This is a genomic window from Jatrophihabitans sp. (assembly GCA_036389035.1).
GTDB lineage: Bacteria > Actinomycetota > Actinomycetes > Mycobacteriales > Jatrophihabitantaceae > Jatrophihabitans_A.
Genome location: DASVQQ010000018.1, coordinates 115,344 through 173,014 on the forward strand (window position 1 = coordinate 115,344; position 57,671 = coordinate 173,014).

General features: G+C 68.3%; 48 protein-coding genes and 2 tRNA genes (2 of these 50 cut by a window edge). 16 read left to right on the forward strand and 34 right to left on the reverse strand.

Features of this window, described 5'->3' with window-relative positions:
- The 3 genes in view from VF557_12710 to VF557_12720 are tightly spaced (at most 40 nt apart) and all read right to left on the reverse strand, a layout consistent with a single transcriptional unit that may run on beyond the window.
- A protein-coding gene (locus tag VF557_12710) for an amino acid adenylation domain-containing protein (protein HEX8081065.1) crosses the window boundary here: on the reverse strand, positions 1–1,280 show its 5' portion. It extends 3,784 nt beyond the left edge of the window; 1,280 of the gene's 5,064 nt are visible here — the first part of the coding sequence; it begins with the start codon at positions 1,278–1,280; its stop codon lies beyond the left edge, outside the window.
- 40 nt (positions 1,281–1,320) lie between these two features.
- Positions 1,321–5,007 carry an amino acid adenylation domain-containing protein gene (locus tag VF557_12715; GenBank protein ID HEX8081066.1) on the reverse strand — a complete coding sequence of 1,229 codons (3,687 nt, stop codon included), beginning with the start codon at positions 5,005–5,007 and terminating at the stop codon, positions 1,321–1,323.
- The gene (locus VF557_12720) at positions 4,973–6,229 is read right to left on the reverse strand and encodes an MFS transporter (protein HEX8081067.1); all 1,257 of its coding nucleotides are present in this window, start codon (positions 6,227–6,229) and stop codon (positions 4,973–4,975) included. Before VF557_12720 ends, VF557_12715 begins: the two co-directional genes overlap by 35 nt.
- Positions 6,230–6,438: 209 nt before the next feature.
- Between VF557_12720 and VF557_12725 the strand changes: the two genes are divergently transcribed.
- Positions 6,439–7,557, forward strand: a complete 1,119-nt coding sequence (locus VF557_12725; protein ID HEX8081068.1) for a hypothetical protein — start codon at positions 6,439–6,441, stop codon at positions 7,555–7,557.
- An 11-nt stretch (positions 7,558–7,568) separates the two neighbouring features.
- On the opposite strand, the gene VF557_12730 is transcribed toward VF557_12725, so the two are convergent.
- From VF557_12730 to VF557_12750, 5 genes are all read right to left on the reverse strand, one after another.
- A complete protein-coding gene (locus VF557_12730) occupies positions 7,569–10,496 on the reverse strand; it encodes a DUF4157 domain-containing protein (GenBank protein HEX8081069.1) in 2,928 nt (975 codons plus the stop codon).
- A gap of 120 nt (positions 10,497–10,616) precedes the next feature.
- Complete coding sequence (locus VF557_12735; GenBank protein ID HEX8081070.1) at positions 10,617–10,832, reverse strand: hypothetical protein; 216 nt, start codon at positions 10,830–10,832, stop codon at positions 10,617–10,619.
- Positions 10,833–11,015: 183 nt separating this feature from the next.
- On the reverse strand, positions 11,016–11,612 hold the full coding sequence (locus VF557_12740; protein ID HEX8081071.1) for a hypothetical protein: 597 nt from the start codon (positions 11,610–11,612) through the stop codon (positions 11,016–11,018).
- 21 nt (positions 11,613–11,633) lie between these two features.
- Positions 11,634–12,899 carry a hypothetical protein gene (locus VF557_12745; protein ID HEX8081072.1) on the reverse strand — a complete coding sequence of 422 codons (1,266 nt, stop codon included), beginning with the start codon at positions 12,897–12,899 and terminating at the stop codon, positions 11,634–11,636.
- Positions 12,900–12,948: 49 nt separating this feature from the next.
- A complete protein-coding gene (locus VF557_12750) occupies positions 12,949–14,109 on the reverse strand; it encodes a hypothetical protein (GenBank protein HEX8081073.1) in 1,161 nt (386 codons plus the stop codon).
- A 494-nt stretch (positions 14,110–14,603) separates the two neighbouring features.
- On the opposite strand from VF557_12750, the gene VF557_12755 reads away from it, so the two are divergent.
- A complete protein-coding gene (locus VF557_12755; GenBank protein HEX8081074.1) occupies positions 14,604–15,542 on the forward strand; it encodes an iron-containing redox enzyme family protein in 939 nt (312 codons plus the stop codon).
- Positions 15,543–15,729: 187 nt separating this feature from the next.
- Positions 15,730–16,755: a methyltransferase gene (locus VF557_12760; GenBank protein ID HEX8081075.1), complete on the forward strand. Its 1,026-nt coding sequence runs from the start codon at positions 15,730–15,732 to the stop codon at positions 16,753–16,755.
- A gap of 3 nt (positions 16,756–16,758) precedes the next feature.
- Here the strand turns inward: VF557_12760 and VF557_12765 are convergent, their stop codons facing one another.
- The 3 genes from VF557_12765 to VF557_12775 form a co-directional block, all read right to left on the reverse strand.
- Positions 16,759–18,072, reverse strand: a complete 1,314-nt coding sequence (locus VF557_12765) for an ATP-grasp domain-containing protein (GenBank protein ID HEX8081076.1) — start codon at positions 18,070–18,072, stop codon at positions 16,759–16,761.
- Positions 18,073–18,229: 157 nt separating this feature from the next.
- Positions 18,230–18,469: a DUF2283 domain-containing protein gene (locus VF557_12770; protein HEX8081077.1), complete on the reverse strand. Its 240-nt coding sequence runs from the start codon at positions 18,467–18,469 to the stop codon at positions 18,230–18,232.
- A gap of 270 nt (positions 18,470–18,739) precedes the next feature.
- Entirely contained in the window at positions 18,740–19,477 is a 738-nt protein-coding gene (locus tag VF557_12775; protein HEX8081078.1) for an alpha/beta hydrolase, read from the reverse strand.
- 75 nt (positions 19,478–19,552) lie between these two features.
- On the opposite strand from VF557_12775, the gene VF557_12780 reads away from it, so the two are divergent.
- Positions 19,553–20,284: a phosphotransferase gene (locus VF557_12780; GenBank protein HEX8081079.1), complete on the forward strand. Its 732-nt coding sequence runs from the start codon at positions 19,553–19,555 to the stop codon at positions 20,282–20,284.
- A gap of 298 nt (positions 20,285–20,582) precedes the next feature.
- Here the strand turns inward: VF557_12780 and VF557_12785 are convergent, their stop codons facing one another.
- The 6 genes from VF557_12785 to VF557_12810 form a co-directional block, all read right to left on the reverse strand.
- A complete protein-coding gene (locus VF557_12785) occupies positions 20,583–20,969 on the reverse strand; it encodes a hypothetical protein (protein HEX8081080.1) in 387 nt (128 codons plus the stop codon).
- Positions 20,970–21,518: 549 nt separating this feature from the next.
- A complete protein-coding gene (locus tag VF557_12790) occupies positions 21,519–22,556 on the reverse strand; it encodes a cupin-like domain-containing protein (GenBank protein HEX8081081.1) in 1,038 nt (345 codons plus the stop codon).
- Positions 22,553–22,708, reverse strand: coding sequence for a hypothetical protein (locus VF557_12795; GenBank protein HEX8081082.1), 156 nt, complete (start codon positions 22,706–22,708; stop codon positions 22,553–22,555). Before VF557_12795 ends, VF557_12790 begins: the two co-directional genes overlap by 4 nt.
- Positions 22,709–23,313: 605 nt before the next feature.
- Entirely contained in the window at positions 23,314–24,285 is a 972-nt protein-coding gene (locus tag VF557_12800) for an adenylate/guanylate cyclase domain-containing protein (protein HEX8081083.1), read from the reverse strand.
- A 757-nt stretch (positions 24,286–25,042) separates the two neighbouring features.
- The gene (locus tag VF557_12805) at positions 25,043–25,585 is read right to left on the reverse strand and encodes a hypothetical protein (GenBank protein ID HEX8081084.1); all 543 of its coding nucleotides are present in this window, start codon (positions 25,583–25,585) and stop codon (positions 25,043–25,045) included.
- Between the two features lie 435 nt (positions 25,586–26,020).
- The gene (locus VF557_12810) at positions 26,021–26,602 is read right to left on the reverse strand and encodes a hypothetical protein (protein HEX8081085.1); all 582 of its coding nucleotides are present in this window, start codon (positions 26,600–26,602) and stop codon (positions 26,021–26,023) included.
- Between the two features lie 123 nt (positions 26,603–26,725).
- On the opposite strand from VF557_12810, the gene VF557_12815 reads away from it, so the two are divergent.
- Both VF557_12815 and VF557_12820 read left to right on the forward strand, forming a co-directional pair.
- The gene (locus VF557_12815) at positions 26,726–27,199 is read left to right on the forward strand and encodes a hypothetical protein (protein HEX8081086.1); all 474 of its coding nucleotides are present in this window, start codon (positions 26,726–26,728) and stop codon (positions 27,197–27,199) included.
- A 1,130-nt stretch (positions 27,200–28,329) separates the two neighbouring features.
- On the forward strand, positions 28,330–29,358 hold the full coding sequence (locus tag VF557_12820; protein HEX8081087.1) for a hypothetical protein: 1,029 nt from the start codon (positions 28,330–28,332) through the stop codon (positions 29,356–29,358).
- Positions 29,359–29,440: 82 nt separating this feature from the next.
- Here VF557_12820 and VF557_12825 read toward each other — a convergent pair whose 3' ends face one another.
- The 8 genes from VF557_12825 to VF557_12860 form a co-directional block, all read right to left on the reverse strand.
- Positions 29,441–30,556, reverse strand: coding sequence for a DUF4062 domain-containing protein (locus tag VF557_12825; GenBank protein ID HEX8081088.1), 1,116 nt, complete (start codon positions 30,554–30,556; stop codon positions 29,441–29,443).
- A gap of 255 nt (positions 30,557–30,811) precedes the next feature.
- Complete coding sequence (locus tag VF557_12830) at positions 30,812–31,822, reverse strand: hypothetical protein (GenBank protein ID HEX8081089.1); 1,011 nt, start codon at positions 31,820–31,822, stop codon at positions 30,812–30,814.
- A complete protein-coding gene (locus VF557_12835; protein ID HEX8081090.1) occupies positions 31,819–32,046 on the reverse strand; it encodes a hypothetical protein in 228 nt (75 codons plus the stop codon). The genes VF557_12830 and VF557_12835 overlap by 4 nt, the downstream gene beginning before the upstream one ends.
- Positions 32,047–32,320: 274 nt before the next feature.
- Positions 32,321–32,397 (reverse strand) — tRNA-Ala (locus VF557_12840).
- 130 nt (positions 32,398–32,527) lie between these two features.
- Positions 32,528–33,265 carry a hypothetical protein gene (locus VF557_12845; GenBank protein HEX8081091.1) on the reverse strand — a complete coding sequence of 246 codons (738 nt, stop codon included), beginning with the start codon at positions 33,263–33,265 and terminating at the stop codon, positions 32,528–32,530.
- A gap of 167 nt (positions 33,266–33,432) precedes the next feature.
- On the reverse strand, positions 33,433–34,056 hold the full coding sequence (locus VF557_12850) for a GNAT family protein (GenBank protein ID HEX8081092.1): 624 nt from the start codon (positions 34,054–34,056) through the stop codon (positions 33,433–33,435).
- A 1-nt stretch (position 34,057) separates the two neighbouring features.
- Entirely contained in the window at positions 34,058–35,404 is a 1,347-nt protein-coding gene (glp, locus tag VF557_12855; GenBank protein ID HEX8081093.1) for a gephyrin-like molybdotransferase Glp, read from the reverse strand.
- Between the two features lie 40 nt (positions 35,405–35,444).
- Positions 35,445–36,365: a UTP--glucose-1-phosphate uridylyltransferase gene (locus tag VF557_12860; protein ID HEX8081094.1), complete on the reverse strand. Its 921-nt coding sequence runs from the start codon at positions 36,363–36,365 to the stop codon at positions 35,445–35,447.
- A gap of 17 nt (positions 36,366–36,382) precedes the next feature.
- On the opposite strand from VF557_12860, the gene VF557_12865 reads away from it, so the two are divergent.
- The 4 genes from VF557_12865 to mscL all read left to right on the forward strand — a co-directional run bounded on the left by VF557_12865 (position 36,383) and on the right by mscL (position 38,740).
- Positions 36,383–36,934, forward strand: a complete 552-nt coding sequence (locus VF557_12865; protein HEX8081095.1) for a 5-formyltetrahydrofolate cyclo-ligase — start codon at positions 36,383–36,385, stop codon at positions 36,932–36,934.
- Positions 36,935–37,056: 122 nt separating this feature from the next.
- A complete protein-coding gene (locus tag VF557_12870; protein HEX8081096.1) occupies positions 37,057–37,455 on the forward strand; it encodes an FmdB family zinc ribbon protein in 399 nt (132 codons plus the stop codon).
- A gap of 118 nt (positions 37,456–37,573) precedes the next feature.
- Entirely contained in the window at positions 37,574–38,242 is a 669-nt protein-coding gene (locus tag VF557_12875; protein ID HEX8081097.1) for an SAF domain-containing protein, read from the forward strand.
- A 57-nt stretch (positions 38,243–38,299) separates the two neighbouring features.
- Entirely contained in the window at positions 38,300–38,740 is a 441-nt protein-coding gene (gene mscL, locus VF557_12880; protein HEX8081098.1) for a large conductance mechanosensitive channel protein MscL, read from the forward strand.
- Between the two features lie 87 nt (positions 38,741–38,827).
- Here the strand turns inward: mscL and VF557_12885 are convergent, their stop codons facing one another.
- A complete protein-coding gene (locus VF557_12885; GenBank protein ID HEX8081099.1) occupies positions 38,828–38,974 on the reverse strand; it encodes a hypothetical protein in 147 nt (48 codons plus the stop codon).
- Positions 38,975–39,092: 118 nt separating this feature from the next.
- On the opposite strand from VF557_12885, the gene VF557_12890 reads away from it, so the two are divergent.
- Positions 39,093–39,578 (forward strand): antitoxin, encoded by a 486-nt coding sequence (locus tag VF557_12890; protein HEX8081100.1) that lies wholly within the window; start codon positions 39,093–39,095, stop codon positions 39,576–39,578.
- Positions 39,578–39,820, forward strand: coding sequence for a MoaD/ThiS family protein (locus VF557_12895; protein HEX8081101.1), 243 nt, complete (start codon positions 39,578–39,580; stop codon positions 39,818–39,820). The genes VF557_12890 and VF557_12895 overlap by 1 nt, the downstream gene beginning before the upstream one ends.
- Before the next feature lie 65 nt (positions 39,821–39,885).
- Here VF557_12895 and VF557_12900 read toward each other — a convergent pair whose 3' ends face one another.
- The 3 genes from VF557_12900 to moaC are packed head-to-tail and all read right to left on the reverse strand — an operon-like array spanning position 39,886 to position 41,272.
- On the reverse strand, positions 39,886–40,305 hold the full coding sequence (locus tag VF557_12900) for a molybdenum cofactor biosynthesis protein MoaE (protein ID HEX8081102.1): 420 nt from the start codon (positions 40,303–40,305) through the stop codon (positions 39,886–39,888).
- On the reverse strand, positions 40,302–40,802 hold the full coding sequence (locus VF557_12905) for a MogA/MoaB family molybdenum cofactor biosynthesis protein (GenBank protein HEX8081103.1): 501 nt from the start codon (positions 40,800–40,802) through the stop codon (positions 40,302–40,304). Before VF557_12905 ends, VF557_12900 begins: the two co-directional genes overlap by 4 nt.
- The gene (moaC, locus tag VF557_12910; GenBank protein HEX8081104.1) at positions 40,799–41,272 is read right to left on the reverse strand and encodes a cyclic pyranopterin monophosphate synthase MoaC; all 474 of its coding nucleotides are present in this window, start codon (positions 41,270–41,272) and stop codon (positions 40,799–40,801) included. The genes VF557_12905 and moaC overlap by 4 nt, the downstream gene beginning before the upstream one ends.
- 106 nt (positions 41,273–41,378) lie before the next feature.
- On the opposite strand from moaC, the gene VF557_12915 reads away from it, so the two are divergent.
- The 3 genes from VF557_12915 to VF557_12925 all read left to right on the forward strand — a co-directional run bounded on the left by VF557_12915 (position 41,379) and on the right by VF557_12925 (position 44,475).
- Positions 41,379–42,491 carry an NYN domain-containing protein gene (locus VF557_12915; protein HEX8081105.1) on the forward strand — a complete coding sequence of 371 codons (1,113 nt, stop codon included), beginning with the start codon at positions 41,379–41,381 and terminating at the stop codon, positions 42,489–42,491.
- A 196-nt stretch (positions 42,492–42,687) separates the two neighbouring features.
- Entirely contained in the window at positions 42,688–44,238 is a 1,551-nt protein-coding gene (locus VF557_12920) for an SDR family NAD(P)-dependent oxidoreductase (protein ID HEX8081106.1), read from the forward strand.
- A gap of 164 nt (positions 44,239–44,402) precedes the next feature.
- Positions 44,403–44,475: transfer RNA gene (locus tag VF557_12925), tRNA-Arg, on the forward strand.
- A 306-nt stretch (positions 44,476–44,781) separates the two neighbouring features.
- Here VF557_12925 and VF557_12930 read toward each other — a convergent pair.
- Positions 44,782–44,979, reverse strand: coding sequence for a hypothetical protein (locus tag VF557_12930; protein HEX8081107.1), 198 nt, complete (start codon positions 44,977–44,979; stop codon positions 44,782–44,784).
- 387 nt (positions 44,980–45,366) lie between these two features.
- Here VF557_12930 and VF557_12935 point away from each other — a divergent pair, with 387 nt between their 5' ends.
- Positions 45,367–45,774, forward strand: a complete 408-nt coding sequence (locus VF557_12935) for a type II toxin-antitoxin system VapC family toxin (protein HEX8081108.1) — start codon at positions 45,367–45,369, stop codon at positions 45,772–45,774.
- Positions 45,775–45,780: 6 nt separating this feature from the next.
- Here VF557_12935 and VF557_12940 read toward each other — a convergent pair whose 3' ends face one another.
- The 4 genes in view from VF557_12940 to VF557_12955 are tightly spaced (at most 12 nt apart) and all read right to left on the reverse strand, a layout consistent with a single transcriptional unit that may run on beyond the window.
- Positions 45,781–54,843: a MupA/Atu3671 family FMN-dependent luciferase-like monooxygenase gene (locus VF557_12940; GenBank protein HEX8081109.1), complete on the reverse strand. Its 9,063-nt coding sequence runs from the start codon at positions 54,841–54,843 to the stop codon at positions 45,781–45,783.
- Between the two features lie 12 nt (positions 54,844–54,855).
- Positions 54,856–56,118, reverse strand: coding sequence for an MFS transporter (locus tag VF557_12945; GenBank protein ID HEX8081110.1), 1,263 nt, complete (start codon positions 56,116–56,118; stop codon positions 54,856–54,858).
- Between the two features lie 4 nt (positions 56,119–56,122).
- A complete protein-coding gene (locus VF557_12950; protein HEX8081111.1) occupies positions 56,123–57,268 on the reverse strand; it encodes an acyl-CoA dehydrogenase family protein in 1,146 nt (381 codons plus the stop codon).
- Between the two features lie 10 nt (positions 57,269–57,278).
- Positions 57,279–57,671, reverse strand: the end of a protein-coding gene (locus VF557_12955) for an acyl-CoA dehydrogenase family protein (GenBank protein HEX8081112.1). 765 nt of this gene lie beyond the right edge of the window; 393 of the gene's 1,158 nt are visible here — the last part of the coding sequence; its start codon lies beyond the right edge, outside the window; it ends in the stop codon at positions 57,279–57,281.

Sequence of the window (57,671 nt, forward strand, 5' to 3'; positions counted from 1 at the left end):
TCACCGGCCGCGATCGGATAGGCGTTCTGCATCCAGGACAGCCGGTTGACCACGCTGCGGTGCTCGACCAGCACGCCCTTCGGCGCGCCGGTCGAACCGGAGGTGTAGATCAGATAGGCCAGGTCACCGGCATCGCCCTCGGGCGGCACCGGCCCGGTGTCGGCGCGGTAGCTGGCCGGATCCTCCAGCTCGAGCACCGGCAGCGGTTCAGCTGTGTCGGCGGTGCTTGCCGTCTCGGCGGTGCTTGCCGTCTCGGCTGTGTTTGCCGTCTCGGCTGTGTTTGCTGTGCTTGCCAGGCCGGCGAAGCGGGCCTGGGCGAGCACCAGCCGGGCCCGGCTGTCGCTGAGCTGGTAGCCGATCCGCGCCGGCGGGTAGGACGGGTCCAGCGGCAGGTACGCCCCGCCCGCCTTGAGCACCGCCAGGATGGCGACGATCAGCTCCGGTGACCGCTCGGCCAGCAGCGCCACCACCACGTCGGGGCCCACGCCGTGCTCGCGCAGGGTGTGCGCCAGCTGGTTGGAGCGGGCGTCGAGCTCGGCGTAGCTCAGCACGCCCGCGGAGCTGAGCAGGGCCGGCGCGTCCGGGGTGGCGGCGGCCTGCCGGGCGAACAGGCCGTGGATGGTGGCTTCGGAGTCGAAGCCGCGCTCGGTGGCGTTGCTCGCCGCGATGATCGCCGCATCCTCGACAGTGCTCAGCGGCAGCTCGGTGACCGGCCGGTCCGGCTCGGCGGTGGCCGCCTCGAGCAGCAGCTGATACTGGCGGGCGATCCAGCTGATGCTGGTCTCGGCGTAGCGGGAGCTGTCGTAGCTGACGGTCACCGTCAGCGCGCCGGCCTCGCGGTAGGCGGTGAACCGGACACCGGCGCCGCCCGGGCCTGCCGGTGGCCCGGCCGCCAGCTCGACCAGGACGTCGGTGACCAGGCCAGGCACCGCGATCGGCCCCGCGGCGGCCACCCGGCCGAGCAGTTCGCGCAGGGTGCCGGTCGGGTCCACCCGCAGCACGCCGCTACCCGAGACGTCCGGCAGCCCCAGCGACACCTCGTCCTCGCGGGTGTAGCGGCCGAGCAGCGCCACCGCGACGGCAGCCAGCACGGCCTGCAGCAGCTCGTCCCGGCCCCGGCTGATCCGGTCCAGGCGTGCGCTGAGCTCGGCCGGCAGCCGGGTCAGGTGAAAGCCGACCGATCCACCGGCAGCGGCGTGCTCAGCGGCGGCACGCTCGGCGTCCGGTGCGAAATCGGCGGGGAAACTCGTCGTCGGCACGACGAGATCGGTGTGTGACATGGATGGTCCTCAACAGCTCGTGGGCAGAGGTCTCGCGGGGTCAAAGATCGAAATCGAAGACGGCGGTGTGCGCCGCGGCGATGAACGCCGCGACCGGTGTTCTCGGATCGGCCCGCACGGTGTCGAGGATGTGCAGGAAGTCATCGCGCCACTGCTCGACCTCGGCCCGGCGCAGCAGGGCACTGGAGTGGTGCCAGCTCACCCGCAGCGTGTCGCCGGCCTCGTAGATCTGCATGTTCAGGTCGAACACGCTCTGGCCGGTCGGCTCCAGTCGCACCTGGACGCCGCGGCCGGCGAAGTCGATGTGCAGGTAACGGCTGCTGTGCAACGCGATCAGCGCGTCGAACAGCGGTGTGCGGCTGTAGTCACGGCTCGGCTGGGCCATCTCGACCACGTCTGAGAACGGAAAGTCCTGATGCGCAAAGGCTTCCTCGGCGACGCCGGCGACCCGGCGCAGGTACTGGGCGAAGCTCTGGTCGGGGTCCACCGTGGTGCGCAGGCACACGGTGTTGGCGAGCATGCCCGCCGTGCGGTGCAGGCCCGGCGCGGTCCGTCCGGACACCGGCGTGCCGAGCACCACGTCGCCGGATCCGGTGAGCCGGGCCAGCATGATGCCGTGCGCGGCGGCGAGCACCGCGAACAGCGTCACCTCGTAGTCGCGGGCCAGCTCGCGCAGCGCGCCCGTCCGGTCACGGCCGAGGTCGAACTCCAGCACGTCACCGTCCAGCGGGCGAAGGGGCGGGCGGGGTGCTGCCAGCGGCAGATCCGCACGCGCCGGCGGTGTCGCGAACACCCGCTGCCAGTGACCGCGCTGCTGTTCGGCGAGGCAGGCGCCGGCCGGGCCGGCCAGCCAGGCCGCGTAGTCGCGGTAGCGGACGGCGGGCTCGGCGACCGGCTGCCCCGCGTAGAGCGCTGCCAGGTCGGTCAGCAGGATCCGCAGCGAGAACCCGTCGATGATCAGGTGGTGCAGGTCCAGGCGCAGCCGCAGGTGCTCCTCGGTGCGCCGCAGTTCGGCCCGCCAGAGCGGAGCGGTGTCCAGGTCGAAGGGCGCGACGAACGGCTCGACCGGCGCGCCCGTCAGCGGATTGACCTGCAGTGGCAGGGTGATCTCGGATTCGATCCGCTGACGCGCCTCCTGCCCGTCCAGGACGAAGCAGGTGCGCAGCGCCTCGTGGCGTTCGGCGAGCAGGCGCAGCGCCTCGGCCAGCCGGGCCGGGTCGGTGTCGGCGGGCAGGTCGAGGGTGACCGGCACGTTGTAGTGCACCGCGCTCGGATCCTTGAGCTGCTCGAAGTAGAGCTGGCGTTGCTGCGGGGTGAGCGGATAGCTGGCGGCTTCGGCCGCCGGCGGGATCACCGGTGCGGTGGCGGGTTCGGCCCGGCCCACCAGCTCGGCCAGCCGGGCCAGCGAACCGCTGCGCAGCACCACGCTCACCGGCAGCTGCCGTCCCAACCGCTCGGCCATCGCGCCGGCGAGCAGGGTCGCGGTCAGCGAGTCCGAGCCCAGGTCACGCAGGTCATGCCGCATGCCGATGCCGACCAGGCCCAGCGCATCCTCGGCCAGCCGCACCAGCACCCGCTCGAGCTCGTTGCGCGGCGCGACGTGCTCGACGCCGGTGAGCAGCCGCGAACCGTCCGGCTCGGGCAGCCGGGCACGATCCAGTTTGCCGTTGGGATGCAACGGCAACTCAGCCAGCTCGATCAGGTAGGCGGGCACCGCGTGCGGCGGCAGCACCCGCTCCAGGTGCGCGCGCAGATCGGCCACCGGCCGCCGCGCCACGTAGTAGGCGCACAGGTACTTGTCCGCTCCGCTGGAGCGGTCGCGAGCCGTCACCGCGGCTTCGGCGATGTCCGGGTGGCTGAGCAGGACGTTCTCCACCTCGCCCAGCTCGATCCGGAAACCGCGCACCTTCACCTGCTGGTCGCGGCGGCCGAGGAACTCGACGGCGCCGTCGGGCCGGAACCGGCCGAGGTCGCCGCTGCGGTACATCCGCCCGCCGATGAACGGGTCCGCGACGAACTTCTCGGCCGTCAGCTCGGGACGTCCGAGGTAGCCCGCGGCCACCCCGTCGCCGCCGAAGCACAGCTCACCGGGCACGCCGACCGGGCACAGGCCACCGTCGGCGTCGAGCACGTACGCCGTGGAGTTCGCGATCGGCCGCCCGACCGGGATGCCGGCCAGGGCGTTGCGGCGCAGGTCCTCGTGCTCGATCTGGTGGGTCAGGGAGAAGGTGGCGTTCTCGGTCGGGCCGTAGGCGTTGATCAGGGTCAGCTCCGGGCACGCGTCCAGCACCTTCGCCACGTGCGTCGGCGACAGCACGTCACCGCCGGTGAACAGTTCCCGCAGCAGGCGAAAGACCGTCGGATCCTGCTCGACGAGCTGGTTGAGCAGCGGCGCGGTCAGCCACATGGTGGTGATCCGCCGCGCGGTCAGCTCCGCGCTGAGCGCGCGGGCACTGAGGATGACGTCGTTGCCGACCAGGTGCAGGCTGCCGCCGTTGAGCAGGGCCGCCCACAGCTCGAATGTACTGGCGTCAAAGGAGATCGAGCCGCTGGGCAGGATGCGGGTGTGCGGTCCGAACTCGCAGTACTCCACTCCCCGCACCAACCGCACCACGTTGCGATGGGTGATCCGCACGCCCTTGGGCCGGCCGGTGGTGCCGGAGGTGTAGCACAGAAAGGCCACCGCACGGTCGGCAGCCAGGTCGGGTTGGCCGGCCTCTGTCGCGTCCCGCGTCGGGTGCTGAGCGGTGGCGCCAGGGTTCAGAACCATGCCAGGTTCCGGAACCGTGCCAGGTTCCGGAACCGTGCCGGGGTTCAGCACCGTGCCGGTGAAGGCGAAGTCGTGCGGTGAGTCGGTGATCAGCACCCGGGCGCCGGAGTCGGCCAGCAAGAATTCCACCCGTCCCGGCGGGTACTCCGGATCGATCGGCAGGTAGGCCGCGCCGGACTTGAGGATCGCCAGCACGCTGACCACCAGGTCCGGCGTGCGGGCGATACGCAGCCCGACCGGGTCACCCGGACGCACGCCGGCCACCCGCAGCGCGGCGCACAGGACGTCGGCCCGCTCGTCGAGCTGCCGGTAGCTCAGCCGCTGGTCGCGCCAGGTCACGGCGAGCGCGTCCGGCGCCTGGCGGGCCTGCTCCTCGAACAGCCGGTGGACGGGGATGTCGGCAGGGTAGGGCCGGCCGGTGTCGTTGAACCGGCCGAGAATGAGTTCTCGCTCGTCCCCGGCGACCAGGCTCACCGCCCGCACCGGACTCTGGCGCTGACGCAGCGCCCGGCGCACATGCTCGACCAGCCGCGCCGCAGTGCCGGGCTCGAACAGCCCGACGCGATAACCCACCCGCAGCCCGGCGCCGTAGGTGCTGAGCACCAGGTCGACGTCCTGATCAGGCATCGCCAGCACCGGGTGGTCGGCGAACCGGATCGGGGTGTGCCAGCAGGGCCCGTGCTCGGCCCCGGCCAGCACTCGCGCCGCGGTCACGTCCGGATCGACGGTCACCGACAGCGCGCCCGCCCGACCCGCCAGCTCCACGTCCAGCAGCAGCTCGGCCTGGCCGGTGTACTTGTGCAGCACCACCAGGAACGCCGCGAGGACGGCGGCCGGGTCGTGGCCGTCGGCGGGCGCGGCCACCCAGGCCAGGTCCTCGCCCGCGACGGAGCGGGGGTGGTCGGGAATCAGCTCGAGCGGCTCAGGACTCGACGGCGGCCGGGGCGCGGTCGGCATCGGCGCTCACCCCCAGCCGGAACGGCACGCTGCGGAAGATCAGCACGGTGAAGACACCGGGCGCGGCGGCCAGGATCGTGACCAGCACGATCAGCTCGGTGTAGTGGTCGCCACTGAGCAGGATGCCGCCGATCGCCGCGCCGAAGGGCAGGGCGCCGGCCATCGTGGTGCGCATCAGCGTCATCGCCCGGCCACGCATCTCCTGGGGGGTGCGCGTCATCCGTACGACCCCGCCCATCACGGTCATCGGAGCGGACAGGATGCCGGTCAGCAGCAGGGCGATCAGGATCACCGGCAGGCTCCGGTACACCATCAGCAGCAGCAGGCCGCCGGCGATGATCTGGAGCTGACCGATCCGCAGCATCTGTTTCTCGGTGGTCTTCATCCCGCCCGAGACCAGCGAGCCGACCAGTTCGGCCGCGGCGAGGACGGCGAGCAGCAGGCCGAGAATGCCGGGGCCGCTGGCGAACTCGAACTTGGCCAGCCATGGCAGCGCCACCAGCAGCGCGCCGACCGAGATGTTGAAGGCAGCGAAGGACAGGGTGAGCGACAGCAGGAACTTGTCGTGGACGATCATGTCGAACACCGGCGCCCAGCCCGACTTGCGTTTCCGGCTGCCGTCCTCGACGCGGGCCGGCCGGTCCAGGGGCGCTTTGATCCGGCTGATCAGGAACGCGAACGCCAGGTAGGTGAGGGCATCGAGCAGCAGCACGTTCGAGGAGCCGATCAGGGTGATCAGCACCGCGCCCAGCGCCGGGCCGACGACGTTGGCCACGCCCATCGCGGTGGCCTCCAGCCCGGACGCGGCCTGCAGGTCCTCTGCCGGAACGAGCTCGGGAAGCACCGCGGGGGTGCCGGCCAGCGGGATGATCTTGAGCAGCCCGTAGACCAACGCCACCCCGTACAGGTGCCACATCGCCAGCATGTCCAGCGCGGCCAGCAGCGGGATGAGCGCGACCACCGCCGCGCGGAACACCGAGTCGTAGATGAACAGCTTGCGCCGGGAGAAGCGGTCCAGCAACGGGCCGATCACCGCGCCGCCCGCGATCACCGGCAGGGTGAGGCATACCCCGAGCACGCCCAGCCCGCCGGCGCCCGCGCGCTCGACGGTGATCCAGGCCAGCGCGGTGTAGGTCGCGCCGTCGCCCAACAGGTTGATCACCAACGCCGTCCAGAGCAACCGGTAGTCGGCTATGCGCAGGACAGCGACGTACGCCTTCACACCTCACCCTTTCGACTCGAAGCCCGGACGCGCTGGCCGCCGTGCCGGCAGTGAGCGCGCGAAGTCATCACTTCCCCGTAGATAGAGCCCGTACGCGGACGAATTTGATACGTGCGCGACTTCGGTTGCGCTGGGCAGTCCGGCTGATCAGTGACTTGCTCGCCCTAGCCGTAGGCTTCCCGGCGATCAAGAACTGAGGAGCGTTGTACATGGCGGGTCAGGCAGGCGTTCAGGTGCGGATGCCGTCCATCGAGAAGGAGTGGCGCAAGCTCGGCGGCGATGACATGTGGCTTGTCCTGCGCACCAGGACGGGGAGCCTGGACGACTTCGCCGCCGCGGCGGCCGAGGCGAACGCTCTGGCCGAGGAAGGCGTGTGGGCCGAGGCGCCCAGCCATGCTCCGCAGGGGTATGCCGTGCTGCTGACCCACTGCGCCGACCGGGACCTGCTGCACCAGTGGATCGCGGAGTTCACCCACCGGCTCGAGAGCCGCGGCCTGACCGGCGCGCTGCAGGGCGCGCCCCAGGTGAAGCACCCGCCCTACCTGAGCTCCGAGCTTCCGCCCCAGCCGGCCGCCTACCTGGTGTACACCGTCGACCTCGCCGCGATGACGGCCGATCCGTACCGCACCTCGCACTGGCACGTGCCCGCCGCCGCGACCGCCCGGATCACCGCGGCCGCGGACCGCTGGGCGCGGTTGCCCGGCGCCGAGATGCGGTTGCGGCACAACATCTACGTCGTGGCGGTCGACCTGGACGATGCGACAGAGCCGCTGGCCCGGTCGTTGCACGCCACCGGCATGGCGGGGCTCGACTTCATGGACGACGCGAGCCAGCGGGCGACGCACGTGTCGTTCACGCCAGGCGGGATGGGCCTGTACCAGGACACCATCGACGAGGCGGGAAGCTGGCAGCCGATGGTCGAGCGCCTGCGAGCGGCGCTGACCGCGTCGCCCGCTGACACCGACCAGGGCTTCATCCGCCCGGCGGGGCGCTACTCGATCGGCATCGACACCGCCGATGTCGTGCAGCCGTTCCCTGGCGTCCAGGGGTACCACATGCGGTACAACGGGCACCTGCTCGATCGGTATGTGCCCGACGCCAACGGCATCCAGGTGCTGCGCACCGCGCACCTGGAGCGGGCCCACGACCTGTCCGGATGGGAGGTCACAGACCTCGGCGAGGGTCGGCACCTCGTCCAGGCCCGCGATCTCACACCCTGGTATGGCCAACCGCTACCCGATCCGGACGTGCTGGCCCGGGCGCGCGCCGACTTCGCCGGAGCGCTGCTGACCGAGGACGTCATCGCCGCGAACCCGACACCGTGGTGAGCACGCGGTGTTCATCGCCGAACGACACCCGCTGACCGACGCAGCCGCCGCGCTAGGGCCGATTCGCGGCGACCTTGTAGGCGTAGCCGTGCACACCGGCGAAGACGTGGTTGCCGGCCGGGTCGAAGAGGACCCTGGTCTCGTAGGTGCCCACGCCGACGCTCATGGTGAGCAGCGCCGAGCGCACCACCGTGCCGTCCGCGGGGTCGATCCGGAAGAGGTAACCCGTAGGAACCGGCCAGCAGCTGGTTGCCCGACAGCGCCAGATGGACCATCGCGTACCGGTTGCCGGCCAGGTTCGCCTCCCAGGCCGCCCGTGCCCAGTCGCCGAGGCTGATGCCGTAGACGTAGCCGTGGACGCCGACGAACAGCGTCTGGTCATTGGCGGCCAGCGTGGTGGTGTAGTCGCCGACCCCGACGGCGTCGACCACCCGCAGCGACTGCCGCACGGCGCCGTTGCCGGGGTCCAGCTGGTAGGCGTAGCCGTTGCTGCCGGCGTAGAGCCGGCCGTTGCGCGGCAGCACCTCCACCAGGTGGTACCCGGACTTGGGCAGGCTGGTCTCCCAGGACTTGGTCAGCGCCGGCAAGGACACTCCGTACACCCAACCGTGCGTGCCGACGATCAGGGTCGATCCGGTGACCGCCAGCCGCATGCTGTAATCGCCGACACCGATCTTGCTGCCGAGTCTGATCGTGGCATCGACGTGACCGGTGTCCGGGTTGAGCCGGTGCACCGAGCCGTTCGAGCCGGCCAGCAGCGCGCCGCCGTTGGCGAGCACGTCGACCGAGTTCAGGTCGGCGCCGGGCAGGTTGGCAGTCCAGGCGAGTCCGAAGTGCGCGATGTCGACGCCGAGGACAGCGCCGTGCACGCCGACGTACACCCGGTTCCCGTCAGAGGTCAGGCGCGTCTCGTAGTCGCCGTCCTCGCCCGGGCGGGTGAGCATCAGGCGATTCAGCATCGCGCCCGTCTGCGGGTGCACCTCGTAGAGATAGCCGTTGGAGGCTGAGAAAAGCCGGTTGCCGACGGTGAGGACGCTGGTGGTGGTGAACCCGGTGTCCTTGAGGTCCGCACTCCAGCGCACCGCCAGATCCTGATCGCGGGCGAGATTGGGGACGATGGGCTTGATCGCCCGGACGATGAACTCGTGCAGGCCCGGAAAGATCTTCTCGACGCAGAAGTCCTGCTGGGTGTCGTTCCAGTGCTCGAGGCTGAGCAGGTTGTCACCGGACTTGACCTGGGTCGGGAAGTGGTCGCGGATCATCCGGGCCGTGGTGTCGGTCTGCCCGTCTTTCAGGGTGTCGGCCAGGCTCTGCTGGGACAGCTGCGCCGCGAAGCTGGTCGCCTGCGCGCCGGCGGCTCCGTTCCTGCCGCTGAACAGGGTGTGGTCGCCGAAGATCTCGTACGGCGTCTTCTGCGCCACCGAGGCGACCGAGAGCGAGTGCTCGTTGTAGTAGTCGTGAATGGCGCCGGAGGCCGACTGGGCGACCAGGCTGGACAGGAAGTAGAAGTAGTCCTGGTAGGCGTCGTCCAGGCTGGTCGAGGCACCCCGCACCAGTCCGGTGTTGCCCATCCGGGCCGGGTAGCTGGCCAGATCCTCCGAAGTTTGCGGGTCATTCGACGGGCCCGCGTGGTCGGGGTCATAGAGGTGCCGGCCGGCGATGCCGGGCTGCAGGTTGGGCACCATGTTCTTCACGGCGTTCCACTCGGCGACGGGAACCAGCGACTTGGTGGCCGCCCACTCGACGAACCACTGCATGATCAGCGTCTTGTTGACCAGGTGGCCAGCGGCGAAGGAGTCCTGCAAGAAGTGATCGGCATAGCCGAGTTGCAGCCAGGCATCGTGGGTCAGCCGGGCCCGCTGATCGTCATCGCCCTCGGCATGCGCTCGCTGGGCGAGCACCTGGGCCGCCGTATAGGAGGATTGCCAGCGGTGCCAGGCGAACGGTGCGAAATGGCAGGCGTTGCGCGCCAGCAGGCCGGCGTAGTGGTCCACCCCGTCCTGCCCCAGGCGTGCGGTCAGCGTGTCGATCGCCAGGCTCTCTCCGAGAAGATCGAGCATGTCGGGGATGAAGTCGTGCGGCGCGTACACAGCGTCCTTGAACGGCTCGGTGGAGCCGCCGCGGCCCAGCAGCTTGGCGAACTGGATATGGGTCTCCTGCCGGATGAACTGCAGGATGGGCAGCATCACGTCCTTGGGCGTCAGGTCGGCCTGCTCGCCGTTGCTCAGGTAGTCCGGCAGGGCGTTCAGCTCGCCGTAGGTGACAAGCAGGTCGCTGCCGCGCAGGCGCAGCGTCCGGATATCCGGGCATTGCCGCTTGACCTGCTCCTCGGTCACCGATTCCGGATCGGCGTGCCACAGCCACTGCAGGTCCAGCTCCCGCTGCAGAAGCGCCGCCCGCCTCGGGCCGCCGTTGGAGATCTCGATGATGTCGAGCGTGTTCAGGTCGCCCAGGGCGCGGTGCTCGAAGGAGAGGTGGAACTGGACCACCGGCGGCCGGCTGGAGGCCACGGCGACCGGCGCCTGCCGCAGTGAGCGGTCGACGAGCCGGCCGCGCGCCGCCTGGTCGGCCGCCCGGCAAGCGGCCTGTTCGAGCGGTGCGTAACGCGCGCCGCCGCGGCAGCCGGCAGCCGGGTCATCGCCCGGCGTCTGGCCGGCCGCGTGCTGCACGACGTGCGCCACCTCGTGTGCGAGCAGCCGCAGGCCCTTCTGAGAGGTCGGGCGGTATCGGCCGGCGGCGAAGTAGACGTCGTTGCCATAAGCCAACGCCTCGACACCGAAGTGGTCTGTCACGCACGCCGCGACCGAGCCGTCGTGGACTAGCACCCGGGAGAGGTCGGTCTGGAAGCTCCGCTCGAGCGAGTTCCGGACAGCCGGTTCAAGAGGATGGCCGGGATCCACCACCGGGTCGAGCAGGAACTGCTGAATCTCAGGACGCATGACATCTCCAGAAGACATTTCGCAAAGGGGTACGGAGCTGTTGGACCGACCGCTGACCGCCGGCTAGGTGGTGAGAGAGCTACCGCGCTTGCGCCGGCGCGACGGCCAGGCGCTGGTCAGCTACTGCCGAATCGCCTCGAGCTGTGCTCGCGCATGGGCAATGTGCTTGTCATACCAAGCAATGAGCGCGTCGTACTTCCGCCCTGCCTCGCCCAGCGGATCGTCGGGAACCGGAATCGCCTGCATCTTGGCCTCAAGACCGCTCACGTAGCGGCCAAGGGTCTCGGCGACGGTCCGTTGGTCGGGCTGCCGGGACTGCTCGGGTTCACGATGCATGACGTCTCCTGGAAACTGCCACAAGTGGAGTGCGATCAGTCCGTCCCGCTACCGAAACCGGGTTCGAGCGGTGCTACGACCATGGCTCCGATCGGGATGCGGTGTCACCACCGCATCCCGATCGGGGCAGCCGCTAGCCGCCGGTGGAGTGGTTCAGCTGGTCGTGCTTCGCCCCACCGATGCTCAGGCGAGCCCGAGTTGGGTGGCGAACTGTGCCGGGCTCCGGCCGTCAGCGCTGTTGATATCGCAGGGCCCGAACGGCGCCGTCGACTGCTTGTCCGAGAACTGATGCGCTACCTTTCCGGGGAAGGCGGGGTTGGACGAGTAGTTCGCGAGGACGATCCCGATGTCGCCGCGACTCGGCCACAGCGACGTGAGGTCGCCGGCGTTGCCGTAGCCGATCACCCGCCGCTTGTCGCCGCCATACCACTTCACAAGTGCCGCGCGGGCGGCATTGATGCCCGTGGACTGGTTTCCGGTGATCTTGCCACCCCACGATTCGACGTCGATCATGGTCGCCTGCTTGGGGTGTGGCTTTCCGCCGCACATGCTCGTGTGGGTGTTGACCGCGTCCTGCCAGTTCGGGTGCCAGACGAAGTAGACGATCAATCCGGTGAGACGGCCGCTGGCCAGCGCAGTCTTGGCCCACGTGTAGTTCTGGGCGAAATGCTTATCCCGGTAGGTGCCGTCGTTGGAGCGGATGGACAGGAACTTGTACGGGTACTGATCATTGACCGGTACCTGGAATTCGCTGACATCAGCGAAAAGGGTGTCAGCCATCGTGAACCACCTCGGCGCTCATCATGGGTTCTCCAAGGTCTGGTCGATCCGCGTTGACTCCTTCTGGTGGATTGTCAGCGCATCGAGAATGAGCGTAGCGCCGACAGTGGGATCGTTGCGCCGCGTTTCCACGAAGTTGTAAAGATCCTCCACGGCGCCAGCATGGCTCTTGGCCACCTTGGCCTGGGCCAGGACGCCGATTCCGTATTGGAGCCACACCCCACAGGCGGCTGCCCAGGCGGTGTTGAGATCGCGAATGACCGCGCTCTCGTTCGGTTCGTGGCGCGCTCCCGGGTTATGCGGCTGATAGAGCGGCGCCCAGGATTCACCTCGACCCAAGTGGCTCGAGGAGGGCGGGTAGCCCAGGGAGGTTATGAACATCGTGCACGGGAAGCATGAAGCAAGCTTCGTCGTTCGATCGCCCACGGCGATCTCGTAGGGAACGCACGCCGGGCCGAGCGAGTAGGCCTTGTAGACCGCCTGGATCATGCCGTGGGTGTAACCGACGATGTCCTCACGCGTCAGCGGCTTGCCGACATAGGCCATGCCCTGTGACTCGATGATGGCGGTCATCTGATCGGCTCGGTTGGCTGCTCGGGGCAGTTTCGAATCCGGATCCGGTTCCTTCGCGGCCGACTCACCGCCGAGCACCCCCCACGGGACATAGTCGCTCTGGGTGCCGCGACGCAGTCGGGCGTGCCAGACGGGGCTGTTGGTGGACGGCAGCCACCGGTGAACCGGGGATTCTTGAGAACCGTCGGCGGCAGCGTCCGGGATCAGGAATCGGGCGGTCGACCGGGGGCCGACCGGGTCGGTGTTGCCTTCGGTGTTGGGATTGTCGACGAACCCGGTGTACGCGCCGACGCCCACGTACTGAGGCGTTTGATCCTGCCGGATCCGGTCGTACAGGGCTCGCCCCTTCTCCGTCAGCACCGGCTCGGTCAGCTTGGCCGGAGTGGTGTGGCCCGCGAGCTGGTAGACACCCATGATCACGCCGCGGTGGTCGGGATCGAACTTGGGGGCGTAGTCCGCCTTGATCGAGCTGTCTTTGGTTCCCCGCGCACGCACGTACGGCTCCACCGCGGCGTTGAGCTTCTTTATCACCCGCTCGAATGATCCCCACTCTGCCTGTTCGGCCGGGTTGATGTCGAAGCGGACGGGCTGGTTGTCGAGAAATCGACCGGCGGTGAACCCAGCGACAGCTGCCGTCATGATGACGTCCGCTTCGATGGCTGGATCCGCCTTCTCGGAACCTGTGAGGATTCCCCGTGTTCTGCGAAATGGCATCTTGTTCTCCTTGCAGCCTGTTCCTAGGCAGCTCTGGTCAGGGGGTTGGCTAGGGCGTGAGCGATGCCTCGACATCGACGGCGTTCGTCCTGCCGGGCCACACTCCGTAGAGGTCGATGTGACGCAGGCCGTCGTACCAGGTGCCGAGCGGGGTGTCCCACTTGAAGGATTTGTTCTCGTCGCTGAACACGCCCTTGAAGGAGAGGTCCAGCTGCAGGTTCGTCGCGTTCAGGGGGATGGCGCCGATCGTCGCGACCAGCCCGCCCGACACCGAGACCGAGTGCGACCCCCTCCCCGACGGGGTGTTGTAGGAAAGGTTGGCCTTGACGATGTAGGTGCCGCCGTGCTGGTTGTTGAGCACCAGCTGGAATGAGCTGATCTCCGACGTCCAGTTCGGCATGATCAGCTGACCTTCGAAGGAGGCGAAGCCGAATGCGATCGGAATGGGCTCGCTGGCCGTGGTGTTCGCCTTGTCAGGCCACAGGTGCTTGTCGACCGACTTGTTCTCCGTTGAGTTCACGTACGAACCCTTGCCGCCGGCCTGAGCGCCGATCAGATCGTTGACCCCCGACGCCGACCCCTTCAGCGAGAACGACGTGTTGTCGCTCAGGGCGCCGACGTTCAAGCCGCTGCGTGCCCAGAGGACGTCGGTGACGATGCCGAAACCCTGGGTGATTCCGTTGCCCGAGGAGCGGCCCACCGACTGGGCCTGCTCCATGAGCCAGGCCCATTGGTTTTGCGCGAGGTTGCCCGGGTTGGCGACGACATCCTCCTGGGCGAGCGAGAAGTTCGAGATCATCGAACCGGCGGATTGCATGGACCAGGTCAGCTCCGTCCCGACGGTGATCTTCGTGCCGGTTTCGGGGTCGGTCGCCGCCCCATCGAGGGCGACGCTTGCCTGCTGCTTCGTCACGTGCTCGGACTCGATCGTCCACTGGTTCGAGGTCGCCTGGGTGACGATCTGCGGGTCCGGAATCATCCCGATGAATTGGAAATCCCCGGTGGCCGGGTCGACGGTGCCAACGGCGCCGGGCTTGATGGCGCTGTTCAGTCCCCAGTTACCCCATAGGGTGCGGCGACTGGTCCTGATCTGTTGGGTGAACGTGGCATTCCAGTTGACCATGATGGCTCCTTGGTGGGTGGTTGTGGGGGTCACCCCGCGCCGATTACTCGGCTCTTGCGGTGAGGGTTGCCATGCTTGCGCCGGCAACGGGAGCCGGTCATCACCAAAATTGGTGAACCCCTGCCGCCACCCCGACCCACCGGTCGGCGAGCGCGGCGGTGCGCTCGTGGGGCATGTCGCAAACTGTGTGTTTACAATGAATTGGCTGAGAAACCGCGCCGGTGAGTCGGGCCCGCTGTCGTGCGTTCTTGCAGCCGCACCTAGAAACTGAGCCACCTACTGACTGCAGCCGGTGTTGACAGAACCTTGCTTTTCAGGTGGGGGTTCGATTAGATTCGCAAACAGTCCGGAGGGCGCAGATGACCCCAAATTGATCGCGCGTGCGCGAATCAGATGCTCGGGAGGTGGCTTACTCCCCAGAGTCGAACTGAGTTGGACACGATGTTGACGCATCTATAGCCAGGTGATCCGTCGGAATGCCCGTTAGGCCACAGTCCCGTGAATTGCCGTATTGGTAAACTTCGGAGAAACCTCGCGTCGACGAAACCATTCCCCTGCAAGGTCTATCACAGGAAGTGCTCATGGTAAACGAAACCTCCATTGATGACGATATCTGCCAGGCATTCCCCACTGATGGAACAGCCCCCGATTCCGGGGCCAAGCTCGCCTGCATGCGCGAATTGCATCACCATTACATGCAATTCTTCACCTCGCCGGTAGAAAGCCTCAAGCTGGGCGATTGGACCGTCACGGAGCGAATTACCAGGATCGAAAAGAAATGGAACCAGTTCGAAGAAGCTCGGGTTAACGAGACCAACCCTGAGCTTCCGGCCACCGCGGAGGAATTCAGCGACTGGTTCGAGGCGGTTTCAAAAGTCCACGAATATCACGACATCTGCGACTACCTCAGGGACGAGGCGAGCCTTCTCGACATCGCGCTTCTGGTGAACGCCGAGGGAAAGGTCGAAAGCTACTTCGACGACCTCATGGCGCTGGCCCAGGTCGGCTCACCCATGGTCACCAAGATGACCATCGCGCGCAACTACTGGGATGAGATGGGCAACGGCAAGCTGGACGCCGCCCACACGGTCATGCTCGACAGCACCACGAATTGGATGCTGGAGAACGCCATTCCCGCCGAATTCGACCTCAGCATTCTCGAGTTCCCCGAGGCCTATGCCAACGCCTGCGAACTGCTGATGTACTCCCTCAGGCGCCGGTACCTGCTGCGCGGGCTCGGAAGTCTCGGGTTGCTGGAGAAGACGGCTCCGGCGCGATTCGCCGCGACCGTCGACGGGCTGAAGCGACTGGGCGTGCCCAGCGACGTCTACCGTTACGAGGCCACTCACGTCGTCGTCGACCACAGCCACAGCGAGGAATGGGTCGACGGGGTGTTCACACCGACCATCAAGGAGAATCCCGACACGATTCCGGAGCTGGCGATGGGCGTGCTGATCCGGGGGAACACCGCCGCGGACTTCTTCTCCAAGATCCGTCAGGACCTATTCGGCCTCGGCTGACCCGAATGGCTTCTCGTATCGGAATTCGCACGCTGACACGCGGGCGAGTTCGGTTCCAGGACCTGAAGAACCCACCACGCGCTAGCCTGCATCTTTTCGCATGGAACTCGGTGGCCGCGACGTGCCGGCGCCGTCAAGGAGGAGTTTTCTTGTGACCGATCCGCAGCCATCGTCTTCGGCAGCGCCGATGACCGAGGATGACCTGACCCGCATTCTGTTCGGCCATTCGGCGTTCCAGTACCTGCGCGCCGGAACGGAGTTGGGCCTGTTCGACCTGCTCGAGCAGCGGCCGGGGCTGGACCGGAAAGAACTGACCACCGAGCTGGAACTGCAGGACCGGGCGCTGGACATCCTGCTTCTGGGGATGACTGCGCTGAGGCTCGTGGAAAAGAGCGACGACAAGTACTACAACAATCCGACCATCAGCAGGCTGTACGCGGAAGGCCGCTGGGACGTGGTGACCGCGGTGATCGGATTCGAGGCCTATGTCAACTATCCGGGGCTCATTGATTTCACCGAGTCCTTGCGGGCCAATACCAATGTGGGCCTGCGCCGGGTGCCCGGCCCCGGCCCGACCCTCTACCACCGGCTCACCGCCGATCCGGACCTGAGCAAGATCTTCTACCGGTACATGGGCACCTGGTCGGCGATGGCGGCGGGTTACCTGATCAACAGCGTCGATTTCGGCAGCCTCACCCGGATACTGGACGTCGGCGGCGGCGACGCCACCATCGCGGTGGCCGTCGCCCAGGCGTTTCCGCACCTGCAGATCACCGTGCTGGAGTTGCCTGGCGTGGTGCCCCTGGCGCAGCGGCGCGTCGACGAGGCCGGGGTCAGCGACCGGGTCCAGGTCGTCGCGACAGACATGTTCGCCGAGCCCTTTCCACCCGGCCACGACGGCGCGTTGTTCGTGCATCAGCTACAGATCTGGCCGCTCGACCAGGACACCGAACTGCTGCGTCGCGCCCACGAGGCACTGCCCCCGGGAGGCAGCGTGGTCATCATGAACTCTATGTCCGACGACGCGGGCGACGGGCCGCTGATGGCAGCCCTGGACGCGGCCTACTTCGCGGCCATCCCAGGTGGCGGAGGCATGATCTACGCCTGGCACAAGTACGAGGAGTGCCTGCGCGCCGCCGGCTTCGCCACCATCGAGCGCATCCGGCCGGCCGGCGCGTGGACACCGCACGGAGTCATCGTCGCCAAGAAGTAGCGCTTACCCCGCTGGTTGCACCCTGATCGCCTTGGCGACCGCGTCGAGGACGGTCCGGCAGCCTGTTTCGCTGTCGGCGACGGTGACGGCCTGAGCCACCCGGCACTCCCAGGCGGTTCGACGTGGCGGCAGCCTCAGGTGCTGACCGGGCAACGCCAGGACGGCCACCTGCTCGGCCTCGGGTGGCAGGAGTTCCGGGTCGATCTCCACCGACCCCACGATCAGGTCGTGCTCGGGGTAGTAGAAGCGCACCGCAGCGACGCGACTCGCGCTCGGGGTCAGGTCCGGGGTGTGCCCGCAGGCGATGGCGGCGGCGGCCAGGCTCAGGTCGACACCGGTGGCGAGCTGGCCAAGGTAGGGGATCAGGTCACCGCCCAGGCGGGCGTTGACCTCGATCACCTTGAAGCCGTCCACCGTGCGCCGCAGTTCCACGTGCGTGATGCCGGTGGAGAAGCCCACCGCGCGGTGCGCGCGAGTGAGCACGTCACGCAGTTGCTCGTCACGCAGCAGGGGATCCGCCCCGTCGACAACGTGCCCGACCTCCTCGAAGCTCGGAGCGAAGCCGCACTCCTTGTGCGCGACGGCCAGCGGCACCACCCGGCCGTCGAAACAGGCTGAGTCGACGCTGATCTCGGGACCGTCCAGGTACTCCTCGATGAGGACGTCGTCCTCGTACTGCTCGGGGGTCTCGGGCAGCGTGACGGACCGGGCCCGGGCGTAGGCGAGGGCCAGCTCCGCGGCCGAGTCGGCCTTGGTCACGCCGAAGCTGGCTGCCAGGTTGCGGGGTTTGAGCACCACCGGATAGCCCAGCCGGGCGGCGGCGCTCGCGGCCTCCGCCACCGAACGCACGGCCACGGACGCGGCTTGCGGCACACCCGCGGCGTCCAGCGCCTGCCGGGTGAGGTGCTTGTCGCGGCAGCGCTCGATCGCCTCGACCGGGCTGGTCGGCAGGCCCAGCGCCTGGGCCACGGCGGCGGTCGCGACGATCCGGGACTCGTCGTAGCAGATGACGCCGGCCACCTGATCGGCGCCGCCGCTTCTGAGCAGGTGATCCAACCGCTTTGCCTCAGCGGTCATCGCGTCCGCGTCGAGGGTGTCGAGAACGGTATGACCGACCAGGTAGGGCTGCTCCCAGGTCAGCTGGGACGCGCGCCCCGGGCCGCCGAGGAACAGCCACAGCCGGTAACGCGAGCCCAGCGAGGTCAGGAAATACTCCCGGGAACTCCGCGCGAAGCTGGAGACCAGGATCAGGAAGGGACGCTCGTCCGGTGCGCCTTCCGTTGAGCGCGCCAGTTCCGCGCTCGCGTGTTCACCCATGCCCACCGAAAGAAACTCCTTGCGGCCGTTGAGTCAGGATCGCTCTGGAGATGTTGCCAGACCTTCGCCGCGCCCGGCTAGCCCCTGAAGGCGTCCACGCTTGAATCGCGTGCGTTGGTCGCGTCGCTCCGGTGACAAGCATGGGATCGATGAGGGCTTACTCGCGTCTGGTCGGCTCCTCATCCATCGGCTCGGCCATGGCGAGCGTTTCAGGTTCGAGCACCACGCTGGCCGCGAGGATCTCGACCTCGAGCAGGTGACCGCTTGCGGAGAACCCCAGGTAGATATCCGCGCCCGGGCGCTCGATGTGGACATCCTCGGTGATAGCCCCGTCCGGGATGCGCGCCACCAGGGTCATGCTCGCGATGTCCTCGCGTGGCCCGTACTCGATTCTCATCTGAGTTCCTATTCCGTTCGCGGCTGTCGGCTTGTGGTCAGCGGCTCGCTGACTTATCTCCGCCTGGAGATGGGGTCGAAGTTCGCGATGACAACATCGGTGAGGTTCTCTGCCCAAAAGTCAAGGTCTTGATCGGTTATCGTGCTAGGGACTTCTACCCGGAATCTGAGTTCCTCCCGGATAACGTCGTGCACTGCTATCCATTTTTTATTCAAGTCGTTCATGGTGATCGCTCACTTCTCATCATTGTCGAAACTTGACTAGTCCCCGCTAGGCCAGCAGCGTCAGGCACCGCTCGGGACTTTCCACATGCGCGTTGTGGCCGAGGCCGGGCAGGGTCACGACCGGCACGCCCCACTGCCCGAGCTGGGAGTCGCTGTTCATCGGGTCGTGCTCGCCGCGCGCCAGCGTGACCGCCGCCGGGGAGTTCGCCACCAGGCCGGCCATGTCCGGCGCTCCTACCCCGAAGGCCCGCGGGTCCAGCGCGAGACGCCACTGGCCGTCCTCCTGCACCAGCCCGGCCGTCACCGCCGGGTCGTCGGGGTCCAGCAGGCCCGCCAGCCCGGACACTCGCAGGTGCCGCGCGGCCGCCTCGTCGCGGGAGGCGAACCACGCCACCGGCCGCTGGGCCAGCGCCTGTGCCTTGTCGAGCTCCTCGTCGGTCCAAGCGACCTTGATCCCCAGCCCGGCGACCGCGGCCACTGGCGCCCCGGCGGCGGCCAGCGCGAGGCCGACCACCCCGCCCAGGGAATGCCCCAGCACGACGGTCCGGCCGCCGGGTTCCACGATGGGGCGCACCGCCGCGGCCAGAGCGTCGAAGGTGTACTCCGGCAGCGGCGCCGAGCCGCCGTGACCGGGCAGATCGGGCGCCAGCCAGCGGCCCGGCCACCGCTCGGCCAGCATCGGTTGCCACCCGGCCCACACGTCGCCGGTCGCGCCGAGTCCGTGCAGCAGGAGCAGCAACGGCTCGCCGTCCCCGCCGCTGAGCACCCGAAGGTCAGTGTCCATACCGGGATTCTGTCATCCCGGGGGGCCGAGGAAACCTGGGAGAGCGATTCGCCGAGCTCTGGGAGGATGTGACCCATGGGGTGGGAGGCACTCAAGCAGTGGGGTGACGATGTCACCCGGGTGGAACGGCTCGCCGGCGGAGTCGCCAATGAGGTGTGGAGTGTCCGCGTCCAGGGGCAGCTCGCGGTCGGTCGTCTCGGCGCCCGGAGCGACGCTGATCTCGCATGGGAGACCGACCTGCTGCGACACCTTGACCGTGCAGGGCTGACGGTGCCGGTGCCGATCGCGACGACGGATGGCCGGCTGTTCGCTGACGGTCTGGTGGTGATGACCTACGTGGAAGGCGGACCGCCCGAGACGGAGGCCGACTGGCGTCGGGTGGCCGACCTGCTGCGCCAGCTGCACCGGTTGACGCCGAGTTGGCCGCAGCGCCCGGGCTGGCGTTCGTCGACCGACCTGCTGAACGCCGAGACCGGGACGAAGGTCGACCTGGGCGCGATGCCGCCTGAGGGTGTCGCTCGATGCCGGGCAGCATGGGCGCGGCTTGCCGGGCGTGAGACGTGCGTCGTCCATGGAGATCCCAATCCCGGCAACATCCGCATGACCGCCGATCGGGTAGCGATGATCGACTGGGACGAGTCGCACGTCGACGTTGCGGACCTCGATCTGGTGCTGCCTCACAACGCCGCCGAGCTAGCCGACGTTGAGCACGACATCGCCGCGCAGGCGTCGGCCGCCTGGGAAGCCGCCGTCTGCTGGGACGACGATTACGCAAGGGAGATGCTCGCCCGAGTTCGAGCGGTCTGAGTACAGGCAACGAATGATGCGGCATGTGCTGCTCGCTTCCAGCGCTTGAATCGCTCGGCCCCGCCTGCGACGCCGATCCGCTCGATCAGCCGGGACTGGACCAGGCACCGATAGACCGCCGACTCTGACGGCAGCTCAACGGCCGCTACCAGGCCCTGGTGCACCAGCTCATGCCGAACCGCCGAAGCCCTCAATACCGATGCGCCGTCGCGGCTCCAGGCGACTACCAAGCCGGCAATGGCGTCATGCGCCGCCATCGAGGCTTCCGCCGAATCGATCCGTATCAGCGCTCTGATCCTCAGCGCTGGCGCTCGGCGATGATGCGGTTCAGTAGCTGGTCGAGTTCAGGCAGGATCCAGTACGGCCCCGTTGCTGCCTTGACTCTGTCGCGGAGTTGGTCTCTGTGGCCTTGGCTGTATAGCTGGTGGCAGACGTCGCAGGCGACGAGGTACGACTGCCACACGGTGTCCTCCCCCGGCTGATGAGGCCGTGGCGTGATGACCCATTGCCAATCGTGGCTTTCACAGAAGACGCAGGTGTCGGACTCGGTGGGCTCGGGCTGATCGTCGGGTTCATCAGGCATGGTCGCGAAAGCCGACTCGTAGGTAACGCCTTCGGGAGGGTCGACTAGGTTGCCGTCTTGGTCGCGGATCTCGATGCGTGGAAACTGGTCATCCGATTGCATGAGAAACCTACCCGCCCATGCCAGTAGCTCTGGCTAATTTCTAGTGCCCACTGCTTGCCCATATATCCCAGCCGCGGAGGTACACATTGTCAATATCCCGAATGTGTTATACACCAGTAAAAGTCGTAGGGGTCACCGTTCGCGAACTGAACTCGCAGCTTTCGAAGTTCCAATTTGTCGACAGACGCGGACCACTTCCGCGTCATCTCACGTGCCAGGCGTTCGAACGTCCCTGTTTGGTGGAGCTGAGAGGATTCGAACCCTTGGCCCCCCTCGATGCGCAGGTGGCCGAGCGGGTGCTGAGCTGCCGGGCTGTCGCCGCTGCGCTTCTCGGGGCGAATCCGGGTGTGACGGCCACACTGCCCGCCATGACGTTCGGGTTCACCGCCGAGCCTGACCCTGTCGATGCCGCCGGTCGACAGGCTGCCATGGCAGCGGCGATCGCCCGTGCTGGCAGGGCGGCAGAACGGCAGCCCGGGTAGTCGCGCAGCACCTGCGAACGAGAAGCCGCAGCTTCGACATGGTCGTCGACGCGATCTGGCGGATCCGTTAGTCAGGTTCGAAGGTGCGATTGCCGAAGATGTTGTCGAGCCGGAAATTGATGAACGTGATGCTCACACTGACCTGCAGCGCGCGCAGGTGGTGCCACCAGTTGACCGGGATGAAGACGGCGTCGCCGGGCTGCAGGACGGCCGACCGAACGGTCACCGCCGCGAAGTCGGGGAATCGCTCGAGGTCGGGTCGCTCCACATCGACCATGCTGTAGTAACTCTGTTCGTTGTAGACCCGGGGCAGCTGGCAGGAATCGATCAGGGTGATGCGCTTGCTGCCGAAGGTCTGCACGTTGAGCACGTTCACCCGGTCACGGTGCAGGGGCGAGATCGTGCCGGCCGGACCCAGCCAGAGGTTCGTCCCCTGGTAACGGTGGTCGACGTCGAGCAGCGCGTCGGCGAACGCGACGTCGGCCAGGATCCGCTGGTCGTGGTCGTGGGCCAGGAAGTTCTCGTTGGCCGTCAGGTAGAACTCGTTCGTCTCGCCGGCCGACAGGACCAGGTCGACGTAATCGGCCAGCGACATGGTGCTGGTCTTGCCCCGCAGGAAGACGTCCCAGATCGGCTCGGCTCGACGTCCGGTCTGCACCTGCACCTCAAGCGTGCCGAACTGCTCGCGCAGGGCGGCCGGACTCCAGTCGAGCAGGCCGGAGCCGGCGGCGATCCCACGCAGCACCACCGGCCGGTTGCGCAGGTAGAACGAGTCGAAAAACTCCTCGCCGGAGAGATCATGGCGCTCGGGCAGCTCGGTGCCGGACAGGGCGTCCAGCTTGCTGAGATCGCCCAACAGCTGCTCGTACTTGCGCCTCAGGGCGCGTTCGCGCCGCAGCACCTGCTCGACCAGGAAGTCGGTGCCGACGAGCCGCAACGGGTCGGCGGCCTGCTCGGGCGGCAGTCCCCGCCGAACGAGTTCGGTGCCGATATCGGCTACCGACACGCCCGCGACGGCGTTGTCCACGATCCAGCGCTTCCACTGATCGGACAGCTCCGCCGCCGCGGGCGCGTTACCGGCGTGCGTGCCGGCTCCCGGCGTCACCCCTGGGGGCTGTCCGATGCCTGGGGCTTCTCGTTGTGGATCAGCGAGGCCAGGAACTCGGCGTCGGCGGGGGCGGCCGGCTCGGCCTGCTCGGCCTCGGCAGTTTCGAACAGGCCCGCGGCGGGGGGATCGGATACGAAATCAGCTGACATTGGTTGCTCCATGTGACGGGAACGCCGTAATACGTTCTGCGCCAATAGATACCGTCTTGTGAACCTATGTCAAGAGACGGCCCGCCGCCGTCCCAGCAGCCTCAGTCGAGGTAGTCGCGCAGCACCACGAGCGGGACGGGTGGCGCAGCTTGGACATCGTCTTGGACTCGATCTGACGGATCCCCGCCGAATCAGGGGTGCCGTGCCGTGACGGCCAGTTCAAGGGTCACATGGGGGTCGAGCCGCACCTGGCGCCTCAGCCGGAACTACGTTCACTCCCGAGAATCCGGGCTTGTCTGGTGGTCCTGACAGGAGTTAGTTCGAACCTTCGGGAAGGTTTGGTGGCCTTGTCGTCCCGGGCGCGAGGCGAGCGGCCGGTCGCCGCTGTGCGGTCGGAGCGGCAGGTCCAGACCCGGCTCACGGATGCTGAGTTGGCCCGGCTGATCACTGCCTACCAGGCCGGTTCTAAGATCAACAAGCTGGCCGGCGACTTCGGAATCAACCGCAACACCGTCAGCTCCATCCTGCGGCGAAACGGGTCCGAGCCCTGTCCTTGAGATCAGCGGATTGGCGAGCGCATCGGCGGCGCCCCAGCCTTGTCTGGCTCACGCTGAACCAGCCGAGTACCACGCATGGGCGGTATAGGAGGTCATACCCATCGCGGCACCCAGCTCAGCCGGCGGAGCCATCATCGCCGTCCCCGTCGCCCTGCTCAGGTAACGGCTGCACATGACCCATTCACCTGCGCTGGGCTGAGGCTTCTCCCACCGGGGCCAGTACCTGTTGTTCTCGAACAGGACCCGAAGCCCATCGAGGGCACGGTTTTCTGCCGAAAGCGAGGGGCAGTGCATTCCAGCGTTGTAGATCTCGCGAACTTCGACGTCGCCGAGGCCCTTCATCTTCACGGCCCGCGCGTCCTGGAGCTCGAACGGTTGGAAGTCAATGTACTTGCTGCCATCGGAGGCAGTCCGGGTCGGGGGCGGGAGCATCTCGTCGAGCGCACGCCCGGCCCACTCGGACTCGGGGATCGTGATCGTCGAAGAGATCATGGGCGGCTCCTCGCTTTCTGGCGGCTTGACTGCCGCACAGCGGGCCGCGAGCGCGACGGGCGCTCCAAAGACCGACACGTTGTAGCGCAGTGCGGTGCCGGCGTAGCCGACGATGACCCGCCCGGATGCAATTCCGATGTGTGGGCAGTACGCCAGGGCGTCATGCCGGCTCATCGCCGCCGCCGCCTGGACGGCGTCGGTGAAGGAGTCCTTTGACCCAAACGCTTCACTGAAGACGACCATAACTTCGTCGCCGATGTACTTGTCGACGATGCCGGGGCGGTGGTGGAGAGCTTCCCCGGTGATCCACGCGAAGAAATTTTGCACGTAGACCAGCGTCGCTGCCGGGCTCATATCGATGGTTCGGGTGGAGAAGCCGCTGATGTCGGCGAACAGCACAGTCGCTTCAATTTCGGTGCCCTTGACCGGAAAGTCCAGCCCCCAACCGTCATCAAGCACGCCGTCGACGTGGCTCATCGTTGAGGCGAGGAAGTCCTCGAGGGAGTGAAACCGCTGCTCGATGCCCATGCCGCGAACGGTAGGCCGCTAAGATCACATCGGCACGCATTAGTTACGCAGCTGACAAGTCACCGTCGTCACACCAAGCGTGAAGCCGGAGCTTCTGCTGTCCTTCAGACCAGCGGACCCGCGTGACCCGCTTAACGTCGATGGCGCGCCGCGGCTGCTCTCACACCTGCACTGGATGAGCTTTCGGTCGGCAACCGTTCACGCCGCCGGTCCCTCGCTCTCCTGAGGTGGGTGCGCAAACAGCCGGGCTGCTGGAGTTGACATTTAAAGAAGTGCCCGCCAAAAGGTGCCGCGATCGGAATGCCGAGCGGTACAGCGACCGGTATACCGTGGTGGAGGTGGTGGGACGGGTACTCGAACTTTCCACAACCCCTGTTATATGAACAAATCAATCGCCTACTTCCGGTCGAGTCTGCGATAAAACCATCGATATCACCCACACCGCGCGTCCACGCTTTTCACCGCCGTCTCTCCCGGACCCCATCCAGCAGCTCCTCGACGACTACCAGGCCGGCACATCAGCCAATCAACTGGCAGTGCGCTATTGCCTCAGCCGTGGCAGCGTACAGAGGCTAGTGCGACAGTCAGGTGTTCGTCGTCGCTACCAAGCCATGACTGACCTCGAAGTTGACCACGCTAGTGAGCTCTATCGATCAGGTCTCACCATCTCCCAAGTGGCTACCAAGCTGGATCGGCCGTGGTCAACAGTCCAGACGGCGCTGACGCGCCAGGGCGTGGTGATGCGTAGTCGGCATGATTACCGATTCACATCATCTGCTGAGAGTCCAAGGGCCGTGCGGAGCTGATCGAAATATTCATCGGCACCGTCAAGGGATCGAGCTGGCAACAGCACATTCCATCCTCGACCGTTCACTGCAATGGAACCCTTTTCAAGTCGAGCAGGGCCGCTGCCATCCCCATAGTTGCTCTTCGGGATTCGGAGGCTTCGACCGGTCCATTTTATAGACTCACAAGGAGCTGGGACCTTTGAGTGAACGGTGATGTTCACAGTGCCAAAATCCTGGGACGGGTCACGGGATTCCTCATCAGCCGCACCTGAGTATTCTGCAAAAATGAAGCCTGTACCCGTAATCACGAAAACCGACCCCACCCGTGCGTTGAACTCAGAAAGCTCTGTGTCCACCACAACATCGGCAAATTCGACCTGGGACGCTTTGATGTGATACGCGAGGAACCAATAAAAGTATCTCCCTGGCCCCATCTGCGAATTAGGCAGCGGGCAAAAGCTTTCGATCTTCGCTTGCAGCTCATATTGTTCACTGGTACTAGGCTTCGTCATGGTCGAATTATATGTCAAATGTAAATAAGTTGGTGGCTTGAGTAACCCTGCTATGCGCGGCGGCAAGACCAGCCGCGGGTAAGTCCTCATGAAGCAATCGTGCCGCTGGGCTCAGCCCAGCACAGCCGCTCCCGCGACGCCCGCTGCCACTGCAGCCAAGGACTGGAGTAGTGCACGGCTAACCATCGAGACGTAACCTTTAGCAGCCACGGCCACCACCTCCTTTCTGTCCTTGACCTTCATTGCTGGTTCACGGTGCGAGGTCAGGACCAGAGACAAGGTGCTCATGAACGTAACAGCGCCAGCTACTGCGGCTGTGTGGAACCCGTGAACCGGGCTCAACCCAGCGACGCCGAAATTATCGCACGTAGGTGAGCCTGCCCACCAGCCTCTATGACTTCGTTGAAGCAGCGCGCATACGCTATGCATCCTGCGCTACTCACTCTGATCGACCTCGTCTAAGCCGGCTACGTAAGCATCTATGCACTGTTGCAGCGCCATGAGCGAGAGCGGAACGATCTCATCGAGGTCGACATCACCGTGATCTTCGAACGTGCCAATGTCAAGCTCAATCGAGGTCCAGAAGCGTCGAATGGCTTTCAGGATGGTCAATGCGTCCGTTAATAGGTCCAGGTCCGGCTCCAAGTCCGGATCGATGATGTACTTGATGAGTTCGTGGCTCAACTCGTGGCGATGGCTGTAGATCGCCGTCAACCGATCAGCTTGCTCGAGGGTGAGCGCACCGCCCTCTACCAGCCAGAGCACGGAAGCACGGAACTTGTTCTTTGGGGCCTTGCGAAGCACCTGGGCCTCGTAATTGACTTCGTCATACGTCCACACGCGATCCTGGAACCCTGTCCGGTAGAACAGGCGCACCTCGTCGACGACCGACTGCTTGATCATCTCGTGGGTGATCTGATACAAGCCAGCGAACGCCAGCGTGGCTCTAATCCGGGCCGGTGCCAGCTTGGCTTCAAGGCGGGCGGCGTAGCCCGCAGGATCATCGTGGTAGCTCACGTCGGTAAGTGTGCGATCGAAGGGTGCGCCCCACGGCACCGACACTCAGCCGGCCCCTGAGTCCGATAGCCGAAGTAGCCTGTGTACCTACCGACGACCATCGGAGACTTGCAGGGGACGAGAGTGCGTAGACAGGACGATTCGCCGACCGCCGCGCGGACGCGCATCACGGAGCTCACGCGCCGTGACCTCCTGGACAGCCTTGTATTGTCACGAACCTGGTGGCCGGGTCGGCTGGAGGAGGTCGCGTTCCTCAACCGAATCTATGACCTGTCGGCGTTGCCGAGTACGGACAGCCGCTATAAGGACGCGGCCGGTGACATTCATCAGCATCGGGTCTACAACGACGATTGGGATGCCTACTGGGTCTTCGATGATCCGCGGTTCGAGCTACGTAGGGGGCCAGATGAAGTGTTGCTGCGCTTCCTCGCTGAGATGCTGCATCCCGTCGTTCGGAACGCTGATGAGGTGGATGAGTTGCTCACGCGCTTTAACGAAGCGCTCCGGCCAGACGGATACGAGCTAGCCGTCGTCGGCTCCATGAGCGGTCGTCCGATCTTCGGCGGCCGACCCCGCGAGTCCTTCCACGGCGATTGACCCGACCTCGCGCTCAACGGGCGCCCGCCCGAGCTGCTAACCGATCCGAAGGTCCTCCATGAACATCTGGACCGGATCGAGAATTCAGTAGCCAAGGATCCGGCCGCAGCCATCGCCTCCTCGAAGGAGCTACTGGAAAGCCTATGCAAGATCATCCTCGATCGAGCAGGCGAAACGTACAACAGGAATGACGATCTACCGGCGCTGTACAAAGCAGGTCGCAACGCTACTGAACCTGCGAGCAGACGCGGTGCCTGAAAGTACGAAGGGCAGTCAATCAGCAGCGATGATCCTACGAACGCTAACGACAACGGTGCAGGGACTAGCGGAGCTGCGGAACGAACTCGGTCTCGGTCATGGGCGATCCGCTGCAAGCCCAGCGCTCGCCCGGCACGCTCGCCTAGCACTCAACAGCGCCGTCGCAGTGAGCGAGTTCCTGCTCGACACCTGGCACCAGCGCGTTGACTCGGGCGTGCTCGTACTCGTGAGCTGATCAGAACGCGTCGTGGCCCCTACCGAAGCGCTACGCGCTGCACCAGATGGTTAGCAGTGCGTTCGCACGAGCATGGTTCAACCCCGGCCGGCGCGCTCGGAACCGCCCGGATACCCCCGAGCGATCGGAATACCGAGCGGTACAGCGACCGGTACGCCGTGGTGGTCCTCACGGGAGTTAGTTCGAACCTTCGGAAAGACTTCCAGGCTTTGTCGTTCCGGCCGCAAGCCAACCGATCGACGACCGCTGCACGACCTCCGCGGCAGGTCCAGACCCGACTCGCGGGTGCTGAGATCGCCCAGCTGATCGCCGCCTACCAGGTCGGTACCAAGATCAACCAGCTGGCCACCGACTTCGGCATCAACCGCAACACCGTCAGCTCCATCCTGCGTCGCAGCGGCGTGGGGCCTCTCCAGCGAGGTCTTTCTGCTGATGGTATTGCGCAGGTGGTCTGCTGTACCTCGCAGGCTGGTCCCTTGTCCGTATCGGGAGCCAGTTCTGATTGCACTGCGGAGACGGTGCGACAGGCCCTGAGCCGGTCTGGTGTGGCCCAGCGACCTCAAGCGGACCTGAGACTGTTATCCGGTTTGGCAGGCCGATCTAAATTTGAAATTTGGGCAAGCAGAGTGGAGAGCTAGTGCCGAATCGTCACAGCCACAGCGGCTTCTTTAGCCCATTAGTGGTACAGGGCATCGAACATCGCTTCGCCAGCGTCCATGAATACGTTCGACCGAAGCTCTGGGCGCACGCGATCCAGCCTCAGTACGCCGAGCTGCGTGCGTGGATAAATGACCAGGTCGACGGGTTTGACCGGATGGCTGTCGGTGAACTGCTAAGTCGACTGGGTGACCCGGCCAGGCACACGCAGGTAGTCGCGGAGCTAGCTACCGGCGCTGCAATGCGCACGCACGGCTACAGCGTGCAGTTCAACCCGACGATCGATGACCTCACACCAGACCTGATTGTCACCGACGACGAAGGCCACCGGCTGATGGCCGAAGTATGGACCCGCGGCCTTGCCGAGGATGCAGTCTCGCGGAACAAGCAGTGGGCCGGCCTGGCTCAGCGAATCAGAAAGGTACCGGCCCCCGTCGCACTCGCAGCCAGCGCGGCCCAGCCCGGCGGTGCTGCTCCGCCGGACGCCAGAATGCGCAAACGTATGGAGGCAGAGCTGCGACGATGGCTGATCGAACCCCGCCGAGTTGGCGCCAGCTACCGCTGCGACGATCTCATCTTCCGAGTCGTCGGCACCACGACAACGGGATACGCGGAACTCCTCCCCATCCGTGAGGCTGCTGCCACCGATCGCAAGGACGTCGTGGAAGCAATCGAACGGAAGGTCAAAAAATACCGCCGCCTGGCAGACAGACATGACATGCCGTTCATTGTCGTGCTCAGCGCCGACGACGGCACCGGCCTTACGGCGGATCACGTCGACAGCATTCTCGAGGGCAACAACACGGTGACCATGAACATCCCGATCGACGCCGTCGGCCCCATCGATTCCGGCCCCATCGAGCTGAGGATGACCGATGCGCCACCCAGATTCGATCCGGCCCTGTCCGCTGTCGCCTGGTTAGACGTCAACAACGGAGCCGACGCCCAGTTGGTCGCATGGGACCTGCCAACAGCTGCCCGTACAGTGCAAACTGTTGACGCTGATTAGCCAGGCCAGTGATAGTACACCTGCGTGGACAGCTTATCGTGCCGCGAGGGCGTGCACGCCGAATCCCGCCCTGACGAAAAACCTATCTGTGTCGGGCCGTCATTCTTTCCGTAAGTAATCGAGAAATTGTGGCAGCGACGTGGACCGCACCGTTGTCCAATGCCTCGCGGCTGACTGCCTCATCCGGTTCAAGGCGAACAGGATTGCCACCGAGGCCAAAAGAGATGCTGTTAGCGTTCCGCAGCTCGTTGAGCGTGCCAACCGCCAGCATCATCGTCGGTTCGACTCCAGCGGCGATCGCCACCGTGCTCGAATGGATCACCTGAAGTGCGCCAACCAATCGGAGCGACATCGTGATCTGCTTAGTGACATCTGCAGGATCAAAAATCGCCGCCATCGACCCTCGGGGTAAAGCAGTGACCATTGATACCTGTCCGCTAGCGCTGACTCGCACTTGGCGGAGCTGGGCGTCAACCGGCTGATTCCACTGCCGTGAGGCGGCCGGAAAATCTGCAAAGACTGTTCCGTCTCCGGATGTGACGTCAATCGCCGCGGTTGCTGCTACGACATTGGAGCGCCGCAGGGCCGACGCCAGTCCATCAGCAACCTGCAGCATTTCACGCCCTGTCCGAAGCGGCTGCTCGATTGGTATCACGTGGACTTCCAACATCGCTTCAGCGGTGTTAGCTCCATAATCAGATGACCAGTCCGATTTCCACGTGACAGCCGGTGGGCCTGGCAGGGCCTCATAGGTGACGCCTCGCGGCCTGGTCTCAAGGTTACGGATTGCGGCTACGACCTTTGCTTGGAGGTCTGCTGCGTTGGTGAAAGTGTCGTAGAAAATGCCTGTGCCGTAATCACCGACGAGCCGAACGAACTCCTCCTGGTCGGGCTCCAGCGTCACCCCTTGCTTGCGGAAGACCAGGCGCGGAATACCCGCTGTCTGGGCAGCCACGAACTCGTCATGGGTAGCCGACTGTCCGGTCTCAGGAAACCGGTAGCCGTACTTCGGACCCAGCAGGAGTAAGTAGACATCGCTACCGGCAACGCCATCGAGACACGCTTGTCTCGATGGCACCCCTTGCGGGCCAAAGTCTTCGAACCGCACGGGCATATAACCGAGAGCCGAGATCAGACCCGGCAGGGCGTCACGCTCGGCCTCCAGCCCCTGGCGGACACTGCTAATGAAGACACGCATTCACACATCATCGCGCACCGGTCTGTCAGCATTGAGCGCAACCCGACCATGTCCGGGATGCGGGCATCTGAATCTGGCAGTTGAAACCCGTTCGGACGTCTGTCAACCTTCTGTACTCCCGCGGGCCGAGGTGCGCTCCCGACGTCGGTTCATGGAAAGCTCAGCGCGAGTGACTTGTTACTCGCTCCCGCGTTCGTGAGCGCCGAGGTTCGCCGCAGGACGCCGTGCTTCGCGGGGCGTGAGTTTGGCGTTCACTTAATCGTCGCGTTCGGACTCTCCAAAGATGTCAAGCAACAGACTGAGGTCGGCCGGCTCGGGTGCCGGCGGGGGAGGCAAGTCTGGCAGCAACATTCCCAGTCCGAGGTTCGCGGTCCGCACCGCATATCTCGGCCGTCGTCGTCCGGTCACCAGGTCCTCGACGAGGTCGTCGATCCACCACACGCTGCCTACATCCGCATTGTGGTCGATGCGCCCGCTGTATACACCCAGAAAATGATGCCGACTCGGCATGCCGCCCGACGCCGGTGAATACGCTATGACGGCAGCTCCGGACTGGCCTTCACGGGTCCGGGAATCGATCAGGAATCGTTTACCCTCCCACTCCCTCAGCGGGTCTGTTGCGATGCTGCCGCTGATCCACACGGGTGGATCAGTCTCCCGGGTTCCGATGTCGCTGGGGTAGCCCACCACGAAAATTCGGTCGGCTACAGCAGGTAGGTGTTGCCTGCCGATCTCCCAGTAGCTGTAGCCAAGACGCACGCGTGTGCGGAACGCCGTTGATAAGCGTCCGTTCAACTCGCCGAGGCCGCGTCCGAGATGCAGGCATACCAAATCGTGCCGGGGCATTTCTAGCTCCTCATGGAGCATCCCGTCGGGGCTGTCCCATGCATACCGTGGCTGCAAGTCATCGGCTTGCTCGTCTTCCATGTCAATCTGCACGAGGTCGCGCTGATGACCGAGGACGTGGATGCTGACCCTCAGCGCGGCTGGCGAGCATTGCGTCTGACCGTCCAGCGCCCACTGGATCTCGTTCGGATTTTCGCTCTTCCAGGTGAGCCGTTCGGCCGGAGTCTGCCACCGCCGTCCGGTCGCGACGTGCCAATTGGTGAGTAAGAACAGTTCGTCGCCGACGCAGATCAGCGCTCCACTGGCCTTCGGCCCTAATTCCCCCGACGGCCATACCGCTCGAACCAGCGCTGCGTTGATCGACGGCGGTTGCGGGCGGCTGAAGTCAGCGTCGCCTGATCCTGCTTGTTGCGGAGTCATGCCTCAGTGATCGCCACCACAGTTGCTGAAACATCGGATGGTGCACCACGCTTGTTGATCAAAGGCAAGCATGCCCGAGCCGCGGCCGCAGACTCCTGGGGAACCCGTACCTCTAATAGCCGATCGCGCCAGACAAGCTTCGGCACGACCCGCGCGTCCGACCGGATGGTCTGCTCGACGTAGTCCGCGAAGATCGACTTCGCGGGGTCGGACTGCAAGGACATCCTGGCTCCTCGTCGGTGATAGTGCCTAACTTTAACGATCCCATAACCCACACTGCCTGGCGTGTTCACGCCGCTATCTGGAAGATCGTAGGCGCGCCCTGGCCCGGTAAACGCCGCCGACCTCGCGCTTGAGGACTTGCTGGCCGTCATAGCTGAGTTCGGTGCTGCCGCCGCCTGAGCTGCTGATTGAGTACACATGGCACACTCGTCTGGCTCGGCCACGTGCGATGTCGCAGCGGTCGGAATACCGAGCGGTATAGCGACCGGTACACCGTGGTGGAGCTGAGGGGATTCGAACCCCTGGCCCCCTCGATGCGAACGAGGTGCGCTACCGGACTGCGCCACAGCCCCCAACCAGCTCCGAAGATTACCAGCCTGTCGATCGGCCACTCCCAGGGGCGGCCACGACGCTCGGCAGGATCACCCAGCGCGATCGCGGCCCGCGTCCTCAGACCGCCCAGCGCGATCAGCGACCGCGCCGTCAGACCGCCCGGCGCATGGACCGCTCGTCGAACTGCTCCTCGACGTAGAGCCCGGTCAGGTCCACGGTGTCGGCGACCCCGCGCAGCTGGACGTCCTCGTCGTCGATCCGCACTACGGTGTCGGAGTCGGCCCGGTAGGGAAACTGCTCGGTCGCGTCGTACCCCCTGGGCTTGGTCAGGCCGGAGCGCTGCTGGCGCTGCTCGCGCCGGTCGCGGTCACGCAGTGCCTGGTTGCGCAGGAACAGCAGGTAGCTGGCCAGCGAGGCGGTGAACAGCAGCGCCACCGTCCAGGCCAGCCCGCCTCCGCCGATCAGCACCCACAGCAGGCCGATGATCGTCCCGGCCGCGAGGATGGCAAGTGATCGCCGTCGGCGGGCCATCATCTGACGGCGGGCGTCGGACATGTCGGCCTTGGCGATCTGATCGGGGTACATGACTGCCTCCATGGCGGCGGGCACCGGCCGGCGGCCCGCGGGTGGAACCTGCGGCCGCGCGGGGCCGCCGGGGATGAACACTTGAGCGTGGGTGGCGCGACGGCGCCTGGGCCGGTCCTCAGCCGCGGCCGGCCGGGTGTGGGCGGTCACCGGACCGCGGCTGGACAGCGCCCGCATCGCGCCGCCGAACCGGGCGACTGAGCGCTCACCGGCCCGATCGTCCTTGCGCTTGACGAACATGGGTATCACGACGATCAGCCAGAGGACGGCGAGGACCAGCACCGTCATCGTCGGCGAAATCATCTACCATCTCCTGTCACACCTGTCACAGCTATGCAGGCAACGCTAAGACGCTGCTTCACCCGATGTCCGCAGGCGCGCCGGGTGTCAATGTCAAGTGCGGGTTTATGGTTGGCAAAAGCGGGTTCCCGGTCCGTGCGCGTCTCAAACCCGCGGCCCGGCAGGGGCGTTCAGCCCGGCGGCACCGGCAGGGCGCTCAGCCGGGACAGCGTGGTGCCGGTGAAGATCTCTTCGGCGGTGATGGCGTAGGACAGGTGATCGCGCCAGCCGCCGTCGATGTCGAGAAACCGCTCGTGGTAGCCCTCCTGGCGCAGCCCGAGCTTCTCCACCACCCGGATGCTGGCGTGGTTCTCGGGCCGGATGTTCACCTCGACCCGGTGCAACCGGGCCTCGGTCAGGCAGTGGTCGATGGTCAGCGCCAGCGCGGTGGGGGTGATCCCCCGTCCGGCCACCGAGGAGTCGATCCAGTAGCCCACGCTGCAGGACCGGAGCGCCCCGCGCACCACGTTGGACACGTTCAGCTGGCCGACCAGCCGGTCGCCGTAGACGATCGCGAACGGCAGCATGGTGCCGAGCCTGGCCGCCGAGCGCAGCCGCGACAGCGTCCGGTGGTACTCGGTGACCGAGTTGCGGCTCTGCCAGGACTGGCTTGAGGTCGGCTCCCACCTCGCCAGCCATTCGACATTGGCCATCCGGCTGCGGCTCCAGGCGCCGGCGTCGCGGCGGCGCAACGGCCGCAGCGTCACCGGGCCGGCCACCAGCACGGCCGGCCAGCCCGGGTGCAGCTGCGACATCTCAGCGCTGGGCGAGCATCAGCGGCTGGACTGTCACCCTCGAACCCGGAACCACCTCGGTCACGTCCTCGTCGATGACCACCAGGCAGTTCGAAGCGGCCATCGCCGCGACCAGATGCGATCCGTTGCCGCCGACCAGCGACACCGAGTACCGGCCGTCCGGCTCGCGGTGCAGCAAGCCCCGGCGGAACTGCCGCTTGCCCTCGGGGCTGTCCATCCGCTCCAGAGCCATCGCCTGGATGCTCTGCCGGTGCACGTTGCGCTTGCCCAGCAACTTGCGGATGGCGGGACGGACGAACACCTCGAAGGACACCAGCGAGGACACCGGGTTGCCCGGCAGGCAGAAGATCGGCGTGCGCTCCCGTCCCAGTGTGCCGAAGCCCTGGGGTGAGCCCGGCTGCATGGCGATGTTGGTGAACTCGACCGTGCCGATCTGGCTCAGCGCCTCCTTGACGATGTCGAAGGCGCCCATGCTCACCCCGCCCGAGGTGATGATCAGGTCGGCGCGCAGCAGCTGGGAGTCCAGCACGTCGAGCAGCCGGGCATGGTCGTCGGGGATGATGCCGACCCGGTAGGCGTCGGCGCCGGCGTCGCGGGCCGCGGCCGCCAGCATGTAGGAGTTGGAGTCCGACACCTCGCCGAACCCGGCCTGCTTGCCGACGTCGACCAGCTCGGAACCGGTCGAGATCACCACTACCCGGGGCCGCGGCTGCACCATCACCCGGTCGTGCCCCACGGCGGCCAGCAGCGCGATCTGCTGCGGGCCCAGGGTCGCCCCGGGCGCCAGCGCCAGCGCGCCGGCGGCCAGGTCCTCACCGGCCCGCCGGACGCACTCACCGCTGCGCACCGGCCGGTGGATCTGCACCCGGGCCACCCCGCGGTCGGTGTGCTCGAGCGGGATGACGGCGTCGGCGCCGGGCGGGATCGGCGCGCCGGTCATGATCCGCATGCACAGTCCCGGCCCCATTCCGGACACCGACCGGGCGCCGGCCAGCACGTCACCGACCACCGGCAACGAGATCGGCTCGGCCTCACTGGCCTGCCGCAGGTCCACCGCCCGGACCGCGTAGCCGTCCATCGCGGCGTTGTCGAAGCCGGGCAGCGGGGCGTCGGCGACCACCTCCTCGGCCAGCAGCAGCCCCTGGGCGTCCAGCAGCGCCAGCTGGATCGGGTCGATCGAGCCGATGGTCGCCAGCACCTTCTCCAACTGCTCGGCGACCGGGCGCAGGACGGGCGGGGCGGGCCGTGCGGAGCTGCCGGGCTGTGAGGGCTGCCGGCCGGCGTCGGGATCGTCGGCCGGCACCACCGGAATGGTGTCGGTCGGCCAATCGCTGCTGCTGTCGCTCACTTCGGTGCGCTCCTACGGCTCGGGCGGCGGGCGGGGCCGGCTACTCCAGGGTGCGGACGAATTCTGCCAACCAGCCGGAGAAGTCCGCGCCCAGCTCCGGATGTTCACACGCCAGCCGCACCACCGCGCGCAGGTAGTCCTGCCGGTCACCGGTGTCATAGCGGCGCCCGGAGAACACGACTCCGTGTATCGGAACCCCATCCTGCCCCAGCACCCGCATCGCATCGGTCAGCTCCAGCTCGCCACGCGCGCCCAGTTCGGTGCGGCGCAGCGCGTCGAAGATCCCCGGCGGCAGCACATAGCGCCCGATCACGGCCAGGTTGGACAGCGCCTCCTCCGGCTTCGGCTTCTCGATCAGCGTCTCGATCTCGATCACGCCGTCGACGAGCTCACCGGCCGGTTTGATGCTGCCGTACAGCGAGATGAACCGGCCCTCGACCTCGATCAGCCCGACCACGATGCCACCGGTCTCGGCCTGCAGGTCCAGCATCCGGGCCAGCAGCACGTCCCGTTCGTCGATGATGTCATCGCCCAGCAGCACCGCGAACGACTCATCGCCCGTGAACGCCTCGGCGTAGGACACCGCGTCGCCCAGGCCGCGAGCCTCGCGCTGGCGGGTGTAGTGCATCCGGGCCAGCTCGGTCGACCGGCGGATGCGCGAGAGCCGCTGCTTGTCACCCTTGCGCTCCAGGGCCTCCTCGATCTCCGGAGCGGCGTCGAAATGGTCCTCGATGGCCGACTTGCCCCGGCCGGTGATGATCAGGACGTCGGCCAGGCCCTCGCGGGCGGCCTCGGCGACGATGTACTCCAGGGCCGGCACGTCCACCACCGGCAACAGCTCCTTGGGCACCACCTTGGTCGCCGGAGCGAACCGGGTGCCCAGTCCCGCCGCGGGGATGACGGCCTTGCGGGCACGCCGCCCGGTCGAGGTGGCGGGTCGGGACTGCGCGTCGGAACTCATACAGCGAGACTAGTCAGGTGACTGACAAAACCGCGCTGCGCTCGATCGTCGCGGCGGCGCGGGCGGCGCGGAGCGAGCGGCAGCGCCTTGAAGACCGGGCCGCGATCCGCGCGCATGTGCTGGCGGGCTGCCGGGGCGGGCGGGTGCGGCCGGGCAGCCTGATCGCGGCGTACGAGCCGCTGCGCACCGAGCCGGGCTCGACCGAGCTGCTCGCCGCGCTCACCGGCGAGGGCCACCGGGTGATCGTGCCGGTCACGCTGGCCGATCGGGACCTGGACTGGACCGGCTGGAGCCCGACCGGCGAGCCCGGACCCCGGCTCGGCTTGGACGCGATCGCCGCCGCGGCGCTGGTGCTGGTCCCGGCGTTCGCCGTCGATCCCGCCGGTCACCGCCTCGGCCGCGGCGGCGGCTCCTACGATCGGGCGCTCGCCAGGCTGCCGGCCGGCACGCCGGTGGCCGCACTGCTCTATCGCGAGGAAGTGCTGCCCGAGGTCCCCGTCGAGAGCTGGGATCTGCCGGTCAGCTCGGTCGTGACCCCGGACGGCTGGCTCGACCTGGCTGCCCGCTGAGCGCTCGGACGCAGGACCCGAGTGGACGGCGGAATGATCCATGACGCACCATTGTTGGCAGTCACCGGACGAGAGTGCTAAGTCCGCTGGAACCCGCGCCACGTGAAGGAGCTCCAACACCCATGCCGACGTACCAATACGCCTGTACCAGCGACCAGTGCGGACTGCGTTTCGAGCGGGTTCAGAGCTTCACCGATCCCGCCGTCAGCCAGTGCCCGGACTGCAGCGAGCGGGTGCGCAAGGTGTACGGCTCGGTGGGCGTGGTGTTCAAGGGGTCCGGTTTCTACCGCAACGACAGCCGGGACGCCAAGAACGGCGCCAACGCCAAGTCCGACTCCGACGGCGCGGCTGCCAAGAACGGCGCCGAGAGCAAGGACGGCAAGAGCGAGGCGGCCAAGAGCGACACCGGTTCAGGCTCGGCCAAGTCGGCCGACTCCCCGAGTGCCGGCAAGGGTTCGGGCGAGTCGTCCGCCAAGAGCAAAGCCGAGTCCGCCAAGCCGGCCGCCACCGTCGCAAGCTGAGCACGCCCGCCCCTGAGCCGTCCAGCTGGGTCCTCGCCGGCTGTGGACGGCGGCGCGGTTGTCCACAGATTGACCATCGCCGGTGTCCCGGGCCGGCCCGCCGGTCCACGCTCGGGTCATGGTCCTCGTCCTATCCCGGCTCCGCCTAGCCGGACTCCTGCAGGTCCTGGCGGGCTGGCCCCGCCGGGTCGCCGCCGCCCTCTGCCTGGTGCTGGCCGTGCTGTCCGCGCTGTCCTCGCGCGCCGTGCCCGCCCCGCAGCCCCGGTCACCCGTGCTCGTGACTACCAAGCCCTTGCCGCCCGGCACGGTGCTGGCAGTCACCGACCTGGCGGCGGTGCTCTGGCCGGCTGCCATCGTGCCGGCTGCCGCGGTCGGCCGGCTCTCCGACGCGGTCGGGCACACCGTGGGCGCCGCCATGAGCCGCGGCGAGCCACTCACTGCCACCCGGTTGCTGGACACCGGCATCTCGGCGGCCCTGGCGCCCGGTCAGGTGGCCCTGACGATCAGCCTGGCCGGCAGTGACCAGGCGGCCATCCTGCAGGCCGGCGCCCTGATCGACCTGTACGCCGCAAGCGCCGACGCCTTGATCTCGGGCAGCCCGTCGCCGGGCGGCGGCCACCGGGTCGGCGCCGGTCTCAGGGTGCTTGCCGTCGTGCCGCCCCCGGCTGATCCGGCCAGCGGCAGCGGCGGCTCGAGCCTGGTGATCGCCGCGGACCGTGCCACCGCGGCCCGGTTCGCCGGCCGTCCGGCGGGGCAATTCCTCGCTAGCCTGGTGCCGCCGTCATGAGGCCGCGCGCCGCATCGAACGCCGAGCGTGCTCCGGCTTCCCATGAGAGGGGTGGGCATGCTCAAAGGATTCCGCGACTTCGTGATGCGGGGCAATATCGTCGATCTGGCGATCGCCGTGGTGATCGGCACCGCCTTCGCCAAGGTGGTGGACACCATGGTCTCGTCGATCGTCACGCCGATCCTCAACGCGCTGCCCGGCGTGTCGGTGAACGGGCTCAGCTTCGCCATCAGGGGTGGGGAGCTCGCGGACAAGACCACCATCGACTTCTCGACGATCATCACCTCGATCATCGTGTTCGTGCTGACCGCGGCCGTCGTGTACTTCGTGTTCGTGGTGCCGATGGCCAGGATCCAGCAGCGTCGGGCCAGCGGGCTGACCCCAGAGCCGGAGGCGGTCCCCGAAGCCACCTTGCTGCTGCGCGAGATCCGGGACGCGCTAGGCGCCCGGCCGTCCGACGGCACCGCGGGGCCGACGCCGCTGCATCCCCAGCTCTGACAGACCCGGCGCAGCGGCGGTGGTTCAGACGCCGGCGCGGCGGTTCAGGCGCCGGCGCGGCGGTGAAGGACCCGGCACGGTGGCGGTTCAGTCGTGGTGCGGCGGCCGCTCGGCCAGGTACCAGTCATCGCCGTACTCAGCGGGCCCGTCACCCCAGCCGAGATCACGCTCGTCGGTGGAGCGCTGGGGCGCCAGATCCTCCCCCGGCTGGCGGGCGGGGGTTGCCGAAGGCAATGATGGAGCCTGAAGTGTTTCGCTGTCAGAGGACTCGGGGGGTTGCTGACTGTGCTTCGACTCGGCCACCCCACCAGTGTGCCCGTTCTGTTCTGAACATCACGAGGAGGCCAAATCCATGTTGGACAAGTTGAAGAAGATGGCGGACCAGGCGAAGGAGAAGGCCGGCCCGATGGCCCAGCAGGCCAAGGAGAAGGCCGGCCCGATGGCTGGACAGGCCAAGGAGAAGGCCACTGAGCTGGCCAGCAAGGCGGCTCCGGCAGTGTCCCAGGGCGTCGGCAAGGCAGCCGGCAGCATCGACAAGGCCACCAAGGGCCGCTACACCGAGAAGATCGACAAGGTGCAGGGCGCCGTTCAGCAGACCGCCCAGAAGGTCGGCGACAAATCAGCCGGCACCGGCACCGCCGGCGCCGCTGGCACCAGCCCGACGACCAACCTCGGCGGACCTGACACGGTTCTCAGCGAGCCGGTGTCCCCGGTAGTGATCCCCGCCGAGCCGGTGATCACCCCGACGCCGCCGGCGGGCTCGGTCTATGACCCCGACCCGGTCATCGACACGCCGTCGCCCCTCGACGAGACCCCTGAGGACAAGCCGAGGATCTGATGCCATCCCAGGTCACCGTCCGGTACTGGGCAGGAGCCCGCCGGGCGGCTGGCCTGGCATCAGAAGTGCTGTCCGCCGGCACCCTCGCCGAGTTGTTGAGCCAGCTGCAGGCTCGACCGGGGCTGGCGGAGGTGGTCGCGGCCAGCTCGGTGCTGGTCGATGAGGTCCGTCCGAGCCGCGACGACCAGCCGCTGGCCGCCGGGACGGTGGTCGACATCCTGCCGCCGTTCGCCGGCGGTTGAGCCCCAAGTAGCGCGGCTACGGTTCAGAGGCAGTCGACCTATTCAAGGGCAGTCGACCTATCCGGTCAGGGGCAGTTGACCCATTCGTCGGTGCCGTCGGCGAAGACCTGGCGCTTCCAGATCGGCAGCCGGGCCTTCACCTCGTCCACCAGCCGCTGGCAGCTGTCGAAGGCCTGCTTGCGGTGCGCGGCCGTCACCGAGGCGGCCAGCGCCACGTCGCCGATCTTCAGCACGCCGATCCGGTGGCTGACCGCCACCGCGAGCACCGCCGGGTCAGCGGCGATCTCTTCCGCGACCTGGCGCAGGATGCCCGCGGCACTCGGATGCGAGGTGTACTCCAGCTCCAGCACCGTCCGGCCGTGGTCGTGATCGCGGACCACCCCGCAGAAACTGACGTCAGCGCCGGCCGCGGCGTCCCGGGTGGCAGCCGCATGGGCGTTCACGTCGAGCGGGGACTCGGTGACCTCGGCGATCCGGACCTTCATACCCCGCCTCCCGGTCGGTGGTCGCCACCGGACGCCTGATCCAGCAGGTGGCCCACCAGCGGCTGCAGCACCGCCAACCCGTCCCGCACCCCGCCGGGCGAGCCCGGCAGCGTCACCACCAGCGCGTCCCCGATCAGGCCGGCCACCCCGCGCGAGAGCACGGCGGTGGGCACCTGCTCGACATTCGCCGCCCGGATCCGCTCAGCGATTCCCGGGATGTCGCGCTCGATCATCGGCCCGACCGCTTCCGGCGTGACATCGGTGGGACTCAAGCCGGTTCCGCCGGTGGTCAGCACCAGCCGGGCGCCGTCGGCCAGCACCTGGCGCAACGCCTTCTGGATCAGGGCGACGTCATCGGGCACCACCAGTTTGGCCAGCACGTCATAGCCCCAGTCCCGCAACGTCTCGGCCAGCAGCCGGCCGGAGTCGTCCGGGCGGTCCCCGGCGGCGGACCGGTTGGAGCAGGTGATCACCGCCGCCCCGATGGATGCGGTCATGGCGAGTTCCGGTCCCAATCGCCGCGCCGGCCGCCGGCCTTGTGCTCCAGCCTGATGTCGGTCAGCACCGCCGCGCGGTCGACAGCCTTCACCATGTCGTACAAGGCCAAACCAGCCGTGACCACCGAGGTCAGCGCCTCCATCTCGACCCCGGTGCGATCGGCGGTGCGCACCGTGGCGGTGATCCGGACCCGGTCGGCGTCCAGGTCCAGGTCCACCGTCACGCCGTGGATCGCCACCGGATGGCACAGCGGGATCAGCTCCGGGGTCCGCTTGGCCGCGGCGATCCCGGCGATCCGGGCCACCGCGAGCGCGTCACCCTTGGGCAGGCCGTCGGCTCGCAGCAGATCGATCACCTCGGCCGTGGTCCGGAACACCCCCGAGGCGGTGGCTTCCCGCACGCTGACCTGCTTGGCCGAGACGTCCACCATCCGGGCAGTGCCGCTGGCGTCGACATGGGTCAGTTCCACCCCGCCAGCCTATCCGCGCCGGCCACGCCGCGGTCGCCAGTCCCGCGGTCGCCAGTCCCGCGGTCGCCGAAATGCCGCGCCCGGTCAGCCGCCCACCCCGACGGCCATGGTCACCCCGACCTGGCAGCGGCACAATCGGGGTATGACCGACGCCATACTGATGGTTGACGCAGGGTTTCTCATCCAGTCATTGGTGATCCATGCCGGCCAGAAGGACCGCTCGGAAGTGGCAGTCGACTACGCCGCCATTGCCGAAGCTCTCGCGGACCTGGCCGAGGAGGAGACCGGCACGAAGTTGCTACGGCAGATCTGGTACGACCCCGCCCGCGATTCCCGACCTCGGCCCGAGCATCGCGCGCTCGCGGCCGTGCCCGGGGTGCAGGTGCAGTTGGGTTGGTCGGTGAGACTGAACGACGGGCAGATCCGGCAGAAGGCAGTCGACTCGCTGATCGTGCGGGACGCCATGCGGGCGGCCTACCGCGACACGGTCAAGACGCTCGTGCTGGTGGCAGGCGATGGCGACCTGGTGCCGGGTTTTCGTGAAGCGTCGGACTTCGGACTCGCCATCCACCTGTGGGGGGTCGCCTCCGAGAACCGCATGTTCAGCCAGAGCGAGGAGCTCATCGCGCTCGCGGACCGACGCCTGACTCTCGAACTCGATGACTTCTCCCCGTTCATCAAGAGGCGCGTGCAGCCCGATGTCGAACACGCCGCCGAACCCGCCCAGCCGATCGGTCAGGGCGGGTTGACCACGCCGGTCGATGGCTACCTGCCCGAGACGGCGACGGCCGGCCCACCCCAGGCGGCCGAGGCGACGGACTCCGGCGCCCCTGACGATGACCATGTCGTCAGCTCAGCCGCCCCGCTGGCCGAGCCCGCGCGAATCGGGCCGCCACTGCTGCGGCAGCTGTCCAGCCCCTCTGAGTACAACAGCGAACTTCATCTAGACCGCCTCGAAGAACTCGATGCCACCCAGTCCGGAGCGCGCTACGGCAGCCGCTGGATCGAGCGGGCGGACCCGGAGGTGATCTCTCGCCTTCTGAAAGACTCCAGACGGCCCCAGGTGCCGCGGCGAATGGACCAGGACCTGATGCGCTACGCCAAGCTGCGCGCCGTCAACGTCGATGAGGAGAGCGAGCGCAAGGCCGTCCGGAACGGCTTCTGGGATTCGATCGAGGCCCACCACGAGGTAGTGCCAGCACCCTTGGTCACCGGATAGCTCGCGGATGAAAGGACATTGCTGACCCGAGCACCTACGAGCTGCGCTACCGGGTCACCCCCGGACCACGTCACCATCGCCTCATCCGGCTGGCCCCAGGAACGCCGCCGCGTCGCTGGGCGGCCCAGCGAGCCGTAAACTGGCCCGGGCCGCGTTCGGCCCGATAAAGCCAAGCAGAGGCGGAGCGGCACCCCGAATGACGGCGACCGAGCACCCGCAGCGCACCGGCATCGACGCTCCGGACCACCACACCGGCATCGACGCTCCGGACCACCACACCGATCTCGCTCCGGACCAGCGCACCGGCATCGACCCGGACCGGCTGGCGGTCTGCCTGGCAGTGCTCGACGAACTGCACCAGGTGCCGCAGGACCACCCCGACCACGTCGCGGTCCGGCGGGCGACGGCGCAGATGTTCAAGTCGGTCAAGAAGCACCGCCGCGCCGAGAAGCGCGATGCCATCGCCACCGCTGACCGGGCGGTGATCGGGGCGACCGCCACCGGCTCGCCGAACCGGATCGACGACGAGACCCAGGGCATCGCGCTGGTGTCCACCGTGGCCGGCGCCTCGGCGGGCCTGCTGATCACCCCGCGCGCCTGCTACATCTGCAAGACCAAGTACCAGCAGGTGGACGCCTTCTACCACCAGCTGTGCCCGTCCTGCGCGGCGTTGAACCGGACCCGGCGCGAGGCCCGCACCGACCTGTCCGGCCGGCGGGCGCTGCTCACCGGCGGCCGCGCCAAGATCGGCATGTACATCGCGCTGCGGCTGCTGCGCGACGGCGCGCACACCACCATCACCACCCGGTTCCCCAGCGACGCGGTGCGCCGGTTCACCGCGATGGACGACAGCGCCGACTGGCTGCACCGGCTGCGGATCGTCGGCATCGACCTGCGCGACCCGGCGCAGGTGATCGCGCTGGCCGACTCGGTGATCGAGCAGGGACCGCTGGACATCCTTATCAACAACGCCGCCCAGACCGTCCGGCGCTCCCCCGGCTCGTACGCCCCGCTGGCCGAGGCGGAGTCCGGGCCGTTGCCGGCCGGGCCGCTGCCGGAGCTGGTGAGCTTCGACCATGCCAGCGACGCCCACCCGGCCGCGCTGGCCGGGTCGCTGGCCCAGCACCCGGTGGCGCACCTGATAGGCGGCGAGCTGACGGGCGCTGACGTGACGTCCCTGGCTCTGATCGCGGGCTCGGCGTCGTCCGAGAAGATCGCCGCGCGCACCGCGATCGACGCCGGCGGCCTGGTGCCTGACCTGCACTCGGTGAACAGCTGGACCCAGCGGGTGCACGAGGTCGACCCGCTGGAGCTGCTCGAGGTGCAGCTGTGCAACATGACCGCGCCGTTCCTGCTGGTCAGCCGGCTGCGCCCGGCGATGGCCGCGGCCGCCGCCCGGCGCAAGTACGTCGTCAACGTCTCGGCCATGGAAGGCCAGTTCGCCCGCGGCTACAAGGGCCCCGGCCATCCGCACACCAACATGGCCAAGGCCGCGCTGAACATGCTGACCCGGACCTCGGCCAAGGAGATGCTCAGTGACGGCATCCTGATGACCAGCGTCGACACCGGCTGGATCACCGACGAGCGGCCGCATCCGACCAAGATGCGGCTGGCCGACGAGGGCTTCCACGCGCCGCTGGACCTCGTCGACGGCGCCGCCCGGGTCTATGACCCGATCGTGCGCGGCGAGCTCGGCGAGGACCTCTGCGGCGTCTTTCTCAAGGACTACGCCCCCGCCGCCTGGTAGGGGCCGGCCATCTGCCGATTGCCGCCAGTCATGCCTCACCGCTGGGACGGCTGACCGGCGTGGGATGATGGCTGACGGATCAAGGGCCCCATCAGCCTGAGATCCGGCAGGAAGACCTGACCGAAGCTGGCCTGACGTGCAGTCCCAGAGTTCGGACCGGTCCTGCCCTCGTAGCTCAGGGGATAGAGCGCCGGACTCCTAAGCCGGGCGTCGCAGGTTCGAATCCTGCCGGGGGCACATCTGCAAGAGTTGAGGCAACTCTTCGAACCTGGCGAGTTACAGACCGCACTCCACCAGCTTGACTTGCGGCCGTTCCGCGCGATAGCCGTCGCTAAATGCGCGTCCGGCTCACCCAGCGAACGGCGCAAGGAATTGATGACGTGAAGCGCCTATCGCGTGCGCATCCCAGTTCGGCGGCGACACCCGATGCGTGCCAGACATGACAGAAGCCAGACCTGAGCCTCGAACCGGCAGCACGGTGACCCCGCTGATCGCTGCCAAAGCCATTCTTGACCTGCTGAACTTTCTGCTGGCGGTCGACACCTAGCTGAGACGGCGTACCCGGATCGCCTTTGGCATGCCGTCGACATGCATTCGATGCCCCTCGATGATGACCTCTGGCCGGTACTTGTACTGGTACCTGTAGTAGTACTCGGCCTGCTCCCAAACTGAGCCGTTGACCAACTTGACGATGGTGCTCCCGTCCCAGCCGGTCCACTCACCTTCGATGCGTGACTTCATTGGTCCTCCTGTGCGGTCGCCGCCCTGGGACGGCGAATCGGGAAGTGATGCGTCGAATATTCAACAGACGTCTGACACCTTCGGAGGTGAAGTTCGCCCGACAGGACGACGGTGTCTGATGTTCAGTGGTCGAACGTCACCAAGACCTTGCCGACCTGTGGTCCAGACTGGGGCTCTAGGCCCACCGTCGGCAACGCAGTCCCTCTACAGTGCAGCCGAAGCTAGGACCATCACCAAGCACGGCCGGCCGGTAGCGCGGCTGGTGCCGGTGAGCCCGCGTTCAGCCTCTCCGGAGTCGACCATTGCCGCGCTGCGGACGGCTCGCGCTGGAGTCCACCCGGTGAGGACTCGGTCCGCGACATGATCGACGAAGGCCGGCGCTGAGCCGTGTTCGTCATCGATGCCAGCGTCACCCTGGCGTGGTGCTTCGCCGACGAGGCGACGCCCGGCGCCGAGTCGGTCCTCGACCACTTCAGCGAGGACGAGGCGGTCGTTCCGGCGATCTGGCCACTCGAGATCGCCAACGTTCTGCTGGTGGCCCAGCGCCGGAAGCGCCTCACTGAGGCTCAAGCGAGCCGGTTCTCAGACCTGCTCCAGCAACTGCCCATTCACGTCGTCGACGCCCCCACCGACCTGGCCGATGTGGTGGCTGCCGGCCGGCATCACGAATTGAGCTCCTACGACGCGGCCTATCTGGTGCTGGCCGAACGCACCGGCGCTCCGCTGGCCACGCTTGATCACCGGCTTGCCGATGCGGCGACCCGGGCCGGAGTGCGGCTGCTCATCTCTGGATGAAAGCGGCTACCTTGCGGTGTGCCACGGCTTGCTGTCCGGATCGGTGACACCGGCGGTGAGGATCTCGGTGAAGCGGTTTGCCCAGGTGGCGACGGTGTCCGGGTCGAAGAGGTCGGTGGCGTATTCCAGGGCGAGGGCCAGGCCACCCTCCGGGTCGACGGTGACGAAGTAGGTCAGCTCGCCCCGGGCCACCGGGAGCTCGACATCGATGGGCGGAGCGGGAGCGATGCCGGGAAGGGTGAGGTCGGGGAACGGGTTGTTGTAGAGCCCTAACTGGACTTTGGGCGGGTTACCTGAGAAGTGGCCGCCGGCGACGTCGTTAAGGACCGACGCCGGAACGGACTGCAGCGCCAGGCGTTGCCAGACCGCGTCGCGGGCGGCGGCGACCAGGCCGGTGAAGGTGAGCGCTCCGGCGACCGGAACCACGACCCACGAGGAGTGGGTGAAGCACCCGACGGCGTTCTCGAAGCGGGATTCGGGGCGGTTGGCCACCGTGCACAGAAAGGCGCCGGCCGGGGCGCCGGTGACCTCGTGGCCCAGGGCGGCGAAGGCGGCGATGAGGACGGCGAAGGTCGTGGCTCCTTCGCGGGCCGCGACGGCGTCGATCGCAGTGACCAACTCCGGCGCGAGGGTGGTGGTGTGGACGGCCCCGTTTCCGGAGAGCGACTCGGTGCGGGGACGGTCGGCGGGAAAGAGCAGGGGCCGGGCGCCGAGAGCGGTGACCTGGTCGGCCCATTCCTGGACGGCGGTCCGGGTGGCGGGGTCGTCGAGGTGGGTCGACTCCCAGTCTGTGAAGTCGATGCAGGTGGCGGTCAGCTCCGGGAGATCAGGGGCTTCGCCGGTGACCTCCGCCCGGTACAGCTCACCCAGATCGCGGATGAGGATGCCCATGGACCAGCCGTCGCTGACGGCGTGGTGGACGGTGAGCAGGAGGTCCGCACGGCAGTCGGCGAGGGTGAACAGCGTCGCCCGGAAGGTACCCGCGGCGGTGATGTCCGCGGCGTCCCCGGCCGTAGCCAGCACCAGCGCCTCCAGGTCGCCCTCGGCGGCGTCGACGATCTTCAGCGGGGCCTCGCCCGCGATCATCACCTGCTGGCGCAGCACGCCGTCAACCTCGCGGATCCGGGTGCGAAGGGCCGGATGCCTGACCATCAGCGCGGTCAGCGCGCGATGCAGAGCAGGCACGTCCAGCTCGCCGTGCAGGGCGAAGCGGGTCGCGATCGTCAGCACGCTCGGGTTGTCGTTGGCCATGGTCACGGCGTAGCGGTGCCGCTGGGCGCAACTCGCCGGGGCGCTGGCCTCCACCTCGACCACCTCCGGCTGCGGGTCCGGCTGCACCTCCGGCTGCGGGTCCGGCTGCACCTCCGGTTGCGGGTCCAGTTGCGGGGCCAGCAAGCCCGCCAGGCCGCGCACGGTCGGCCTGCGCAGGAAGTCCACCACGTCCAGCCGCACCCCCAACTCGTCGCGGATCCGGTTCACCAGCCGGATCGCGGTCAGCGAGTGACCGCCCAATTCGAAGAACGTGGCATCCGGCGGCACCGCGTCCACGCCGAGCTCAGCCATCCACACCGCGGCGAGCCGCTGCTCGACCCCGCCGCGCCGGCCCGCCGCCGGCGGCCGGGACGTGCCGAGCGCCGGTTCGGGCAGGGCGTCCCGATCGAGCTTGCCGTTGGGGGTCAGCGGCAGCGCGTCAAGCACCTCCCAGGTCGCGGGGATCATGTACTCGGGTAGCCGGGTCGCCAACTCCGCGCGCAGGTCGGCGACAGTCACTCCGGGCGCGGTGACCACGTAGGCGGCCAGCCGCACCGTGCCCTCGGGGTCGGTCCAGGCGCGGATCGCTCCTTCGCGCACGCCGAGGAGGGTGGCGAGCTGGTGCTCGGCCTCGCGGGGTTCGACGCGGAAGCCGCGGATCTGCACCTGCTGGTCGCTGCGGTGCAGGAACTCCAGCTCACCGTCGGCGCTCCAGCGCACCACATCGCCGGTGCGATAGCAGCGGTCCTCGCCGGCGCCCGTGAACCGGGCGGCCTGGTCGGGGGTCGGCTCGGCGTAGCCGCGGGCCAGCTGGACCCCACCGATCAGCAGCTCACCCGGCTCGCCCACCTTCACCTGACGGCCCGCTTCATCCACCACCCGCACCCAGGTGCCCGGCACCGGCCGGCCGATCGGGGGCGGACCGTCGCCGTCCGCCGTGACCTCCGCCCAGGTGGACACCACAGCCGCCTCGGTGGGGCCGTAGGCGTTCCACAGCTGGAACGGCGCCCCGGCCGGTGGCCTGCGGTGCAGGGCGTCACCGCCGACGACCAGGTGCCGCAGGGCGACCGAGCCGTCGGTGGGCCAGGGCTGGGCGAGCAGCTGCTCGCCCATCGGGGTGGGGACGAAGGCGATGGTGATGCCGGTGTCGATCAGCCAGCCACGCAGCCCGGCCGGGTCGTAGCGGAGGCTGGGCGGGATGATGTGCAGGGACGCGCCGGCGCGCAGAGCGGCCCAGACCTCGATCACGGAGGCGTCGAACCCGGGGCTGCAGAACCACGAGAGCCGGTCGGCGGCGGTCACGCCCAGGTCGCGGGTGTGCCAGCCGACGGTGTTGGAGATGGAGCGGTGCTCGACCAGCACGCCCTTGGGTTCGCCGGTGGAGCCGGAGGTGAACAGGACGTAGGCCAGGTCGTCCGGGGTGAGGGGGTGGCCGCTGATCACAGTGTGGCTAGCCCTGTCGGCGAGCCGGTCCATGAGGATGGGCGGGAGGTCGCCGGGAACCTCGGCGCCGGCAGTGGTGATCACGGCGGCGGCGCCGGCCTTGCGGACCATGTGCCCGAGGCGGGCAGCGGGCTGCTCGGGGTCCAGCGGCAGGTACGGCAGCCCGGCGGCGAGCACGCCGAGCATCGCCGCCACCGCGTCCACACCGCGGGGCAGCAGGACGGCGACCGGGGTTCCGGCAGGCACCTCGAGTTCGGCGATGGCTCCGGCCACGGCGGCGGCGCGGTCTCTCAGCTGGGCGCTGGTGGTCACCTCGCCGCCGTCGACGACTGCGGGAGCGTCGGACCGGTGATCGAGGACGCCGTGGTGCAGGAGCGTGGGGCTGTCGGGCGCCGGCCCGCCCGTGGTCCAGGCTTCGGGCGGGACCCCGGGGTGCGGATCGAGCTGGTCCAGGTCGCTGAGGGGGCGGTGCGGGTCGGCCACGACAGCGCAGAGGACCTGGTTGTAGGTCTGCAGCAGGTGGCGGGCGGTGTCCGGCTCGAACAGGTCGAGGGCGTGGTTCAGCCGGCAGCGGACGGTGTCGCCGAGATTGATCAGGAACAGGACCAGGTCTATCGGGGCGCGGTCGGGCAGGACGTCGAGGAGGGTGGCGCGCATGCCGGGAAGGTCGAGTTCGAAGGTGGCCTCGTTGTCATAGACCACCACGGTGTCGAACAGCGGGTTGCGCTGCGGGTCCCGATTGCCGCCCAGGGCGCGCACGATCTCTGGTAGCGGGGCGTCCTGGTGTTCCTGGGCGCCGAGCAGTTGCTCGCGCACCAGCTTCAGCACGTCGATGAACGATGCCTTGTCATCGATCGTGATCCGCAACGGCAGCGTGTGCACGAAGAACCCGACGGCTCGCTCGGTCCCCGCAAGCCGGTGCGCGAACGGGCTGCCGACCACCAGGTCCGACTCGCCGCTCAACGCCCGCAGCGTCAGAGCCCACCCCGCCAGCAGCGCGGTGAACGGCGTGACCCGGTGCTCACGGGCGACTGCCCGCAACGCGGCCATCAGCTCGGCGTCCAGTTCTGCCCCGACGGATGCGCCCCGACCGGACGGCTCGGAAGGGCGCGGGTGGTCATAGGGCAGCTCCAGCTCCCGTGGCGCACCCGCCAGCAGCGCGGTCCAGTACGCCAGCGATTCCGCCGAGGCCGGCTGCGGCGAGGGCAGCGGGTCGACGGCCGGAAGGGCTACCTCGACGCCGGTGACGGCGGCCCGGTAGCTCGCGGAGATCTCCTCGGTCATGATCATCGCGGACACGGTGTCGGTCACCAGGTGGTGCATCCGCAGCACCAGCAGGTGCCGCTGCTCGTCCAGGCGGACCAGGTAGGGCGCGAACAGCGGACCGGCGGCCAGGTCGAACGGGGTGGCGGTCTCGTGCGCCATCACCCGACGGGCGGCCTCCTCGACATCGGCTCCCGGCTCTTCACGCACGGGCAGCGCCAGTTCGGACGGGGCGGCGACGACCCGCTTCAGCACGCCGTCGATGTCGTGGAAGGTCGAGCGCAGGCCGTCGTGGCGGGTGGCGACCGCGCTCAGCGCCGCCCGCAAGGCCGCCACGTCGAGGTCGCCTTCCAGCGCTACGACCAGGGACTCGGTGTAGTTGGGGCGGCCGGGGAACGCCTGGTCGGCGTACCAGATCTGCTGCTCGGTGAGGCTGGCGTCGCGGACGTCGAGCCGGCCGTCGGTGGACCGGTCGTCGGTGGACCGGTCGTCAGTGGACCGGTCGTCGGTGGACCGGCCGTCGGTGGACCGGTCGTCGGTGAACCGGGAGCGCAGCCTGTCGATGTGGGGCAGCCCGGCGGTGACCCGCCCGGACGGGACGCCGAAGTCGATGAAGCACGCCACCTCGTCCACGCCGAGGGCGGCGAGCCTGCCCACGATCGGCTCGGCGTCGTCCGGGGTGCCGATCAAGGCGCGGTCGGCGCAGTAGCGCTCGTACGCTTTGGACAGCAGGTACTCCAGGTCCTCCGGGTCGGTGTTCTCCAGGTCGATGGAGAAGCCGAGGCTGTTGGTCACCTGCCCGAACAGGGACAGCGACGAGCGCAGGTAGTCGCAGAACGGGCCGAACGCCTCCGCCCGCATGTGCTCGGTGTCATCGCCCAGGTAGGTGTGCAGCAGCAACACGACCCGTCCACCGTCCGGGTCGAGGCCTGCTTCGGCCCGGGTGCGCCGGTAGAGGGCGATGTTCTCCCCCAGCTGGTCCACGCCCTGCGACATCAGATTGGTGATGACGCCGAACCCGCCGCGCGCGGCCTGCCGGTAACTGTCGGGATTGCCGACGATCGCGGTGTAGAAGTCGAGCTCGGACTGGATCGGCCTCGGGTACAGCTTGACCTCGACCTGCTCGCCGTTGCCTGCCGTCCTGGTCACCGGCTCGCCCCGCCACAGCGCGCGGATCGTCTCCACGTTCTCGTACATGGCCTCCCGGTGCTTTCCGTACACCTGCGGCGCCAGCACGAAGTCCCGTGCGTGCCAGCCGCTGGCCACGCCGAGCGACACCCGCCCACCGGAGAGGTTGTCCACCATGGACCACTCCTCGGCGACCCGGATCGGATCGTGCAGCGGCAGCACCACGCTGCCCGAGTGCAGCCGGACCCGGTCGGTCTGGGCAGCGATCGCCGCGGCGAGCACCGACGGGTTGGGGAACACGCCACCGAAGGAGGCGAAGTGGCGTTCCGGCAGCCACACCGCGTGCAGGCCACTGCGGTCGGCGAAGCGGGCGGCGGACAGGATCGCCGCGTACTTGTCACCACCGGGCTTGTCGCCCCGGGGGGCTTCTGGGTAGTCGCCGAAGAAGTACAGGCTGAAGTCCGGGGTCGTCCGGCCGACGTCGGTCGACGCCGCCTCCACCACCGGGGTCTTCGCCACGGCGGCGGGGGTCCTCGGCAGTGCGCGGCGGGGCGCGGGCGCGGCTGGGGACGCCAAGGCTGGGGATGGCGCGGCTTGGGACGGCGCGGCTTGGGACGGCGCGGCTGGGGACGCCAAGGCCGGGGATGGCGCGGCTTGGGACGGCGCGGCTTGGGACGGCGCGGCTTGGGACGGCGCGGCGCTGGGCGCCAAGGCTTGGGACGGCGCGGCGCTGGGCGCCAAGGCTTGGGACGGCGCGAATGGGGATGCGGCGGGCTTGCCGGAGAGCATGGCCAACTGCTCGGACATGATGTCGGAGAACCGGCCCATCAGGGTCAACTGCTCGCGGACCACGGCCTCATACCCGCTGCTGAGCGCCATCGTCGGCTGTGGCTCGGGGTTCAGGACCGGGAGCGGCGCCGCGACCGGTTGGAGCGGCGCCGCGACCGGTTGGACGGACGGAGCGACCGGGTCCGGCTGGACTGCGGAGTCCGGCGGGGCTACCGGAACCGGCTCGGCCGCGGGGACCAGCTCGGCACGGGTGGTGGCGGACATCCGTTCGGTGACCAGCACGCTGAGCCGGGCGGGGGTGTCCATCTCCTCGAACAGCTCCCGCATAGTCACCCGCACGCCGAAGGCGACCTCCAGCTCGCGCACCAAGTTGATCATCAGCAGCGAGTCCGCGCCGAGGTCGAAGAACTGCGTGTCCGGAGTGACGCGGTCCAGCTTGGCGCCCAGGTGGTGCGCGGTCAGCTCGCGCACCCGGGTGAGCACCAGCTCGGTCAGGTCGTCGATCTGCTCAGTGGGCATGGCCGGTGCGCTCTCCTCGGGGGCAGGGACGGGGGCAGGGACGCTCGTCGCGGCGGGCCCGGAATCCGCGGCCGGGACGGGGGCTGCGACGGGCGCCGGGTCGATCCAGTGCCGCGTCGGCTGGAATGGATAGGTGGGCAGCGGGACGCGCCGGCCGCCGGGGGCGAGGGCGGCCCAGTCGAGTTCGATGCCGTGGCAGAACAGAGCGGCCAGGCCGGGGGTGAGGGTGTCCACTCCCCGGCGGCGTAGCGGGAGCCAGGTCGTGCCGGACCACTGCCTGCCCAGCGCCGTCAGCACGCCGGACGGGCCCAGTTCGATGAAGGTGGTGCGGCCTTCGGTGACCAGTTCGTCCACGCAGCGGTGGAAGTCAGCAGTGGATCGGGTGTGCGTGCGGACATGGTCGGCGCCCGGCACGGTGCCCTCGGTCAGCACCGCGCCGGTCCCGGAGTAGACGGGCAGCGCCAGGGGCTTCCAGTCCAGCGCGGCTGCCCGATCGGCCAGGGCATCGAGGAGGGGGTCGACCATCGGAGTGTGGAAGGCGCGGTCGGCGGCGAGTCGACGGCATTCCACGCCTCGCGCGGCGAGCTGTCCCTCCGCGTCGGCCACCGCCTCGGGAGGGCCCCCGAACACGATGTGCCCGGGCCCGTTGCGCACGGCCACCGAGAGCCCGGGCAGGTCGCAGATGTCGGCGAACACGGCCAGCAGGGCGCCCTCGGGTGCGGTCTGCATCAGGGCCCCGCGTGCCGCGGCCAGGCGCATCGCGTCCTGCTCGGACAGCGCTGCGGCGCAGGCCAGGGCCGCGTACTCCCCCGCGCTGTGCCCGACCACGGCGTCCGGCCGCACGCCCAGTTCGGCGAGCAGCGCCACCTGCGCCAGCTGCACGGCGAGCAGTGCCGGTTGCAGGGTCTCGGTGGTCCACTCGTGCGGTTCGCCGAGCAGCGGGGGCAGCAGGTCCACGCCCCGGTCACGGCGGTGCTGGTCGAGCAGCCGGTGCAGCACGGCGGCCGAGGCCGGGTGTGCGAGCAACGAGGTCCCGGCGCCGGCGCAGTCCACGCCCTGGCCAGCGAAGGCGAACACCAGCGGGCCGGTGCCTCCGGCGACTCCGCTGGCCGAGCCGCCCGCGCGTAGTTCGCGTGCGGTCGTGTCGGCGTCATCACCCCAGGCCACCAGCCGGTGCGGCAGTCGCCTGCGGCCGGCGCCGAGCGTGGTGAGGACGTCCGCCGGGCTGACCCCGGACAGGGCGTCGGCAGTGGATTCGGCAAGTTGGGCCAGAGCCTGCGGCTCGCGCGCGGACAGGGGCACGATCCAGGGCGCCGACACAGCGGACGGCTCCTGCTCGGGCGCCTGTTCCAGAACCAGGTGCGCGTTCGTGCCACCGACCCCCAGCGCGGTCACACCGGCACGACGCACCCCCGGCACCGGCCACGGCATGGGCACGGTCGGCACGGTGATGCAGTCTTCGCCCAGGCGCAGCGCGGGGTTGGGCGAGTCGAAGTTGGCTTGCGGCGGCACGATCCCGGCACGCAGGGCGAGTACCGCCTTGAGCAGTCCGGCCATGCCGGCGGCGGTGTCGAGGTGGCCGATGTTGGGTTTCACCGAACCCACCAGCAACGGGTCGGAGCGGTCGCCGAATGCCTCCCGGAGTGCCGCGATCTCGATCGGGTCGCCGAGGGCGGTGCCGGTGCCGTGGGCCTCGACGTAGCCGACGGAATCCGGTTCGACCCCGGCTGCGGCGAGTGCGTCGCGCACCACCGTGACCTGGCCTGCCACATCGGGCCAGGTGAAGCCCTGCTTTGCCGAGCCGTCGTTGTTGATCGCGGACCCGAGGATGACCGCGTGCACGGTGTCGCCGTCGGCGAGGGCTGCCTCCAGCGGCTTGAGCAGCACGGCCGCGACGCCGTTGCCGCCGACCGTGCCGTCGGCGGCGGCGTCGAACGCGCGGCAGGCGCCCGTGCTGGACAGGATCGAGCCCTCCTCGTACCGGTAGCCCGCCGTCCCGGGCACGTGCAGTGCGGCGGCCCCTGCCAGCGCCATGTCGGCGTCGCCCGTCAGGAGCGCGGTGATCGCGGTGTGCACGGCGACCAGCGAGGTCGAGCAGGCCGTGCGGACGGTGACCGCGGGCCCGGTGAGGCCGAGCCGGTAGGCGACGCGGGTGGCGAGAAAGTCCGGGTCGTTGCCGATCGCGACTTGCATTGCCGACAGCTGGTCGCCCGCGTCGGTGTCGCCCAGGTTCTCGCGGAGGTAGGTGCGAAGGGAGTACAGCGCCATGCCGGAGCCCGCATAGACGCCCGTTCGGCCGGCTGCCCCGGCGTAACCGGCGTGTTCGAGCGCCTGCTGGCACACCTGCAGGAACAGCCGCTGCTGCGGGTCGGTGACGGCGGCTTCGGCGGGGCTGATGCCGAACAGGTCGGCGTCGAAGGCCCCGATGTCCTGGAGCGCGCCGCTGACCGGGACGTACGCCGGATCGTCCACGAGGGACGCCGGCAGGCCCGCGGCAAGCAACTCCTCGCGGGTGAACCGAGTGGTGCTGACGACACCCGCGAGCAGGTTGTCCCAGTACTGCTCCAGGGTCGGCGCACCGGGGAAGCGGGCAGCCATGCCGATGATGGCGATCCGGCGGTCGCGCACGTCGCCGGGCAGCACGACCGGCGTGGTGGCGTGCAGCGTCTGCGGCATGGCAATCCCCTGTCAGCTCGAAGTCGTCGCCCGGTCGCCCGGGCGAGGGGTGGTCCGTACCAGGTACCCGGCGGCGAGCACCACGACCACGCCATGCATCAGCGCGGCCACCACCAGCGGCGTCCACATCTCAAGCAGGCCCGCCGCGACCAGCAGGCCGATACCCAGGCCCGCGTTCTCAGCCATCGCGGTCAGACCGAAGAACATGCCGCGCGCCGGGTCGGGCTCGGCCTGCACCCTGGTGGTGTAGGTGATCTCGGTGAACCCGTCGGCCAGGCCGGCGATCAGGGCCACCAGCAACACCCAGGGTTGACCGAGGCCGGAGAACGCGGCGATGAAGGCCACGGACATCACGGCGGTGCTGATCACGAACGCGCGCTCGTCGTGCCGGGGGCCGCTCCGATAGATCCGGGTCACCAGCTGGTGGGCGGCGAACAGGCCGACCGCCCACGCGGCCCAGAAGTTGCCGACGAACCCGGCCGGGTTGCCCGGTTGCAGCTGGGTGGCGTAGATCGGGATGCCGACCTGGTGCGAGGCCGACCCGAGAGCGTCCACGCACCGGACGATCACGATCGCCAGCACGGGAGGGGCGGCGGTCAGGGCGAGCAGCACGAACCTGCCCTGCCTCGCCAGACCCGGCTTCTCCTGGCGCCGGACCTGCACGGGGCGCGGGAAGCGCAGCCTGACGGTGACCAGTACCAGCGCGGAGACGCAGAAGGTGCCGGCGTCGACCAGGAACGCCGCCTGGTAGCCGACCCAGGACACCAGCAGGCCGCCGGTGGCGAAGCCGAGCGCCATCGCCACCGCCCGGCCTGTCACCAGCAACCCGTTGGCGCGCATGCGGTGCTCGGCGCCGACGAGGTCCGGCACGGTGGCGCGCAGCAGCAGTTGGTTGGTGGTGCTCAGCGCTCCGATCGAGACTGCCAGCACCGGCAGCAGCGCCACCCGGATGCCGTTCGGGGACAGGGCGAACACCAGCAGCACCGACGCCTGCGCGAGGTCGCAGCTGATCATCACCGCGCGCCGGGGCAGGCGGGCGGCCACGGTCCCGCCGGCCAAGCCCGCGAGAAATCCGGAGGCCATCCGCAACACCAGGAACAGGCCGGTGGCCACTGCGCTGCCGGTCGTCTGGTAGACGAACAGCTGCAGCGCCACCATGTTCAGGTAGCTGCCGAAGGAGGACGCCATGTAGCCGCCGACCAGCAGCCGGAACCGGCGCCACTCGGCGCGGTCCAGCTCGGGTTCGGCCGCGACGGCCGGGCTGAGTTCGGTCATCGCGTCAGCACCAGGCCTGCGCACCCGGCCGGGCCGCCCGACGGTCAGCCAGCAGCAGCGGCAGCACCTCCGCGCGCAGGGCCCGCGGCGAGCCCCACCACGCCCGCTCGACGGCCGCGCGGCGGAAGTACAGCTGGATGTCGGCCCCCTCGGTGGTGCCGTACGCGCCGTGCGCCTGCATCGCGGTCGAGATCACCGTCCGGCTCAGGTCGGCCGCCATCGCCAGGGCCTGCGCCGCGCCCAGCCGGACGTCGGCGCCCTGGTCGGCCTCCCACGCGGTGGCCCGGATCAGCCAGCGGGCCGCCTCGACCCGGGTCGTCGCCGCCGCCATCGCGAAGGAGGGGGCCTGGAAACGCCCGATCAGCTGGCCGAACTGGCGCCTGGTGTTGGCCCGCTCCACCGCCAGCTCCAACGCCGCCTGGCACATCCCCACCAGGTAAGCGGCGTGCCGCAGCCGGGCGTTGGCCAGCAGCCACGGCCAGGCGTCGGCGAATCCGGCCAGCGTGGCCAGCACCGGCGTGCCCTCCAGCGCCACGTCGTACAGCTCGCCCCGGCCGGTGTCCAGCTGACGCCGCATCGACACCGTCGGATGATCGGCGGCGCTGAGCACGCAGACCGGCCTGCCGTCCTGGCTGCCGATGACGCACAGGCACTCGGCGTCCTGGGCGAAGCTGACGAAACGCCGGCGGGCGCTCACCCGGTCGTCGCCGAGCGTCAGCGGCGCGAGCGGCGCCGCCGCGCCCCGTTCCCGGAAGGCCAGCACGACCGGCGCCCCCTCGGCGATCCGTCCGAGCAACTTGCCGTTCCCCTCGTTGCCGGCCAGCGTCTCGGTCCCGGCCAGCGCCTCGGCGGCGGTCATGGTGTCCAGCAACGGCCCCTGGCACAACGCACCGCCCAGCAACTCGGCCAGCACCACCGCGCCCTGCTGGCCGGCCGCCTCGCCGCCGTGCCGTTCGGGCAGCAGCAGCCGGGTGGCGCCGAGGTCGGTCAGCGCGCTCCACAGCATCTGCCGCAGCGCCTGCACCTCGGCCGGGTCGCCGGTCCGCGGCTGCTCGCCCATCCGGCGGATGCTCGGCGCCAGCTCGGCGTCGAACAGCTGCCCGAACCGCTGCCGCACCGCGAGCTGCGCGGCACTCAGGTCGATTTCCATGCCGGCCCCTTCACCGCAACAGTCCGAGGCCGGCGCTCGCGATCAGCGAGAGCATCATCTCCGACGTGCCGGAGGCCAGGGTCCGGCCCGGCGCGTCCCGCAGGTCCGACTCCAGCAGCCAGCCGGGCGGGGCCTGCTCGTCCCGGGCCGACAGCAGCGCGGTCAACCCGCAGATCTCCGGGCTCAGCTCCGAGATCAACTTGGCGGTCTCGGTGGTGTGCCACTTGGCCATCGCGCACTGCACGTCGTCCAGGGTGTCGGCGGCCATGGACCCGAGCGCCCGCCAGGACAGCAGCCGGCCGGCCCGGACCTCGGCGTCCAGCTCGACCAGCCGCTCGCCGTAGCCGCCGGCTTCGAGGGCACCGGTCCGCTCCGCCTCATCCAGCACCGCGTCGAGCAGCCG

Excerpts from the sequence above, each read along its gene's own strand:
- VF557_12760 (HEX8081075.1), top strand. The coding sequence starts at position 15,730 with ATGACCGAGGATGACCTGACCCGCATTCTGTTCGGCCATTCGGCGTTC.
- VF557_12780 (HEX8081079.1), top strand. The coding sequence starts at position 19,553 with ATGGGGTGGGAGGCACTCAAGCAGTGGGGTGACGATGTCACCCGGGTG.
- VF557_12875 (HEX8081097.1), top strand. The coding sequence starts at position 37,574 with ATGGTCCTCGTCCTATCCCGGCTCCGCCTAGCCGGACTCCTGCAGGTC.
- VF557_12725 (HEX8081068.1), top strand. The coding sequence starts at position 6,439 with ATGGCGGGTCAGGCAGGCGTTCAGGTGCGGATGCCGTCCATCGAGAAG.
- VF557_12770 (HEX8081077.1), bottom strand. The coding sequence starts at position 18,469 with ATGAGAATCGAGTACGGGCCACGCGAGGACATCGCGAGCATGACCCTG.
- VF557_12795 (HEX8081082.1), bottom strand. The coding sequence starts at position 22,708 with ATGTCAGCTGATTTCGTATCCGATCCCCCCGCCGCGGGCCTGTTCGAA.
- VF557_12895 (HEX8081101.1), top strand. The coding sequence starts at position 39,578 with ATGCCATCCCAGGTCACCGTCCGGTACTGGGCAGGAGCCCGCCGGGCG.
- VF557_12900 (HEX8081102.1), bottom strand. The coding sequence starts at position 40,305 with ATGAAGGTCCGGATCGCCGAGGTCACCGAGTCCCCGCTCGACGTGAAC.
- VF557_12860 (HEX8081094.1), bottom strand. The coding sequence starts at position 36,365 with ATGAGTTCCGACGCGCAGTCCCGACCCGCCACCTCGACCGGGCGGCGT.
- VF557_12830 (HEX8081089.1), bottom strand. The coding sequence starts at position 31,822 with ATGACTCCGCAACAAGCAGGATCAGGCGACGCTGACTTCAGCCGCCCG.
- VF557_12805 (HEX8081084.1), bottom strand. The coding sequence starts at position 25,585 with ATGACGAAGCCTAGTACCAGTGAACAATATGAGCTGCAAGCGAAGATC.
- VF557_12945 (HEX8081110.1), bottom strand. The coding sequence starts at position 56,118 with ATGACCGAACTCAGCCCGGCCGTCGCGGCCGAACCCGAGCTGGACCGC.
- VF557_12930 (HEX8081107.1), bottom strand. The coding sequence starts at position 44,979 with ATGAAGTCACGCATCGAAGGTGAGTGGACCGGCTGGGACGGGAGCACC.
- mscL (HEX8081098.1), top strand. The coding sequence starts at position 38,300 with ATGCTCAAAGGATTCCGCGACTTCGTGATGCGGGGCAATATCGTCGAT.
- VF557_12755 (HEX8081074.1), top strand. The coding sequence starts at position 14,604 with ATGGTAAACGAAACCTCCATTGATGACGATATCTGCCAGGCATTCCCC.
- VF557_12745 (HEX8081072.1), bottom strand. The coding sequence starts at position 12,899 with ATGCCATTTCGCAGAACACGGGGAATCCTCACAGGTTCCGAGAAGGCG.
- VF557_12920 (HEX8081106.1), top strand. The coding sequence starts at position 42,688 with ATGACGGCGACCGAGCACCCGCAGCGCACCGGCATCGACGCTCCGGAC.
- VF557_12890 (HEX8081100.1), top strand. The coding sequence starts at position 39,093 with ATGTTGGACAAGTTGAAGAAGATGGCGGACCAGGCGAAGGAGAAGGCC.
- VF557_12785 (HEX8081080.1), bottom strand. The coding sequence starts at position 20,969 with ATGCAATCGGATGACCAGTTTCCACGCATCGAGATCCGCGACCAAGAC.
- VF557_12940 (HEX8081109.1), bottom strand. The coding sequence starts at position 54,843 with ATGCCGCAGACGCTGCACGCCACCACGCCGGTCGTGCTGCCCGGCGAC.
- VF557_12765 (HEX8081076.1), bottom strand. The coding sequence starts at position 18,072 with ATGGGTGAACACGCGAGCGCGGAACTGGCGCGCTCAACGGAAGGCGCA.
- VF557_12850 (HEX8081092.1), bottom strand. The coding sequence starts at position 34,056 with ATGTCGCAGCTGCACCCGGGCTGGCCGGCCGTGCTGGTGGCCGGCCCG.
- VF557_12775 (HEX8081078.1), bottom strand. The coding sequence starts at position 19,477 with ATGGACACTGACCTTCGGGTGCTCAGCGGCGGGGACGGCGAGCCGTTG.
- VF557_12715 (HEX8081066.1), bottom strand. The coding sequence starts at position 5,007 with ATGCCGACCGCGCCCCGGCCGCCGTCGAGTCCTGAGCCGCTCGAGCTG.
- VF557_12845 (HEX8081091.1), bottom strand. The coding sequence starts at position 33,265 with ATGATTTCGCCGACGATGACGGTGCTGGTCCTCGCCGTCCTCTGGCTG.
- VF557_12800 (HEX8081083.1), bottom strand. The coding sequence starts at position 24,285 with ATGGGCATCGAGCAGCGGTTTCACTCCCTCGAGGACTTCCTCGCCTCA.
- VF557_12835 (HEX8081090.1), bottom strand. The coding sequence starts at position 32,046 with ATGTCCTTGCAGTCCGACCCCGCGAAGTCGATCTTCGCGGACTACGTC.
- VF557_12870 (HEX8081096.1), top strand. The coding sequence starts at position 37,057 with ATGCCGACGTACCAATACGCCTGTACCAGCGACCAGTGCGGACTGCGT.
- VF557_12735 (HEX8081070.1), bottom strand. The coding sequence starts at position 10,832 with ATGCATCGTGAACCCGAGCAGTCCCGGCAGCCCGACCAACGGACCGTC.
- VF557_12950 (HEX8081111.1), bottom strand. The coding sequence starts at position 57,268 with ATGGAAATCGACCTGAGTGCCGCGCAGCTCGCGGTGCGGCAGCGGTTC.
- VF557_12730 (HEX8081069.1), bottom strand. The coding sequence starts at position 10,496 with ATGCGTCCTGAGATTCAGCAGTTCCTGCTCGACCCGGTGGTGGATCCC.
- VF557_12825 (HEX8081088.1), bottom strand. The coding sequence starts at position 30,556 with ATGCGTGTCTTCATTAGCAGTGTCCGCCAGGGGCTGGAGGCCGAGCGT.
- VF557_12915 (HEX8081105.1), top strand. The coding sequence starts at position 41,379 with ATGGTCACCCCGACCTGGCAGCGGCACAATCGGGGTATGACCGACGCC.
- VF557_12905 (HEX8081103.1), bottom strand. The coding sequence starts at position 40,802 with ATGACCGCATCCATCGGGGCGGCGGTGATCACCTGCTCCAACCGGTCC.
- VF557_12740 (HEX8081071.1), bottom strand. The coding sequence starts at position 11,612 with ATGGCTGACACCCTTTTCGCTGATGTCAGCGAATTCCAGGTACCGGTC.